Source organism: Burkholderia sp. E168m22, assembly GCF_001319805.1.
GTDB classification, from domain to species: domain Bacteria; phylum Pseudomonadota; class Gammaproteobacteria; order Burkholderiales; family Burkholderiaceae; genus Burkholderia; species Burkholderia orbicola.
The window spans coordinates 112,769-169,077 of sequence record NZ_BBSK01000011.1 but is presented as its reverse complement, the minus strand read 5'-3'; the positions used below and the strand labels follow the sequence as shown (position 1 = coordinate 169,077).

53 protein-coding genes and 1 other RNA gene (1 of these 54 cut by a window edge) are annotated in these 56,309 nt (G+C 66.6%); 18 read left to right on the top strand and 36 right to left on the bottom strand.

All coding sequences use genetic code 11. The features are described 5' to 3' along the window. The 5 genes from AP428_RS02645 to rpsP all read right to left on the bottom strand — a co-directional run. A protein-coding gene (locus tag AP428_RS02645) for a CoA pyrophosphatase (RefSeq protein WP_011544902.1) crosses the window boundary here: on the bottom strand, positions 1–151 show its 5' end (the start). It extends 536 nt beyond the left edge of the window; only the first 151 of its 687 coding nucleotides appear in the window; it begins with the start codon at positions 149–151; its stop codon lies off the left edge, out of view. 87 nt (positions 152–238) lie between these two features. Further along, positions 239–631: a 50S ribosomal protein L19 gene (rplS, locus tag AP428_RS02640; RefSeq protein WP_006486838.1), complete on the bottom strand. Its 393-nt coding sequence runs from the start codon at positions 629–631 to the stop codon at positions 239–241. Positions 632–764: 133 nt separating this feature from the next. After that, the gene (gene trmD / locus AP428_RS02635) at positions 765–1,559 is read right to left on the bottom strand and encodes a tRNA (guanosine(37)-N1)-methyltransferase TrmD (RefSeq protein WP_006476548.1); all 795 of its coding nucleotides are present in this window, start codon (positions 1,557–1,559) and stop codon (positions 765–767) included. Between the two features lies 1 nt (position 1,560). After that, positions 1,561–2,238, bottom strand: coding sequence for a ribosome maturation factor RimM (rimM, locus tag AP428_RS02630; protein ID WP_023475838.1), 678 nt, complete (start codon positions 2,236–2,238; stop codon positions 1,561–1,563). Between the two features lie 42 nt (positions 2,239–2,280). Continuing rightward, positions 2,281–2,535, bottom strand: a complete 255-nt coding sequence (gene rpsP / locus AP428_RS02625; protein ID WP_006476550.1) for a 30S ribosomal protein S16 — start codon at positions 2,533–2,535, stop codon at positions 2,281–2,283. 152 nt (positions 2,536–2,687) lie between these two features. Here rpsP and AP428_RS02620 point away from each other — a divergent pair, with 152 nt between their 5' ends. Next, entirely contained in the window at positions 2,688–3,827 is a 1,140-nt protein-coding gene (locus AP428_RS02620; RefSeq protein ID WP_054927521.1) for a sorbosone dehydrogenase family protein, read from the top strand. 111 nt (positions 3,828–3,938) lie between these two features. Next, positions 3,939–4,406 carry an NINE protein gene (locus tag AP428_RS02615; RefSeq protein WP_006476552.1) on the top strand — a complete coding sequence of 156 codons (468 nt, stop codon included), beginning with the start codon at positions 3,939–3,941 and terminating at the stop codon, positions 4,404–4,406. A 51-nt stretch (positions 4,407–4,457) separates the two neighbouring features. Here AP428_RS02615 and AP428_RS02610 read toward each other — a convergent pair whose 3' ends face one another. Beyond that, on the bottom strand, positions 4,458–5,636 hold the full coding sequence (locus tag AP428_RS02610; protein ID WP_027805373.1) for a PA0069 family radical SAM protein: 1,179 nt from the start codon (positions 5,634–5,636) through the stop codon (positions 4,458–4,460). 90 nt (positions 5,637–5,726) lie between these two features. Next, positions 5,727–6,215 carry an Lrp/AsnC ligand binding domain-containing protein gene (locus AP428_RS02605; protein ID WP_012492860.1) on the bottom strand — a complete coding sequence of 163 codons (489 nt, stop codon included), beginning with the start codon at positions 6,213–6,215 and terminating at the stop codon, positions 5,727–5,729. A 145-nt stretch (positions 6,216–6,360) separates the two neighbouring features. On the opposite strand from AP428_RS02605, the gene AP428_RS02600 reads away from it, so the two are divergent. Then, positions 6,361–7,647, top strand: a complete 1,287-nt coding sequence (locus AP428_RS02600; RefSeq protein ID WP_054927520.1) for a D-amino acid dehydrogenase — start codon at positions 6,361–6,363, stop codon at positions 7,645–7,647. Between the two features lie 323 nt (positions 7,648–7,970). On the opposite strand, the gene AP428_RS02595 is transcribed toward AP428_RS02600, so the two are convergent. From AP428_RS02595 to AP428_RS02575, 5 genes are all read right to left on the bottom strand, one after another. Further along, positions 7,971–8,906: an electron transfer flavoprotein subunit alpha/FixB family protein gene (locus tag AP428_RS02595; RefSeq protein WP_011544897.1), complete on the bottom strand. Its 936-nt coding sequence runs from the start codon at positions 8,904–8,906 to the stop codon at positions 7,971–7,973. Positions 8,907–8,922: 16 nt separating this feature from the next. Then, positions 8,923–9,672, bottom strand: a complete 750-nt coding sequence (locus tag AP428_RS02590; RefSeq protein ID WP_006496532.1) for an electron transfer flavoprotein subunit beta/FixA family protein — start codon at positions 9,670–9,672, stop codon at positions 8,923–8,925. A 229-nt stretch (positions 9,673–9,901) separates the two neighbouring features. Beyond that, positions 9,902–10,696, bottom strand: coding sequence for a MetQ/NlpA family ABC transporter substrate-binding protein (locus AP428_RS02585; RefSeq protein WP_054927519.1), 795 nt, complete (start codon positions 10,694–10,696; stop codon positions 9,902–9,904). Between the two features lie 29 nt (positions 10,697–10,725). Continuing rightward, entirely contained in the window at positions 10,726–11,379 is a 654-nt protein-coding gene (locus AP428_RS02580) for a methionine ABC transporter permease (RefSeq protein ID WP_006476559.1), read from the bottom strand. Continuing rightward, positions 11,369–12,403, bottom strand: a complete 1,035-nt coding sequence (locus tag AP428_RS02575) for a methionine ABC transporter ATP-binding protein (protein WP_006476560.1) — start codon at positions 12,401–12,403, stop codon at positions 11,369–11,371. Before AP428_RS02575 ends, AP428_RS02580 begins: the two co-directional genes overlap by 11 nt. Positions 12,404–12,620: 217 nt before the next feature. Here AP428_RS02575 and AP428_RS02570 point away from each other — a divergent pair, with 217 nt between their 5' ends. Continuing rightward, a complete protein-coding gene (locus AP428_RS02570; RefSeq protein WP_054927518.1) occupies positions 12,621–13,529 on the top strand; it encodes an alpha/beta hydrolase in 909 nt (302 codons plus the stop codon). Positions 13,530–13,559: 30 nt separating this feature from the next. Here AP428_RS02570 and AP428_RS02565 read toward each other — a convergent pair whose 3' ends face one another. Next, the gene (locus AP428_RS02565; protein WP_011544892.1) at positions 13,560–14,483 is read right to left on the bottom strand and encodes a histone deacetylase family protein; all 924 of its coding nucleotides are present in this window, start codon (positions 14,481–14,483) and stop codon (positions 13,560–13,562) included. A gap of 169 nt (positions 14,484–14,652) precedes the next feature. Between AP428_RS02565 and mltB the strand changes: the two genes are divergently transcribed. After that, positions 14,653–15,870 carry a lytic murein transglycosylase B gene (mltB, locus tag AP428_RS02560; protein WP_054927517.1) on the top strand — a complete coding sequence of 406 codons (1,218 nt, stop codon included), beginning with the start codon at positions 14,653–14,655 and terminating at the stop codon, positions 15,868–15,870. Between the two features lie 85 nt (positions 15,871–15,955). Here mltB and cysM read toward each other — a convergent pair whose 3' ends face one another. From cysM to gyrA, 16 genes are all read right to left on the bottom strand, one after another. Then, the gene (gene cysM, locus AP428_RS02555) at positions 15,956–16,858 is read right to left on the bottom strand and encodes a cysteine synthase CysM (RefSeq protein ID WP_006476564.1); all 903 of its coding nucleotides are present in this window, start codon (positions 16,856–16,858) and stop codon (positions 15,956–15,958) included. Between the two features lie 213 nt (positions 16,859–17,071). After that, complete coding sequence (locus tag AP428_RS02550) at positions 17,072–17,419, bottom strand: helix-hairpin-helix domain-containing protein (RefSeq protein ID WP_023475825.1); 348 nt, start codon at positions 17,417–17,419, stop codon at positions 17,072–17,074. Between the two features lie 74 nt (positions 17,420–17,493). Beyond that, positions 17,494–18,486: an ADP-glyceromanno-heptose 6-epimerase gene (rfaD, locus tag AP428_RS02545; protein ID WP_006476566.1), complete on the bottom strand. Its 993-nt coding sequence runs from the start codon at positions 18,484–18,486 to the stop codon at positions 17,494–17,496. 63 nt (positions 18,487–18,549) lie between these two features. Beyond that, positions 18,550–19,500 carry a D-glycero-beta-D-manno-heptose-7-phosphate kinase gene (gene rfaE1, locus AP428_RS02540; protein WP_011694215.1) on the bottom strand — a complete coding sequence of 317 codons (951 nt, stop codon included), beginning with the start codon at positions 19,498–19,500 and terminating at the stop codon, positions 18,550–18,552. Between the two features lie 7 nt (positions 19,501–19,507). Next, a complete protein-coding gene (locus AP428_RS02535; RefSeq protein WP_054927516.1) occupies positions 19,508–20,908 on the bottom strand; it encodes a UDP-glucose/GDP-mannose dehydrogenase family protein in 1,401 nt (466 codons plus the stop codon). Between the two features lie 90 nt (positions 20,909–20,998). Continuing rightward, on the bottom strand, positions 20,999–22,171 hold the full coding sequence (lapB, locus tag AP428_RS02530; protein WP_011544888.1) for a lipopolysaccharide assembly protein LapB: 1,173 nt from the start codon (positions 22,169–22,171) through the stop codon (positions 20,999–21,001). A 53-nt stretch (positions 22,172–22,224) separates the two neighbouring features. Continuing rightward, on the bottom strand, positions 22,225–22,518 hold the full coding sequence (locus AP428_RS02525) for a lipopolysaccharide assembly protein LapA domain-containing protein (RefSeq protein WP_012328123.1): 294 nt from the start codon (positions 22,516–22,518) through the stop codon (positions 22,225–22,227). 209 nt (positions 22,519–22,727) lie between these two features. Beyond that, positions 22,728–23,051 (bottom strand): integration host factor subunit beta, encoded by a 324-nt coding sequence (locus AP428_RS02520; protein WP_011544886.1) that lies wholly within the window; start codon positions 23,049–23,051, stop codon positions 22,728–22,730. A 22-nt stretch (positions 23,052–23,073) separates the two neighbouring features. Beyond that, positions 23,074–24,786, bottom strand: coding sequence for a 30S ribosomal protein S1 (gene rpsA / locus AP428_RS02515; protein ID WP_011544885.1), 1,713 nt, complete (start codon positions 24,784–24,786; stop codon positions 23,074–23,076). A 142-nt stretch (positions 24,787–24,928) separates the two neighbouring features. After that, on the bottom strand, positions 24,929–25,615 hold the full coding sequence (gene cmk / locus AP428_RS02510; protein ID WP_006476573.1) for a (d)CMP kinase: 687 nt from the start codon (positions 25,613–25,615) through the stop codon (positions 24,929–24,931). A gap of 13 nt (positions 25,616–25,628) precedes the next feature. After that, positions 25,629–26,933 (bottom strand): 3-phosphoshikimate 1-carboxyvinyltransferase, encoded by a 1,305-nt coding sequence (aroA, locus tag AP428_RS02505; RefSeq protein ID WP_054927515.1) that lies wholly within the window; start codon positions 26,931–26,933, stop codon positions 25,629–25,631. Between the two features lie 13 nt (positions 26,934–26,946). Then, the gene (locus tag AP428_RS02500; protein WP_054927514.1) at positions 26,947–27,873 is read right to left on the bottom strand and encodes a prephenate dehydrogenase/arogenate dehydrogenase family protein; all 927 of its coding nucleotides are present in this window, start codon (positions 27,871–27,873) and stop codon (positions 26,947–26,949) included. A 187-nt stretch (positions 27,874–28,060) separates the two neighbouring features. Then, the gene (gene pheA / locus AP428_RS02495; protein ID WP_027807564.1) at positions 28,061–29,143 is read right to left on the bottom strand and encodes a prephenate dehydratase; all 1,083 of its coding nucleotides are present in this window, start codon (positions 29,141–29,143) and stop codon (positions 28,061–28,063) included. A 33-nt stretch (positions 29,144–29,176) separates the two neighbouring features. After that, positions 29,177–30,259 (bottom strand): 3-phosphoserine/phosphohydroxythreonine transaminase, encoded by a 1,083-nt coding sequence (gene serC, locus AP428_RS02490; RefSeq protein WP_006496544.1) that lies wholly within the window; start codon positions 30,257–30,259, stop codon positions 29,177–29,179. Positions 30,260–30,414: 155 nt separating this feature from the next. Beyond that, positions 30,415–31,014 carry a DUF2059 domain-containing protein gene (locus AP428_RS02485; protein WP_006486966.1) on the bottom strand — a complete coding sequence of 200 codons (600 nt, stop codon included), beginning with the start codon at positions 31,012–31,014 and terminating at the stop codon, positions 30,415–30,417. Between the two features lie 83 nt (positions 31,015–31,097). After that, positions 31,098–33,701: a DNA gyrase subunit A gene (gyrA, locus tag AP428_RS02480; protein WP_054927513.1), complete on the bottom strand. Its 2,604-nt coding sequence runs from the start codon at positions 33,699–33,701 to the stop codon at positions 31,098–31,100. A gap of 524 nt (positions 33,702–34,225) precedes the next feature. On the opposite strand from gyrA, the gene ompA reads away from it, so the two are divergent. The 4 genes from ompA to ssrA all read left to right on the top strand — a co-directional run bounded on the left by ompA (position 34,226) and on the right by ssrA (position 36,859). Continuing rightward, entirely contained in the window at positions 34,226–34,894 is a 669-nt protein-coding gene (gene ompA / locus AP428_RS02475) for an outer membrane protein OmpA (RefSeq protein ID WP_006476579.1), read from the top strand. Between the two features lie 152 nt (positions 34,895–35,046). Next, the gene (gene ubiG / locus AP428_RS02470; RefSeq protein ID WP_023475819.1) at positions 35,047–35,745 is read left to right on the top strand and encodes a bifunctional 2-polyprenyl-6-hydroxyphenol methylase/3-demethylubiquinol 3-O-methyltransferase UbiG; all 699 of its coding nucleotides are present in this window, start codon (positions 35,047–35,049) and stop codon (positions 35,743–35,745) included. Between the two features lie 13 nt (positions 35,746–35,758). Continuing rightward, a complete protein-coding gene (gene gph, locus AP428_RS02465) occupies positions 35,759–36,472 on the top strand; it encodes a phosphoglycolate phosphatase (protein ID WP_054927512.1) in 714 nt (237 codons plus the stop codon). Positions 36,473–36,489: 17 nt separating this feature from the next. Beyond that, positions 36,490–36,859: a transfer-messenger RNA gene (gene ssrA, locus AP428_RS34325) on the top strand. Between the two features lie 288 nt (positions 36,860–37,147). Here the strand turns inward: ssrA and AP428_RS02460 are convergent. The 3 genes from AP428_RS02460 to AP428_RS02450 form a co-directional block, all read right to left on the bottom strand. Beyond that, positions 37,148–37,501, bottom strand: a complete 354-nt coding sequence (locus tag AP428_RS02460) for a DUF4148 domain-containing protein (RefSeq protein WP_011544878.1) — start codon at positions 37,499–37,501, stop codon at positions 37,148–37,150. 356 nt (positions 37,502–37,857) lie between these two features. After that, on the bottom strand, positions 37,858–38,127 hold the full coding sequence (locus tag AP428_RS02455) for a hypothetical protein (RefSeq protein WP_006476587.1): 270 nt from the start codon (positions 38,125–38,127) through the stop codon (positions 37,858–37,860). Positions 38,128–38,228: 101 nt separating this feature from the next. After that, positions 38,229–39,335, bottom strand: coding sequence for a substrate-binding domain-containing protein (locus tag AP428_RS02450; RefSeq protein WP_054927511.1), 1,107 nt, complete (start codon positions 39,333–39,335; stop codon positions 38,229–38,231). Positions 39,336–39,465: 130 nt separating this feature from the next. Here AP428_RS02450 and AP428_RS02445 point away from each other — a divergent pair, with 130 nt between their 5' ends. The 4 genes from AP428_RS02445 to AP428_RS02430 are packed head-to-tail and all read left to right on the top strand — an operon-like array spanning position 39,466 to position 44,768. After that, on the top strand, positions 39,466–39,966 hold the full coding sequence (locus tag AP428_RS02445; protein ID WP_006476589.1) for an NAD(P)H-dependent oxidoreductase subunit E: 501 nt from the start codon (positions 39,466–39,468) through the stop codon (positions 39,964–39,966). Next, entirely contained in the window at positions 39,963–41,540 is a 1,578-nt protein-coding gene (locus tag AP428_RS02440; protein WP_054927510.1) for an NADH-quinone oxidoreductase subunit NuoF, read from the top strand. The genes AP428_RS02445 and AP428_RS02440 overlap by 4 nt, the downstream gene beginning before the upstream one ends. Positions 41,541–41,557: 17 nt before the next feature. After that, positions 41,558–44,509, top strand: a complete 2,952-nt coding sequence (gene fdhF, locus AP428_RS02435) for a formate dehydrogenase subunit alpha (protein WP_054927509.1) — start codon at positions 41,558–41,560, stop codon at positions 44,507–44,509. 7 nt (positions 44,510–44,516) lie between these two features. Continuing rightward, positions 44,517–44,768, top strand: coding sequence for a formate dehydrogenase subunit delta (locus AP428_RS02430; RefSeq protein WP_054927508.1), 252 nt, complete (start codon positions 44,517–44,519; stop codon positions 44,766–44,768). An 8-nt stretch (positions 44,769–44,776) separates the two neighbouring features. Here AP428_RS02430 and AP428_RS02425 read toward each other — a convergent pair whose 3' ends face one another. Then, entirely contained in the window at positions 44,777–46,423 is a 1,647-nt protein-coding gene (locus AP428_RS02425) for an FAD-dependent monooxygenase (RefSeq protein ID WP_054927507.1), read from the bottom strand. 58 nt (positions 46,424–46,481) lie between these two features. Here AP428_RS02425 and AP428_RS02420 point away from each other — a divergent pair, with 58 nt between their 5' ends. Further along, positions 46,482–48,389, top strand: coding sequence for a tetratricopeptide repeat protein (locus tag AP428_RS02420; protein WP_054927506.1), 1,908 nt, complete (start codon positions 46,482–46,484; stop codon positions 48,387–48,389). A gap of 80 nt (positions 48,390–48,469) precedes the next feature. On the opposite strand, the gene AP428_RS02415 is transcribed toward AP428_RS02420, so the two are convergent. After that, positions 48,470–49,765, bottom strand: a complete 1,296-nt coding sequence (locus tag AP428_RS02415) for an MFS transporter (protein ID WP_054927505.1) — start codon at positions 49,763–49,765, stop codon at positions 48,470–48,472. Positions 49,766–50,130: 365 nt separating this feature from the next. Between AP428_RS02415 and AP428_RS02410 the strand changes: the two genes are divergently transcribed. Continuing rightward, positions 50,131–51,093 carry a hypothetical protein gene (locus tag AP428_RS02410; RefSeq protein WP_227745852.1) on the top strand — a complete coding sequence of 321 codons (963 nt, stop codon included), beginning with the start codon at positions 50,131–50,133 and terminating at the stop codon, positions 51,091–51,093. 78 nt (positions 51,094–51,171) lie between these two features. Here the strand turns inward: AP428_RS02410 and AP428_RS02405 are convergent, their stop codons facing one another. Together AP428_RS02405 and AP428_RS02400 are read right to left on the bottom strand one after the other, a co-directional pair. Further along, the gene (locus AP428_RS02405) at positions 51,172–51,870 is read right to left on the bottom strand and encodes a DUF2968 domain-containing protein (protein WP_012328113.1); all 699 of its coding nucleotides are present in this window, start codon (positions 51,868–51,870) and stop codon (positions 51,172–51,174) included. A 115-nt stretch (positions 51,871–51,985) separates the two neighbouring features. Next, the gene (locus tag AP428_RS02400; protein ID WP_011544866.1) at positions 51,986–53,176 is read right to left on the bottom strand and encodes a gamma-glutamyl-gamma-aminobutyrate hydrolase; all 1,191 of its coding nucleotides are present in this window, start codon (positions 53,174–53,176) and stop codon (positions 51,986–51,988) included. Positions 53,177–53,457: 281 nt separating this feature from the next. Here AP428_RS02400 and AP428_RS02395 point away from each other — a divergent pair, with 281 nt between their 5' ends. The 3 genes from AP428_RS02395 (at position 53,458) to AP428_RS02385 (ending at position 56,183) form a co-directional block, all read left to right on the top strand. Continuing rightward, on the top strand, positions 53,458–54,138 hold the full coding sequence (locus AP428_RS02395) for a GntR family transcriptional regulator (RefSeq protein ID WP_054927503.1): 681 nt from the start codon (positions 53,458–53,460) through the stop codon (positions 54,136–54,138). Positions 54,139–54,144: 6 nt separating this feature from the next. Then, positions 54,145–55,521: an amidase gene (locus AP428_RS02390; RefSeq protein ID WP_027809005.1), complete on the top strand. Its 1,377-nt coding sequence runs from the start codon at positions 54,145–54,147 to the stop codon at positions 55,519–55,521. A 149-nt stretch (positions 55,522–55,670) separates the two neighbouring features. Further along, entirely contained in the window at positions 55,671–56,183 is a 513-nt protein-coding gene (locus AP428_RS02385; RefSeq protein ID WP_011544863.1) for a disulfide bond formation protein B, read from the top strand. Positions 56,184–56,309 lie beyond the last annotated feature (126 nt).

The following is a 56,309-nucleotide window of genomic DNA, read 5'->3' as shown; positions in this document are numbered from 1 at the left end:
CCTCGCCGGGCTCGACGCTCCATTCGAGCGTGCGTGCGAAACGTTCGCGCAGGCCGGACGGCGTCAGCAACCGGGAATCGATGACAGGCAGGCCGGCACCGGTGCCTTCGACCGGCAAGACTTCGGGATCGATGATGGGGCGGCGATTCAATGGGGCTCTCGGGTTCGTGTCGTATCGAGCATATTGTCGCGCCAGAATGAAAAAAGCACCCGGCTGGGTGCTTTTTCCTTACAGCTCTTACTCTTGGGAAGCTGCTGCGGCACGATCCTTCGACACCAGCTTTTCCTTGATACGAGCCGACTTGCCCGAACGCTCGCGCAGGTAGTACAGCTTCGCACGACGCACATCACCGCGACGCTTCACGACGATGCTTGCCAGCAGCGGCGAGTACGTCTGGAACGTACGCTCGACGCCTTCGCCCGACGAGATCTTGCGGACGATGAAGTTCGAGTTCAGACCACGATTGCGAATCGCGATCACGACGCCTTCGTAAGCCTGAACGCGCTTGCGGTTACCTTCAACCACGTTCACGTTCACGATCACCGTGTCGCCCGGGGCGAAATCGGGGATGGTCTTGCCGGCGAGCGCGCGCTCGATTTCTTCCTGCTCAAGTTTTGCGATCAGATTCATTACTGACTCCTTATGCCATCGTGTCGGCGTTGACACCCGCCTGCTTCCAGGCCTGGCCCCGATAGAGGATGGATTCACATCAGGCGCCGCACACGCATGTACGGCACCGCCAATTCCCGCTCGCGCAGCCGCCTCAGGAGGCGTCCTTCGCTTCGCGTGCGAGGTTCGCGAGCCAAGCCTCGTCGGCCCGGCTCAACAACTTTTCGCGGCGCGCCCGGACGATCAGGTCCGGCCGCTTCCGCAACGTATTCCTCAATGCTTCCTGGCGCCGCCACTTCTCGATCTCGGCATGATGCCCGCCGAGCAGCACGTCCGGCACGCGTACACCGTCGTATTCCTCGGGGCGCGTGTAGTGCGGACAATCGAGCAGGCCATCGGCGAAGCTGTCCTGCACGGCCGACAACGAATCGTTCAGCACGCCGGGCAGCAACCGCACGACTGCATCCATCATTGCCATCGCCGGCAGCTCGCCGCCCGACAGCACGAAATCGCCGAGGCTGATTTCCTCGTCGACGCAACGGTCGAGCAGGCGCTGGTCGATCGCTTCGTAGCGACCGCACAGCACGACGACGCCGGGTTCCTGCGCCATCCGCACCGCGCGATCGTGCGTGAGCGGCGCGCCTTGCGGCGACATCATCACGACGCGCGTGCTCGCGATGCCCTGCTCCGCCTGCGCCGCTTTCGCGGCGTCGATTGCGGCTTCGAGCGGCCTGGCCAGCATCACCATGCCCGGACCACCGCCGTACGGACGATCGTCGACCGTGCGGTAGTTGTCCGTCGTGAAATCACGCGGGTTCCAGGTGCGCAACCCGAAGCGCCCCTGCTTGACGGCCCGGCTGGTGATTCCCCAGTCGGTCAGTGCACGGAACATCTCGGGAAAGAGCGTGACGACGTCGAACTGCACCGCGCTCTCGGTAACCTGGTTCATTTCAGTAATCGGCTTCCCAGTCGACGACGATGCGACGCGCCGCCTGATCCACCGTTTTGACGTAGACGCCGACGAACGGAATCAACCGCTCGTCGGTGGTCGGCTGACCGTCTTTGCCGGTTGCCGGATACTCGACACGCATGATCGAATGCACGCCGTTGTCGATCATCCCGCTCACCTTCCCGAGCGCCACCGATTGCTCGTTGACGACCTCGAGACCGATCAGGTCGACCCAATAGAATTCGTCCGCGGCGAGTGCCGGGAAATCTTCCCGGCGCACGAACACGCGAAAACCGCGCATGGACAGCGCAGCATCGCGGTCGCTGACGCCCGCGGGTTGCGCAACGACAGTGTCGCTGTGCGTCTTCGACTGCATGATGCGGACGGAAAGCCGCTCCGCACCGCGCTCCAGCCACCAGCGACGCGCGTTGAGCAGCGCGTCGCCGCCGCGACCGGCATCGGCATGCGTCGCCACCTTGACCCAGCCCTTCAGGCCGTAGGCGTCGACCACCGCCCCGACCTCGACGGCATCGTCGGGCCAGGCCTGCGTCGCTTCGGGACTGCCTTGTTCGACAGCCTGACCGGCGTTCGCGACCGAGTCGCGCTCGACCGGCTTGCGGACGAATGCGCCGAATGACGCACGCCCGCGCCTTGCATTACCGGAATCGTGACCCGCCATCAATGCACCTCACAGCCGGCACGACCGGCACACCGTGCCATGTTAGGCAGCCGGTTGCGCCTTTTGCGCTTCCTTCACGAGACGCTGGACGGTCGGCGACAGTTGCGCGCCAACGCCTTGCCAGTACGTCAGGCGATCCTGAGCGATACGCAGCGATTCGCCCTTCGTGGCGACCGGATTGTAGAAGCCGACGCGCTCGATGAAGCGGCCGTCACGACGGTTGCGCGAATCGGTAGCAACGATGTTGTAGAACGGGCGCTTCTTCGAGCCGCCACGAGCCAGACGGATGATAACCATATGATGTCCTTCGGGAAAACCGGGTTCGAAACTACTGAAACACGCGATTATAGCCGGAAACCAGAGGTACAACAAACACTTACGCGTAAAAAACCGCGGACGGCCCGTCCGCCGGGCATACAATCGTCGTGTCCAGGACGTTCCCGACCGTCATGCCGCCCCTTCGCGCCGCCCCGATGCGCCGCGCCCAGCGCCAAGTCGCAGCGCTGCTGGCCGGCCTTGCCTGCCTCGCGTCCGCATCGGCGTTTGCCGCGCCGCTGCCGGTGAACGAACTCGTCGTGCCGCCGGGCTTCCATATAGACGTGCTGACCGACGCCGTCCCGGCCGCGCGCGAAATGGCATGGTCGCCACGCGGCATCCTGTATGTCGGCTCGCGGGACGGCCGCGTCCACGCGTTCGTCATGCACGAGGGCCGGATCAATGCGCACTATGTCGTCGCGTCCGGGCTCGACCTGCCCGTCGGCGTCGCCTACCGCGACGGCGCCCTCTATATATCCGCCGTCTCGCGCATCCTGCGCCTCGATCATATCGACGACCGGCTCGCAAAACCGCCCGCCCCCGTCGTCGTGACCGACGCGCTGCCGACCGACCACCATCACGGCTGGAAATTCATCGCGTTCGGCCCCGACGGCAAGCTGTACGTGCCGACCGGCGCGCCGTGCAATGTCTGCCTCCCCGATCGCAATCGCTACGCGATCATTGCGCGGATGAATGCCGACGGCAGCGGACGCGAAGTGGTCGCCCGCGGCATACGCAATACGGTCGGCTTTGCATGGCACCCGGAGTCGGGCGAGCTGTGGTTCACCGACAACGGGCGCGACATGATGGGCGACGACGTACCGGACGACAAGCTGAACCGCGCGCCGCGCGCCGGCCTCGATTTCGGCTTTCCATACTGCCACGGCGGCGATACGCCCGACCCCGAATTCGGCAGCGCCGACGTCTGCCGACGTTATGTGCCGCCCGTCCTGAAACTCGGCGCGCACGTCGCGGCGCTCGGGATGCGCTTCTACACCGGGCCGATGTTTCCGGCGTCGTATCGCAATAATGTCTTCATTGCCGAACACGGCTCGTGGAACCGCAGCACGAAGGTCGGCTACCGCGTGATGCGCGTGGTCGTCTCGGCGGACGGCCGCCACGCTCGGCAGACACCGTTCGTCACGGGGTGGCTGCGGCCCGACGGCACGGTATGGGGACGCCCGGCCGATGTATTGCCGCTGCCGGACGGATCGCTGCTCGTCAGCGACGATTACGCGGGCGCGATCTACCGCGTGACTTATGCGGCACCTTGACGCAGCGGAGGGGTGACCGGGCCCGACCGGGCATCGTAGAATGCGTGCCGGGCCGCGCGCCCGCGCCGGCCTGCCGGCCCCGCCCATGCCAACGACAACACGCCGCCATCCATGTCCAGCAGCACCGCATCGCCCCGCCGCTTCCGCTCCAAGACGCTCACCGCCGCCCTCGCGTTCCTGCTCGGGTCGATCGGCGCACACCGCTTCTATCTGTACGGCTTTCGCGACGTGTACGGCTGGGCCCACTTGCTCGCCACGATCGTCGGCATCCCGGGCTTCCTGCTGCTCGCCGCCACCCAGCGCAGCGCCGGCCTTGGCTGGTGGCTCGCGGTACCCGGCGCCATCTCGCTGCTGGCGGCATTTCTCGCCGCACTCGTCTACGGGCTGCGCCCCGACGAAAAATGGGATGCGCAATTCAACGCGGACACCGGCAAGCACAGCAAGTCAGGCTGGACCGTCATCTTCGTCGTGATCTTCTCGCTGCTGATCGGCGCGTTCCTGTTGATGACCGCGCTCGCGCTGTCGTTCCAGACATACTTCGAATCGCAGGTCGAAGCAGCCAAGCAGATTTCGCAGTAAGCACGACCAATACGGTCGATACGGCTCGCCGGCAACTGCGTTGCCTGCCGGTCAGAACAGGTTCAACTGCATGTCGTCGCGCGACTTCGCGCCGGCTGCACGAACCGCGACACGCGGCGCCGGCACCGCGGCGGCCGGCGCACCGCTGAACCGCGACAGATCGAGAATGCCGTTCGTGCGTTCGTTCAACCCGAGCCGCTTGACCGCCTGACGGAAGCGCTGCCGCAACAGGTCGGCCCAGATCCCCTCCCCCTTCATCCGTTTCGAGAAATCCGAGTCGTAATCCTTGCCGCCGCGCATGTCGCGCACGCGGTTCATCACGCGCTCCGCACGATCGGGAAAATGCGCGGCAAGCCACTGCTTGAACAGCGGCGCAACCTCCCACGGCAACCTCAGGATGATGTAGCTCGCATGCGTCGCGCCGGCTTCCGCGCAGGCCTCCAGCACGCGCTCCATGTCGGGCTCGGTCACGAACGGGATCACTGGTGCGATGCTCACGCCGACCGGCACGCCCGCATCGCGCAGCGCGCGGATCGTACGCAACCGCCGCGCCGGGGTGGCCGCGCGCGGCTCGAGCGTGCGCGCGAGCTCGGCATCGAGCGTCGTGATCGTGACCGCCGCCATCACCTGCCCGCGTTCGGCCATCGGCGCGAGCAGGTCGAGATCGCGCTCGATCAGCGACGACTTCGTGATCGCCGCGAACGGCAGCCCGCGATCGTGCATCACCTGGATCACGCTGCGCGTGATGCGCAGGTCGCGCTCGACCGGCTGGTACGCGTCGGTATTGACGCCGAGCGCGATCGGCTCCGGCACGTAGCGCTTGCGCGAAATCTCGCGCTCGAGCAGTTCGGCCGCGTTCACCTTCGCGTAGATGCGGCTTTCGAAATCGAGCCCCGGCGACAGCCCGAGGTAGCTGTGCGTCGGCCGCGCGAAGCAATAGATACAACCGTGCTCGCAGCCGCGATACGGATTGAGCGACACGCTGAACGGAATATCGGGCGACTGGTTACGCGTCAGGATGCTCTTCGCCCGCTCCTCGAATACCTGCGTGCGCAGCGGCGCGGGGAAATCGGCATCGTCGGACGCGTGCGTCCAGCCGTCGTCCACCGCTTCGCGCTGCGCAATTTCATACCGCCCCTGCAGGTTGTCGACCGCACCGCGCCCCTTGCGGGGCACGGGCGGCGCTATCGGAAATTCGTTGTCGGACCGATCGTCCATGTGCCCACCCATTCGCCTGCACCCAATACTGTACATTTATACAGTATTGGGTGCAGCATGCCAAGGGCGGCATAAAGGGCCCGACGGCGAACCGCCGCCGCGTCACTCGCCGACGGCGATCGTCAGCGTTTCCTTGATTTCCTCCATCACGACATAGCTCTTCGACTGCACGGCGCCCGGCAACTGCAGCAGGATGTCGCCCAGCAGTTTCCGGTAGTCGGCCATCTCGCCGATCCGCGCCTTGATCAGGTAGTCGAAATCGCCGGAGACGAGATGGCATTCGAGCACCTCGTCGATCTTCATCACTTCGCGGCGGAATTGCTCGAACATGTTGCCGCCCTTGTGGCCGAGCGTGATCTCGACGAACACCAGCAGCGCGGCCCCCAACTGGCCCGGATCGACCCGCGCGTGATAGCCGGTGATCACGCCGTCGCGCTCCATGCGCCTCACGCGCTCGATGCACGGCGTGACGGTCAGTCCGACCTGTTCCGCGAGGTCTTTCATCGCCATCCGGCCGTCGTCCTGGAGCAGTTTCAGGATGCGCCGGTCGAGCTTGTCGAGCGAGCGTACGGGCTGACGTTGCGTTCTCATTTGTTTATGCTGAAAACCAGAAAAATACAATAACAAAAACTGCACATTCGACAATACCATAGCGCAAAAAACTAGATCAGCTAGAGGTTACACGGAGCCGCAGGTGCGCCCGGCCTCGACCTGATTCCTTCGATCTGGAGCAGCTATGCGAGTCGTCATTCTGGGCAGCGGTGTAGTGGGCGTGGCAAGCGCGTATTACCTTGCGCGCGCCGGCCATGAAGTCACGGTGATCGACCGGGAAGCCGGCCCGGCGCTGGAGACGAGTTTCGCGAACGCAGGCCAGATCTCGCCCGGCTATGCGGCGCCGTGGGCCGCGCCCGGCGTGCCGCTGAAGGCCGTCAAATGGATGTTCGAAAAGCACGCGCCGCTCGCGATCCGCCTCGACGGCACGCGCTTCCAGCTCCAGTGGATGGTTCAGATGCTGCGCAACTGCACGGCCGAGCGCTATGCAGTCAACAAGGGCCGGATGGTCCGTCTCGCCGAATACAGCCGCGACTGCCTGCAGGCGCTGCGCGCCGATACCGGCATCCAGTACGAAGGCCGCACGGGCGGCACGCTGCAACTGTTCCGCACGCAGCAGCAGCTCGACGGCGCGGCGAAGGACATCGCCGTGCTGCAGGAAGCGAACGTGCCGTTCGAACTGCTGTCGCCGGCCGAGTTGAAGCAAGCCGAACCGGCGCTCGCCGCCGTCTCGCACAAGCTGACGGGTGGCCTGCGCCTGCCGGGCGACGAAACGGGCGATTGCCAGTTGTTCACGACGCGCCTCGCCGCGCTCGCCGAATCGCTCGGCGTCAAGTTCCGCTACAACACGCCGATCGATGCACTCGCGATCGCGGGCGGCAAGATCGCCGGCGTGCAGTGCGGCAGCGAGACGGTGCGCGCGGATGCGTACGTCGTCGCGCTCGGTTCGTACTCGACGAACTTCATCTCGAACCTGATGAAGATCCCCGTCTATCCGCTGAAGGGCTATTCGATCACCGCGCCGATCGTCGACGCAGCGGCCGCGCCCGTATCGACCGTGCTCGACGAGACCTACAAGATCGCGATCACGCGCTTCGACCAGCGCATCCGCGTCGGCGGCATGGCGGAAATCGTCGGCTTCGACAAGACGCTGCGCGCGACGCGCCGCGAGACACTCGAGATGTGCGTAAACGACCTCTTCCCGGGCGGCGGCGACACGTCGAAGGCCACGTTCTGGACGGGCCTGCGCCCGATGACGCCGGACGGCACGCCGATCGTCGGCCGCACGCCGGTGTCGAACCTGTTCCTGAACACCGGCCACGGCACGCTCGGCTGGACGATGTCGTGCGGCTCGGGCCAACTGCTCGCCGACCTGATCTCCGGGAAGAAGCCGGCGATCCAGGCCGACGACCTGTCGGTGCATCGTTACCTGAAGGACGCGCCCGGCCAGACGCGCCCCGCCTACGCGTAAATCGGAACGGCCCGCGGCGATGCGGGCTCGTTGCATCAGCGAAAAAGGCGCCCGAGGGCGCCTTTTTCGTTTCGGCGACTGCGCGTGCGAGCACCCGCTCGGCACGAGGCTTCGGTCGACATGTGCATGGCGCTTGTCGCGCGTCGGGCGAATCGACGCTATCGAACGGACGTACGTGCACGACGATGCGTTCCGCTCGGCACCGGGCAATCGCGGATCGTCCGGGCGAACGACGCGCGCACCTCTTCAGCGAGGACACAACAAAAAGGGGCGCTCATCGCGCCCCTCGTGCTACATGCTTACCGCCGAAGCGTCACGCCGCATCAGCCGAGTTCGGTCACGAGCTCCGGCACGAGCGAGAACAGATCGCCGACGAGGCCGTAATCGGCCACGCTGAAGATCGGCGCTTCCGGGTCCTTGTTGATCGCGACGATCACCTTCGAATCCTTCATGCCGGCCAGATGCTGGATCGCACCCGAGATACCGACCGCGATGTACAACTGCGGCGCGACGATCTTGCCGGTCTGGCCGACCTGGTAGTCGTTCGGCACGTAGCCGGCGTCGACTGCCGCGCGCGATGCGCCGAGCGCTGCCGACAGCTTGTCGGCCAGCGGCTCCAGCACCTTCGTGTAGTTCTCGCCGCTGCCCAGACCGCGGCCGCCCGACACGATGATGCTCGCCGACGTCAGTTCCGGACGGTCCAGCTTCGTCACTTCACGGCTCACGAACTGCGACTTGCCGGCGTCTGCCGCTGCTTCGATCTTGTCGACCGATGCGCTGCCGCCTTCCGCTGCCACCGGATCGAAACCGGTCGCACGCACCGTGATCACCTTGATCGGATCGCTCGACTGCACCGTCGCGATCGCGTTGCCCGCGTAGATCGGGCGCTCGAACGTGTCGGCCGAATCGACTGCCGTGATGTCCGAGATCTGCGCGACGTCCAGCTTCGCGGCGATACGCGGCGCGATGTTCTTGCCGTAGGCCGTCGCCGGCGCGAGGATGTGCGAGTAGTCCTTCGCGATGTTCAGCGCGGTCGCCTCGACGTTTTCCGCCAGGCCTTCGGCCAGTTGCGGCGCGTCGGCCAGCAGCACCTTCGAGACACCTGCGATCTTCGCTGCCGCGTCGGCAGCCGCTTGCGCGTTGTGGCCCGCGACCAGCACGTGGATGTCGCCGCCGATCTTCGCGGCCGCCGCCACCGTGTTCAGCGTCGCGGCCTTGATCGACGCGTTGTCGTGTTCTGCAATCACCAGAATCGTCATTTCTTTGCGCTCCCTCTTACAGCACCTTGGCTTCGGTCTTCAGCTTCTCGACCAGCGTCTTCACGTCCGGCACCTTCACGCCGGCTGCACGCTTCGGCGGCTCGACCACCTTCAGCGTCTTCAGACGCGGTGCGACGTCCACACCGAGGTCTTCCGGCTTCACGGTTTCCAGCGGCTTCTTCTTCGCCTTCATGATGTTTGGCAGCGTCACGTAGCGCGGCTCGTTCAGGCGCAGGTCGGTCGTCACGACCGCCGGCAGCGTCAGCGACAGCGTTTCCGCGCCGCCGTCGACTTCACGTGCCACCGTTGCCTTGCCGTCGGCCACCGTCACCTTCGACGCGAACGTCGCTTGCGGGAGACCTGCCAGCGCAGCCAGCATCTGGCCCGTCTGGTTCGAATCGTCGTCGATCGCCTGCTTGCCGAGGATCACCAGCTGCGGCTGTTCCTTGTCGACCAGCGCTTTCAGGATCTTCGCGACGGCCAGCGGCTCGACGCTGTCGTTCGACTCGACGAGGATCGCGCGATCCGCGCCGATCGCGAGCGCCGTGCGCAGCGTTTCCTGCGCTTGCGTCACGCCCACCGACACCGCGATCACTTCGGTCGCGACGCCTGCTTCCTTGAGGCGCACCGCTTCTTCAACGGCGATTTCGTCGAACGGGTTCATCGACATCTTCACGTTCGCGATGTCGACGCCCGTGTTGTCCGACTTCACGCGGACCTTCACGTTGTAATCGACCACTCTTTTCACTGGCACCAGGATTTTCATGCACACGCTCCAAAGTTACGAATACGACCAGAGGCCATTTTATAGCGAGGCCTCATGACTGCGCGGCCAGGCGGACCCAACCATGATGGTTGTCGAGGATACCGCTTCTTGGCGACGCGCCAATGATAGCGAACGGTCGTTCTATTTTAAAAGAGAAAAAACCCGGACGCAAAGCCCGGGTTTTCGATCATCGACTCTAATCCCGCCGGGCGTCCCGTGCTCCGCCCCGTTACCAGGCGGCGATGACCGCGCCGCCGAACTTGCCTTCGATGAACTGCTTCACGTCGGCCGAGTGATACGCCGCAATCAGCTTAGCGACCCACGGCTTGTTCCGGTCCGCCTCACGGATCGCGAGGATGTTCGCGTACGGGCCGCTCGGGCCCTCGATCGCGATCGCGTCCTGCTTCGGTTTCAACCCCGCTTCCATCGCGTAATTGGTATTGATCGCGGCCGCGTCGACGTCGCCGAGCGAGCGCGGAATCTGCGCCGCGTCGAGCTCGACGATCTTCAGCTTGCGCGGATTGTCGACGATATCGAGCGGCGTCGCCTTCAGCCCCGCATCCGCGCGCAGCTTCAGCAGCCCCTGCTTCTGCAGCAACAGCAACGCGCGGCCGCCGTTGGTCGGATCGTTCGGGACCGCGACGCGCGCGCCCGGCTTCAGTTCGGCCAGCGACTTCACGCGCTTCGAGTAGATGCCCATCGGGAACGTGACGGTATCGGCGACCTTGATCAGTTTGTAGCCGCGATCCTTCACCTGCGCCTGCAGATACGGATCGTGCTGGTAGCTGTTCGCGTCGAGGTCGCCCGACGCGAGCGCGGCGTTCGGCTGCACGTAATCGGAGAATTCGACGATGCGGATCTCCAGGCCGTCCTTCGCCGCGACCTTCTTCACCACTTCCATGATCTGCGCGTGCGGGCCGCCCGTCACGCCGACCTTGATGGTTTCGGCGTGGGCATGCGCGCCCGCGAACAGTGCGGCCGCGCCCAGTGCCACCGCGAATTTCAGCATGAAGCGTCGTTGCATCGTTTCTCCCCTATCGGATCGGTTTGGTCTTATTTGTGGCTCAACCGGCGCACCAGCCAGTCGCCGAACGATTGCACGATCTGCACGAACACGATCAGGATCGCGACGACCGTCCACATCACTTCCGGCAGATAGCGCTGGTAACCGTAACGGATCCCGAGATCGCCGAGCCCGCCGCCGCCGATCGCGCCCGCCATCGCCGAATAGCCGACCAGCGACACGAACGTGATCGTCAGGCCCGCGACGATGCCCGGCAGCGATTCGGGCAACAACACCTTGAAGACGATCTGCGACGTGGTCGCGCCCATCGATTGCGCGGCCTCGATCAATCCGCGGTCGACCTCGCGCAGCGCCGTTTCGACGAGACGCGCGATGAACGGCGCGGACGCGAGCGTCAGCGGCACGACCGCCGCGGCCGTGCCGATCGACGAACCGGTGACGAGCCGCGTGAACGGGATCACCGCGACCAGCAGGATGATGAACGGCGTCGAACGGACCGCGTTCACGATGCCGCCGAGCACGCGATTCACCGCGAGGTTCTGCAGCACGCCCTGGCGATCGGTCAGGTACAGCAGCACGCCGAGCGGCAGGCCGACGAGCGCGCCGACCGCCCCGGAGATGCCGACCATGATCAGCGTCTCCCAGAACGACTGCACGAACATATCGAACATCTCACTCAACATACGAAAGCTCCTCTACCACCACACCTTGCTCGCGCAGGAACGCGAGCGCCTGCCCGACCTTGCCCGGCTCGCCGCCCGCGAGCACCGCGAGCGAACCGAATGCCTGCCCCTGGATCTCGTCGATCTGGCCATGCAGGATGTTGAAATCGAGTTCGTACCGGCGGATCGTCTCCGACAGGATCGGCTGGTCGACCCCCGAGCCCGTGAACGCGAGCCGCAGCAGATGTCCGCGGCCCGTCTTCAACCGCTCGGCCACGCGCGCCTTCAGCGCGGGCGGCAGTTCCTGCGCGATCACGTCGCCGATCAGCGCACGCGTCACTTCGTGATGCGGCTGCAGGAACACGTCGATCACGCGGCCTTCCTCGACCACGCGCCCCGCGTCGAGCACCGCGACGCGATCGCAGACCTGCTTGATCACTTCCATCTGGTGCGTGATCAACACGATCGTCAGGCCGAGCTCGCGATTGATGCGTTTCAGCAGGTCGAGAATCGAACGCGTGGTTTCGGGATCGAGCGCGGACGTCGCTTCGTCCGACAGCAGCACCTTCGGCTGGCTCGCCAGCGCGCGGGCGATGCCGACGCGCTGCTTCTGCCCGCCGCTGATCTGCGACGGATAGCGATCCTTCTGCGCGGACAGCCCGACCAGATCGAGCAGCGGCAGCACGGCGGCCTCGATGTCGGCACGGCTCGCGCCGGCCAGTTCCAGCGGCAGCGCGACGTTGTCGAACACCGTGCGCGACGACAGCAGGTTGAAGTGCTGGAAGATCATGCCGATCTCGCGGCGCGCTTCGCGCAGCGCACCGGCCGACAGCAGCGTCAGATCGCGCCCGCCGACGACGACATTGCCTTCGGTCGGCCGCGTGAGCAGGTTGATGGTGCGCACGAGCGTGCTCTTGCCGGCGCCGCTTCGGCCAATAATGCCGAACACCTCGCCTTGCGGGATCGTCAGGTTGACGTTGTGCAGCGCTTCAACCCAGCCGCCCGGGCCGGGGAAACGCTGCGAGAGATTGCGTAATTCGATCATGTAAACAAAACGGCGGCCGGCCGGCGAGATGGCCCGCCAGTCGGCCGCCGATGCATCTGGAATAGCCGGCGATTTTACCGCAAACCCCTCATTCCCCTTAATAATCGATTTCGATCTTTTCATAACCAGACGAAATTAGAGGGGCGCTGCTGGGCCCGCGCGGGAGGGGCGCGACTATGATCGCGAAACGCAGACCAACGAACAGGAGACCCGCCAGATGAGCGCCACCACCACACCGGCCGCCGTGCCCGCCACCGCCGGATCGGCGCCCGCGCCGCGGATGGGTCGGTTGCGTACCGCGGACGGGCTCGAACTGGCGTCGTACCGCTGGCCGGCAAGCGACGGCACCGTGCCGCCGCGCGCGACGATCGCGCTGGTGCACGGCCTCGCCGAGCACGCGGGCCGCTATGCCGCGCTCGCCGGCCGGCTGAACGCGGCCGGCATCGACGTGCTGGCGGTCGATCTGCGCGGGCATGGCCAGTCGCCCGGCAAGCGCGTGTGGGTCGAGCGTTTCGACGACTACCTGAACGATGCGGATGCGCTGGTCGCCGAAGCCGCGCGCGGCGCGGCGCCGCTGTTCCTGATGGGGCACAGCATGGGCGGCGCGGTCGCGGCGCTCTACGCGATCGAACGCGCGCCAGCTCGCGGCCACGCGCTGGCGGGCCTCGTGCTGTCGAGTCCGGCGCTGGCGCCCGGGCGCGACGTGCCGCGCTGGATGCTCGCGGTGAGCCGCATCATCAGCCGGGTGTGGCCCACCTTCCCCGCGATCAGGATCGATGCGGCCCTGCTGTCGCGCGATCCAGCCATCGTCGCGGCCAATCGCGCCGATCCGCTCGTGCATCACGGCGCGGTGCCCGCACGCACCGGCGCGGAGATTCTCGATGCGATGGCGCGCATCGAAAACGGCCGCGGCGCGCTGCGCGTGCCGGTGCTCGTCTATCACGGCACCGAAGACAAGCTCACCGAACCCGACGGCAGCCGCGCGTTCGGCGCGCGTGTCGGCTCGCCCGACCGTACGCTGACGCTGTACGAAGGCGGCTTCCACGAAACGATGAACGATCTCGAACGCGACCGCGTGATCGACGCGCTGATCGCGTGGATTCACGCGCGCGTGCCGGCGCGCTGAGCGCGCCCGGGCCGGCCGGTCGAGCGGGAATCAGATCCCGGCCAGCACGCGCAGGTGCGCGACGACGCTGCGCCCGAGCGCGGACAGGTTGTAGCCGCCCTCGAGGCAGCTGACGATGCGGCCCTGCGCATGCCGGCGCGCCACGTCGACGATCTGGGCGGTCAGCCATTCGAAGTCGGCCTCGACGAGGCCGAGATTGCCGATGTCGTCCTCGCGATGCGCATCGAACCCGGCCGACACGAACAGCATCTGCGGCTTGAACGCATCGAGGCGCGGCAGCCAGAACATGTCGACGGCTTCGCGGATCGCCATCCCGTTGCTGCGCGCGGGCATCGGCAGGTTGACCATGTTCGGCGCCTGATGATCGACGCCCGAGAACGGATACAGCGGATGCTGAAAGAAGCTGCACATCAGCACGCGCTCGTCGTTCGCGAACGCCGCCTCGGTGCCGTTGCCGTGGTGTACGTCGAAATCGATGATCGCGACACGCTCGATGCCGTGTACGTCGAGTGCATGCCGCGCGGCGATCGCGACGTTGTTGAAGAAGCAGAAGCCCATCGCGCGCGCGGGTTCCGCATGGTGACCGGGTGGACGGACGCCGCAGAACGCATTCGCATAGCGGCCTTCGATCACCGCGTCGGTCGCCGCGATCGCGGCGCCGGCCGCGCGCAGCGCCGCGCGCCACGTGTCGCGATTCATCAGCGTATCGGGATCGATCTCGACGTGACCGTCGACCGGCGTCATGCTCCGGATGTAGTCGATGTGCGCCTGCGTATGCACGCGCCCCAGCGCGACCTCGCTCGCGAATGGCGCGGTTTCGTGCACGATCAGGTCGTCGATGCGGCTCGCAATCAGTTGATCCTGGATCGCCGACAGGCGGGCCGGGCATTCCGGATGCCATTCCCCCATCTCGTGCAGCATGCAGTCGGGGTGCGTGTAGAAAGCGGTTGCCATAAGCTGTCGTCCGCGGCGCACGGTGCGCCGCAGGTCTCCGTCAATGATGTCCATCGTCTGCCGCGAATTCGCCGCTAACTTACCACAACGGGGGCCGGCTTCGGCCCGAGGCGCCGGATGCGTCGGGTATACTGCGCCGAACACAATCGCCCTGTCCGCCCGCTTCGACATGAATTCCAGCAAGCCTGCCGCCCTTCTTTCCGCGCTGTTCCGTGTTCGCGCTCCGCTCGTCGTCGCTGCCATCGCCGCGGCCCTCGGCACCGCGCCTGCCGTCGCACAAACGCAGCCGGCGAAGCCTGCGGGCACGCTCGTCGCCCAGGCCCAGCCGCAGCAGCCGACGCCGCAAGGCCAGACCTTTGAAGAGGAAATCGTTCCACAGCGTTACGCGAGCAACGCGAAGGTCGATGCATTCATCGACGAGATGGTGAGCCGCAACGGCTTCGATTCGGCGAGCCTGCATGCGCTGTTCTCGCGCATCAGCTACTCGGCGACGGCCGTCAAGCTCGTGAGGCCGGCCCCGACGCCCTCGGTCAAGAACTGGCGCGTCTATCGCTCGCGCTTCATCGAACCGATCCGCATCAACGCGGGCGTGAAGTTCTGGAAGGCGAACCAGGCGGCGCTGCAGCGCGCGTCCGAGCAGTTCGGCGTGCCGCCCGAGGTGATCGTCGGCATCATCGGCGTCGAGACCATCTATGGCCGCTACATGGGCAATTTCCGCGTGCTGGACGCGCTGACGACGCTCACGTTCGACTACCCGGACACGCCGAATCGCGACAGCCGCCAGGCCACCTTCCGCAAGAACCTCGAAGACTTCCTGGTCTGGACCCGCGACAACCAGCTCGACCCGACCACCGTGCTCGGCTCGTACACCGGCGCGATCGGGATTCCGCAGTTCCTGCCGAGCAGCATCCGCGAATATGCGGTCGACTTCGACGGCACGGGCCACGTCGATCTGCGCAGCAGTCCTGTCGATGCGATCGGCAGCGTCGCGAACTACCTGAAGCAGCACGGCTGGGAAACCGACCGGCCGGTGGTCTGGCAGATCACGCCGGACACGGGCAGCCTGGGCATCGCACAGGCCGCCGCCGACGGCCAGCCCGAACCGCACTGGGCGCTGTCGCAACTGCTGCGCGCCGGCATGACGCTGAACGAGCCGACGGTCAACATCACCACCGAAGCCGGCACGCCGGTGACGGTCGTCGACCTGCCGACGCCGGGGCGTGCGACCGAATACATGCTCGGCCTGAAGAACTTCTATGTGCTGACGCGCTACAACCGCAGCTTCTTCTACGCACTCACCGTGTACCAGCTCGGCGAAGCCGTGAAAGCGCAGATGGAAGCGAGCGGCGCGCTGCAACCCGCCGCTGACGACGCGCAGCCGCAGTAAGCGCTGGCCGCTCAAAGAAAAAGCGCCGCAGTTCGCAGAACGCGGCGCTTTTTTTATCGATGCGCGAATCGCGCACCCGTCTCGCTCACGCGGGAAACACACCCGTGGACAGATAGCGGTCGCCACGATCGCAGACGATGAACACGATCGTCGCATTCTCGACCTGACGCGCGATGCGCATCGCGACTTCGCATGCGCCGCCCGACGAAATGCCCGCGAAAATGCCTTCGACCGCCGCGAGCCGGCGCGTCATCGTTTCCGATGCAGCCTGGCTCACGCTCTCGACGCGGTCGACACGGCTGCGATCGAAGATGGTCGGCATGTATGCTTCCGGCCATTTGCGGATGCCCGGAATACGCGAGCCGTCTTCCGGCTGCGCACCGACGATCTCGATCGCCGGATTCTGTTCCTTCAGATAGCGCGACGTGCCCATGATGGTGCCCGTCGTGCCCATGGCGGACACGAAGTGCGTGATGCGCCCTTCGGTATCGCGCCAGATCTCCGGCCCCGTTGCTTCGTAGTGCGCGACGGGATTGTCGGGGTTGCCGAACTGGTCGAGGATCACGCCCTTGCCTTCACGCTGCATCTGCTCCGCGAGGTCGCGCGCCAGCTCCATCCCGCCCTTCACCGGCGTCAGGATGATCTCGGCACCATAAGCGGCCATGCTCTGGCGGCGCTCGACCGACAGATCCTCCGGCATGATCAGCACCATCTTGTAGCCGCGGATCGCCGCGGCCATCGCGAGCGCGATGCCCGTGTTGCCGCTCGTTGCCTCGATCAGCGTATCACCCGGCTTGATGCGCCCGCGCGCCTCGGCCTTGCTGATCATCGACAGCGCCGGGCGATCCTTCACGGAGCCGGCCGGATTGTTGCCCTCGAGCTTCGCGAGCAGCACGTTGTTGCGGGCGCGAATCTCGTCGTCCGGCAGGCGGACCAGTTGCACGAGCGGCGTATTGCCGATCGTGTCTTCGATAGTTTTGTAAGCCATGGATATACCGTGAGTGCGAGGCCGATCAATCGATCGATTGTAAACCAGCACCGGCACCCGCGCCGGCAACCCCATTGCGACGATGGAATACGCGTGCCGCGCGGTTCGCGTTTCGCCACGCACGCCGCCCCACGCAAAAAACCCGCGGCATGCCGCGGGAAGCCGTCGCAACGACGGCGACTGAAGGAGCGCTTGTGTCGGTTGCGTGACGCGTTATTTCTGCGCGGTGCGGGCCGGTGCGGCGGCAGGCTTCGCTGCCGCCGGTTTGGCCGCGGCCGACGGCGTAGCGCTCGTACCCGCCGCCGCACCGATCGTCAAACCTTCCTGCTGAAGCCGCTCGACGGTATGCCCGCCCATGCCCTTCACGCGCGTGGCGAGATCGTCCGCATTCCTGAACGGACCGCGTGCGCCGCGCTCGTCGAGAATCGCCTTGGCCCGCGCCGGGCCGATGCCCTTGATGCCGACGAGCGCATCCTCGTTCGCGGTGTTGACGTCGACGGCCGCCCAGGCCGACGCGACTGCGCCGAGCATGACCGCTGCGGCAAACCATTTCCTGATCATGTGCTGGATCTCCGAAGAAAAACGGCCGGCGGCTGCCGACCGTGAGACCCAGTCTATCGATGCAACGCTTCGGTTTAAACCTGGCCGGATAGCCAACGCACGTAGCGGTCGACGCCTTCCTGCACGGTCAGGAACGGTGCGTCGTAGCCAGCCGCGCGCAGTTTCGTCTGGTCGGCCTGCGTGAAGCACTGGTACTTGCCGCGCAGCGCATCGGGGAACGGCACGTATTCGATCAACCCCTGCTCGACCTGCTGCGCGAGCGTCAGCGGCGCCTGATTGTCGAGCGCGCGCAGCGTGTTCACGACCGTCGACGCGATATCGTTGAACGGCTGCGCCCGGCCCGTGCCGAGGTTGAAGATGCCCGACTTCTCCGGATGATCGAAGAAGAACAGGTTCACCTTGGTCACGTCCTCGACCGACACGAAATCGCGCGTCTGCTCGCCCGGCGCATAACCGTTGTACTCGCCGAACAGCTTCACCTTGCCTTCCGCGCGGAACTGGTTGAAGTTGTGGAACGCGACCGACGCCATGCGGCCCTTGTGCGTCTCGCGCGGGCCGTACACGTTGAAATAGCGGAAACCCGCGATCTGGCTCTTCGCGCTCGGCAGCACACGACGGATCACCTGGTCGAACAGGAACTTCGAATAGCCGTACACGTTCAGCGGCGCCTCGACGTCGCGCTCCTCGACGAAACGCGTCGAGCCGCCGTAGATCGCGGCCGACGACGCATACAGGAACTGCGTGCCCTGCGCGAGGCAGGTATCGAGCACCGCGCGGCTGTAGCGGAAGTTGTTGTCCATCATGTAGCGGCCGTCGGTTTCCATCGTGTCCGAACAGGCGCCTTCATGAAATACCGCGCGTACCTTGCCGAAATCGCCGCGCGCGAAGCGTTCGACGAATTCGGTCTTGTCGAGATAGTCGTCGATCTCGCAGTCGACGAGATTGCGGAACTTGTCCGCGCGGGTCAGGTTGTCGACCGCGATGATGCGCGTCTCGCCGCGCTCGTTGAGCGCCTTGACGATGTTCGCGCCGATAAAACCGGCTGCGCCGGTGACGATGAGGGTCATGATCGTCCTGCCTGAAAAGTGCGAGCCACTCGTGCGGCGCGCTCGTCGCGCCGCCGAATGCGCTCAGTGAAACAGTTCGTCGTAATCCACCGTGGCCGTGCCGAGCTTGCCGACCACGATGCCTGCCGCGCGATTCGCGAGCACCACGGCGTCGACGAGCGGCACACCGGCGCCGAGCATCGTCGCGACCGTCGCGATCACGGTGTCGCCCGCGCCCGACACGTCGAACACTTCGCGCGCGAGCGCCGGCGCATGCAGTTCGCCACCCGCGGAAAAGAGCGTCATGCCCTCTTCCGAACGGGTGAGCAGCAGCGCGTCGATGCCGAGCTCCGCACGCAGATTCGCGACGCGCGCGCGCAGGTCGTCTTCCGATTTCCACTGCCCGACCACCTCGCGCAACTCCGCGCGGTTCGGCGTGATCAGCGATGCGCCGCGATAGCGTGCCCAGTCGTCGCCCTTCGGGTCGACCAGCACCGCCTTGCCGGCCGCGCGCGCCTTCTCGATCATCGTCGTGACGTGCGTCAGGCCGCCTTTCGCGTAATCCGACATCAGCACGACGTCGTGCTGCGGCAGCAGCGCATCGAAGCGCGCGAGCCCCGCGAGCAGCACCTCGTGCGTCGGCGTCGCCTCGAAGTCCACGCGCAACAGTTGCTGCTGGCGCGCGAGCACGCGCAGCTTGATCGTGGTCGGGAGTGCCGGGTCGCGCTCGAGATGGGGCGTCACGCCGCTGCTGCCGAGCAGCTCGACGATCCGCTCGCCCGGTTCGTCGCAACCGACGACGCACAGCAGGCCGGCCTGGCCGCCGAGCGTCACGGCATTGCGCGCGACGTTGGCCGCGCCGCCGAGCCGCTCCTCCTGACGCTGCACGTGCACGACCGGCACCGGCGCTTCAGGCGAAATGCGATCGACGTTGCCGAACCAGTAACGGTCGAGCATCACGTCGCCGACGACGAGCACACGCGAGCGCGCGAGTTGCTCGCGCGGCACCGGAACGACTTCGCGAAGAGTATTCATCGTACGTTCAGCCACGGGAGGACGACTGGGGATCGACATACGGCCGGCCGATCGCGTAATAGTCGATGCCAAGCTCGGCCATCGCATCCGGCTCGTACAGGTTGCGCCCGTCGAAGATCACCGGCGCCTTCAGCTCGGCCTTCAGGCGCGTGAAATCGGGGCTGCGGAATTCCTTCCATTCGGTGACGATCACGAGGGCGTCCGCGCCCGTGACCGCGGCGTCCTGCGTGTCGACGAGATGCAGCCGCGCCAGCGCCTTCGCATCGTCGCCGAAATCCAGCGCGAACACGCGCCGCGCTTCGTCGACCGCAACCGGATCGTAGGCGCGCACGGTCGCACCGCGTTCGAGCAGCGCGGCGATCAGGCGGCGGCTCGGCGCCTCGCGCATGTCGTCGGTGTTCGGCTTGAACGCGAGCCCCCAGACCGCGAACTCGCGGCCCGTCAGGTCGACGCCGAAGCGCTGCTCGATCTTGCCGATCAGCACGTCCTTCTGCGCATGGTTGGCGGCCTCGACGGCCTCCAGGATACGCAGCGGCTGGCCGTTCTCGCCGGCGGTGCGGATCAGCGCCTGCACGTCCTTCGGGAAGCACGAGCCGCCGTAGCCGACGCCGGCATACAGGAAGTGATAGCCGATGCGCGGATCGGAGCCGATCCCGCGGCGCACGGCCTCGATGTCGGCGCCGACCTTGTCGGCGAGATTCGACATCTCGTTCATGAACGAGATGCGCGTCGCGAGCATCGCGTTCGCCGCATACTTCGCGAATTCCGCCGAACGCACGTCCATGTAGATCGTGCGTTCGTGGTTGCGGTTGAACGGCGCGTAGAGCTTCTTCATCTTCTCGCGCGCGATCGTGCCGGTTTCGTCGTCGTCGACACCGATGATGATCCGGTCCGGGCGCATGAAGTCCTCGACCGCCGCGCCTTCCTTCAGGAATTCCGGGTTCGACACGACCGAGAAGCGATGCGCGACGCTGCCCGCGAGCCCGCGTGCGGCAAGCGCCTCGTCGACCACGCCGTGCACGCGCCGCGCGGTGCCGACCGGCACCGTCGACTTGTCGACGATCACCTTGAAGCCCGTCATGTGGCGGCCGATGTTGCGCGCGGCCTCGAGCACGTATTGCAGGTCGGCCGAGCCGTCCTCGTCGGGCGGCGTGCCGACGGCGATGAACTGGATCTCGCCATGCGCGACGCTCGCCTCGATGTCGGTCGAGAAACGCAGGCGCCCCGCCGTGCGGTTGCGCGCGATGATGTCCAGCAGCCCCGGTTCGTGAATCGGCATCCCGCCGTTGTTCAGGATGTCGATCTTGCGCGGATCGACGTCGAGACAGAAGACGTCGTGACCGATCTCCGCGAGGCAGGCGCCCGTGACGAGGCCGACATAGCCGGTGCCGATGATGGTGATTTTCATAGATGTTCCGGTACTTCCCGGTAATTGACTAACTTGGCCGCCGGGACGAGCCCGGCGGCAACCGCAGCGCGTTGGCTCCGCGTGCCGGGATCAGCCCGGCATCGCAGGTTCGACGCGGCGCGGCGCATAGGTTTCCCAGCCGCTGCATCCGGGGCACTGCCAGTAGAAGAGCCGTGCCCGGAAACCGCAATTCTGGCACGTATACCGTGGCAGATTTTTCGTGCGCTGCTTGATCAGCGCACGCATCATTTCAAGTTCCTTACGACGCGGCTCCTCGGCCGCCGCGATCTGCGCATCGAGCAGGTGCAGCATCCCCGACAGGTTCGGCGACTTTTCCATCTGCGTGCGCGCGAGTGTGTGCGCCGCATCCTGGCCGCGCAACCCGGCGATATGCTGATAGGCGATGTCGAGCAGGTCGTTCGACGGATAACGATCGACGTACCCCATCAGCAGTTCGGCGCCTTCAGCGTTCTTGCCGAGCGCGACGTACGCCTTCATCAGCTTGTCGGCGACGAGCGGCAGATATGCCGGGTTCTGCGCTTCGACGCGCTTCCAGTGCTCGATCGCGGCCGCGTGGTCGCCCGCTGCTTCCGCCGCGTCGCCGGACAGCACCGTCGCACGGACGTTCTGCGGATTCACGGTCAGCGCGAGGCGCAACTGTTCGGCCGCCGCAGCAGCATTCTTGCGCTGCAGCGCGTCCTGCGCGAGTTCGCAGTGAAACTGCGCAATTTCGACGCCGAGCGGCTTGTCGCTCATCGATTCGATGCGCTTCGCCGTGTCGATCGACTTGTTCCAGTCCTTCTCGATCTCGTAGATCGTCAGCAGCGCCCGCTGCGCACCCAGTGCGTAGTCGCCGTCCGCGAGCTTGTGGAACGCCTCTTCGGCGCGATCCAGCAGGCCGGCTTTCAGGAAATCCTGCCCCAGTTCGTACAGCGCGTGGTCGCGCTCGTTGACCGGCAGGTCGGTGCGGCTCAGCAGGTTCTGGTGCACGCGGATCGCGCGGTCGGTCTCGCCACGACGGCGAAACAGGTTGCCGAGCGCGAAGTGCAGCTCGACCGTTTCGGGATCGAGCTTGGCCACCTCGATGAACGCATCGATCGCCTTGTCGGGTTGTTCGTTCAACAGAAAATTGAGGCCGCGAAAATACGAGCGCGGCAGGTTGGCACTCTCCGACAGGAGATTCTTCAGGTCATAGCGTGACGCCGCCCAACCGAGCGCAAACGCGACCGGAATCGCGAGCAACCACCAGAAATCCAGATCCATGCGAAATATCGAAGCAGAGACGAAAACCGCGCGATGATCGCGCGGCGTCCGTGTTAAATGACGGGCGGCATCGGCGGCTGGTCGATGACGGCGGGCGTTTCGCGCGCCGCACGCAGATCGCGCTTCAAACGCCCGTTCTCGAGACGCAGCCGGAAGATCGAAGGCAGCGCGGACAGCAGGCCGGCCAGCAGCCCCACGGCGAAGAATGCCAGGCCGATCAGGATCAGCGGCGCTTGCCATGCGTAGCCGGCAACGAAATTCAGCGTCGCGGTTTGTGTATTGGCCAGCGCAAGCACCAGCAGCAGGACGAACACCAATACCCGGATCAGCCAGACGATAAACTTCATGAAGCCCTCTCTTTGTTGAGGTTTGCCGCGGCGCGCGACTCCCCTTCGTCGCACCGAATCGACCCGTATTGTAAAGGAAGCGTTTCCGCGGCTGCGCACATCCTGTGCGCGGCGTTGCGCATCGCTGGACGGAAATGAAAAAAGCGCCCGCAAGGGGCGCTTTTCTTTTCAGCCTTCGCCGGACAGGTTCCGGGCACACCGAACGACGCTCAACGGTCGTCGTCCGGATCGTCAGCCTTCAGCGGTTCACCGGCGCGGCCGTCGACGCGTTCACGCAATTCCTTGCCAGGTTTGAAGTGCGGCACGAATTTCTCGGGCACCTGCACTTTCTCCCCCGACTTCGGGTTGCGTCCGACGCGCGCCGGGCGACGATTGAGGCCAAAGCTGCCGAAACCCCGAATTTCAATGCGATGCCCTTTCGCCAGGGCGTCGGACATCGCATCGAGCATCGTTTTCACCGCGAAATCCGCATCCTTGAGGACAAGTTGCGGAAATCGCGATGCCAGCTGCGCGACCAACTCGGATTTGGTCATACTTCAGCAGACCTCGTAAGGCTTACTGGTTCTGGCCGTCGAGCTTCGCCTTCAGCAGCGCGCCGAGGTTGGTCGTACCGGTCGCAGCAGCGCTGGAGTCCGACTGCAGGCCGCGGATCGCTTCCTGTTGTTCGGCCGAATCCTTCGCCTTGATCGACAGGTTGATGCCGCGCGACTTGCGATCGATGTTGATCACCATCGCGTTGACCTTGTCGCCTTCCTTCAGCACGTTGCGTGCATCTTCGACGCGATCCTGCGAGATTTCCGACGCGCGCAGGTAGCCTTCGATGTCGCCCGTCAGCGTGACGACCGCACCCTTCGCATCGACCGTCTTCACGACGCCGTCGACGATCGAGCCCTTGTCGTTCATTGCAACGTAGTTGCTGAACGGGTCGCCTTCGAGCTGCTTGATGCCGAGCGAAATGCGCTCCTTCTCGACGTCGATACCGAGCACGATTGCTTCGACTTCGTCGCCCTTCTTGTACTTGCGAACGGCTTCTTCGCCGGCTTCGCTCCACGACAGGTCCGACAGGTGGACCAGGCCGTCGATGCCGCCCGGCAGACCGATGAACACGCCGAAGTCGGTGATCGACTTGATTGCGCCCGTGATCTTGTCGCCCTTCTTGAAGTTGCGGCTGAAGTCATCCCACGGATTCGGCTTGCACTGCTTCATGCCGAGGCTGATACGACGACGGTCTTCGTCGATCTCGAGGACCATGACTTCGACTTCGTCGCCCAGCTGGACAACCTTCGACGGCGCAACGTTCTTGTTGGTCCAGTCCATTTCCGACACGTGGACGAGGCCTTCGATGCCCGATTCCACTTCGACGAATGCGCCGTAGTCGGTGATGTTCGTGACCTTGCCGAACAGGCGCGTGCCCGACGGGTAACGGCGCGAGATGCCTTCCCACGGATCGTCGCCCAGTTGCTTGATGCCCAGCGAGACGCGGTTCTTCTCTTGGTCGAACTTGAGGATCTTCGCGGTGACTTCCTGGCCAACCGACAGGACTTCGCTCGGGTGACGCACACGACGCCATGCGATGTCGGTGATGTGCAGCAGGCCGTCGATGCCGCCGAGGTCGACGAACGCGCCGTAGTCGGTGATGTTCTTGACCACGCCGTTGACGATCGCGCCTTCCTTCAGCGTCTCGAGCAGCTTCGCGCGCTCTTCGCCTTGGGTTGCTTCGATCACTGCACGACGCGACAGCACGACGTTGTTACGCTTGCGATCGAGCTTGATCACGCGGAACTCGAGCGTCTTGCCTTCGTACGGGGTCGTGTCCTTGACCGGACGCGTGTCGACCAGCGAACCCGGCAGGAACGCGCGGATGCCGTTGACCATCACGGTCATGCCGCCCTTCACCTTGCCGGTGATCGTGCCGGTGACGAGCTCGTTGTTGTCGAGCGCCTTTTCCAGCGACAGCCACGATGCAAGGCGCTTCGCCTTGTCGCGCGACAGGATCGTGTCGCCGTAGCCGTTTTCGAGTGCGTCGATCGCGACGGACACGAAATCGCCCGACTGCACCTCAACCTCGCCCTGATCGTTCAGGAATTCCTCGATCGGAATGTAAGCCTCGGACTTCAGGCCTGCATTGACGACCACGAAGTTGTGGTCGACGCGCACGACTTCGGCGGAAATCACTTCGCCGGCGCGCATGTCTTGGCGGGTCAGCGACTCTTCGAACAGAGCCGCAAAGGATTCGGTATTCGGGGTGGAGGTTTGCAGGTCGGACATAAAAATCTGATTGTGCATGGCTCGCTGTGCCACGCCGGCCGGAATGGCAGGCTGAAAGGGCCAGATCGAGGACCACACGGGGTTAAGGGTTCGAAACACGCTCCGCGCTTGCGACGCGGAGCACCTACCGCTGCTCGCCTTCTCAGGCGGGCTGGCCGAGCGCCCGGTACCACTGCAGCACCTGGTCGACGGCTTCATCGACCGAAAGTGCCGACGTATCGAGCAGCTTGGCGTCTGCCGCAGGCTTCAGCGGCGCGGCCGCGCGATTGCTGTCGCGCGCGTCACGTTCACGAAGATCCCGGAGCAAGTCATCTATATTAGCAGAAAAACCTTTTTGCATCAATTGCTTATGCCGCCTGGTCGCGCGTGCCTCGGCGCTGGCCGTCAGGAACACCTTCAGGACGGCGTCCGGGAAGATCACCGTGCCCATGTCGCGGCCGTCCGCCACGAGGCCCGGCGTCTTGCGGAACGCCCGCTGGCGCGCGACGAGCGCGGTGCGCACGGGGCCGTGCACGGCAATCGCCGACGCGCGGTTGCCGACCGCTTCGGCACGAATGTCGTTCGACACGTCGACGCCGTCGAGCTGCGCGCAACCTTCACGGAACGTGATGTGCAGATCGTCGATCAGCTTCACCAGCGCGTCGATGTCTTCCGCGGCGATGCCGTAGCGCACGCTCGCGAGCGCCGCGAGCCGGTACAGCGCGCCGCTGTCGAGCAGGTGAAAACCGAGGTGCGCGGCGACGAGCGCCGCGACGGTGCCCTTGCCGGAAGCAGTCGGGCCGTCGATCGTGATGACGGGAGTCGGGTGAAAGGGTCGGGTCGATTTCATCGGAACAGTCGGGTCAGGCCTTGGCGAGCGCGGCGAAGCGGTCGAAATAGTCGGGGAACGTCTTGCCGACGCACTTCGGATCGTTGATCCGCACGGGCACGCCGCCCAGGCTCACGAGCGAGAAGCACATCGCCATCCGGTGATCGTCGTACGTATCGATCGCCGCGTTCGGCGTGAGCTTTTCCGGCGGCGTGACGACGAGATAGTCGGGGCCTTCCTCGACGATCGCGCCGACCTTGCGCAACTCGGTCGCCATCGCGGCGATGCGGTCGGTCTCCTTCACACGCCAGCTCGCGATGTTGCGCAGCGTGCTCGTGCCGTTCGCGAACAGCGCCGCGACCGCGATGGTCATCGCCGCGTCGGGAATCAGGTTGAAGTCCATGTCGATCGGCTCGAGCTTGCCGTGATCGTGGCCGATGCCGCGCACGTCGATCCAGTCGTCGCCCATCGTCACGTTCGCGCCCATCTGCATCAGCGCATTCGCGAAACCGACGTCACCCTGGATACTCGCCCGCCCCACGCCTTCGACCCGCAGCGGGCCGCCGCCGAGCGCGCCGGCCGCGAGGAAATACGACGCGGACGACGCGTCGCCCTCGACCATGATTCGCCCCGGCGAGCGGTAGCGGACGCCGGCCGGCACCACGAAGCGCTGCCAGCCATCGCGCTCGACGGTCACGCCGAAGCGCTCCATCAGCCGGATCGTGATGTCGATGTACGGTTTCGAGATCAGCTCGCCGTCGACTTCGACGACGGTCCGGCCATCCTTCGACTTCACGAGCGGCAGCGTCATCAGGAGCGCGGTGAGGAACTGGCTCGACACGTCACCGCGCACGCGGATCGGCGCATCGACCGAAATCGTCGCGGGCTTGATCCGCAGCGGCGGGTAACCTTCGTTCAGCTCGTAGTCGATCTGCGCGCCGATCTGGCGCAGGCCGTCGACGAGATCGCCGATCGGCCGCTCGTGCATGCGCGGCACGCCGTGCACGCGGTAGTCGCCGCCGTTCACCGCGAGTGCGGCGGTCAGCGGCCGCACGGCCGTGCCCGCGTTGCCGAGGAACAGATCGGCCGTCTTCGCGGTGAACGCGCCGCGCGTGCCGGTGACGACACAGGTGTCGCCATCGCGCGCGAGCTTCACGCCGAGCTTGCCGAGTGCGTCGAGCATCACGCGCGTGTCGTCGGAGTCGAGCAGGTTGGTGATCGTCGTTTCGCCTTCGGCGAGCGCCGCGAGCAGCAACACGCGGTTCGAAATGCTCTTCGAGCCGGGCAGGCGCACGGTGCCCGATGCGCTGGAGTACGGGCCGAGATCGAGGTAGTCCATGGGAATCGTCCTGTTATTTCTTGACCGGTTCGGCAGCGGGTGTGCCGCCGCGTTCCTGCCATGCCTTGCGTGCGGCGCGCGAGCGCGTGAATACGGCTTCGAGCGCCGCGCCGTCGCCGGCATCGATCGCCGCGCGCAGCCGCGTGAGCACGCGCGTGTAGCCGTCGAGTTCGTCGAGCAGCGCCGCGCGGTTCGCGACGCACACATCGCGCCACATTTCCGGGTTCGACGCCGCGATGCGCGTGAAATCGCGGAAACCGCCGGCCGCGTACGAGAATTTCAGCTCCGCGTCGGCCTCGCCGAGAATCTGCTCGACGAGCGCGAACGACAGCACGTGCGGCAGATGGCTGATCGACGCGAATACGCGATCGTGCTGTTCGGTGCTCATCATGCGCACGTCGGCGCCGGTCGCGCGCCACATCGCGTCGATCCTGGCCACCGCGTCGGGCGCGTTCTCCGGCAGCGGGCACAGCACGACGTTGCGGCCGACGTAGAGGTCCGGCAACGCCGCCTCGACGCCGCTCGACTCGCGCCCCGCGATCGGATGACCCGGCACGAACTGCGCGATCCGCGCGCCGAGCGCGTCGCGCGCGGCCGCGACGACATCGGACTTAGTGCTGCCCGCATCGGTGACGATCGTCGCGCCGTCGAGCCACGGGGCGATGCGCGCGAGCAACGGGCCCGTCTGCGCGACGGGCGCGGCCAGCAAGACGAGATCGGCGCCGGCGAGCGCGTCGCGCAACTGCGCGTCGTCGTCGAGCGCCGCCGCGCGATCGATCACGCCGAGCGACAGCGCGCGCTCGACCGACGCGCGCGAACGGCCCACGCCGACGATCTCGCCCGCGCCGCCCGGCGCGCGCTCGCGCAGCGCGCAGGCCAGCGATCCGCCGATCAGGCCGACGCCGAAGATGACCAGTTTGTTGAATGCAAAGCCTGACACGACAAGAGCCAAGTTACGCGTGCAGGACGACGCCCCGCATGCGGAATTCCAGATTCCGGGCAACGGGCGCGCACCCGGCGCAACCTGCACCGGATACCGCCCGAACCCGCCTTCGGCAGCGCCGACCGGCCTGCCCTGCCCGCCCGGCCACGACGCCTGCCCCAAGCAGGCGACGGGCCGCCGCGTATCAGCGTGCGCGCGGATACGAACCGAGTACCTTCAGGAACGCGGCCTTCTGGCCGAGTTCCGCCAGCGCGGCCGCCACCGCCGCATCGTCGCGGTGCCCTTCGATGTCGATGTAGAAGTAGTACTCCCACGTGCCGACGCGCGCCGGACGCGACTCGAAGCGCGTCATCGACACGCCGTGCCGCGCGAGCGGCTCGAGCAGCTTGAACACGGCGCCCGGCTCGTTCTTCACCGACACGATCAGCGACGTCTGGTCGTGACCGCTCTGGCCGGCCGGCTGCTTGCCGATGATCACGAAGCGCGTGCGGTTGTGCGGATCGTCCTGGATCAGCGAGAACGCGATCTGCAGGCCGTAATGCGCGGCTGCGCGGTCGCCCGCGATCGCGGCGACGGTCGGATCGGCTGCTGCGAGGCGCGCGGCCTCCGCGTTGCTCGCCACGGCCTGCCGCTCGAGCTGCGGCGCATTCGCCGCGAGCCACTGCTGGCATTGTGCAAGCGCCTGCGCATGCGCGCAGACACGCTTCACGCCGTCGAGCGTGCCGCTCTGCGTGAGCAGGTTGTGATGAATCGGCAGCGCGAGCTCGCCGCTAATCAGCAGTTGGGTCTGCAGCAGCAGGTCGAGCGTGCGCGATACGGCGCCTTCGGTCGAATTCTCGACCGGCGCGATGCCGAATGCCGACGCACCGGCCTCGACCGAGCGGAACACCTCGTCGATCGACGGGCAGGGCAGCCCTTCGATCGACTGGCCGAAATACTCGAACATCGCCTGTTCGCTATACGTGCCGACCGGCCCGAGGAACGCGACGTGGATCGTCTGCTCGAGCGCGCGGCTCGCGGCCATGATCTCGCGCCAGATGGCGCTGATGTGCTCGCTCGCGAGCGGCCCGGCGCTCATGTCCTGCAGCCGCGCGATCACCTGCAGCTCGCGCTCCGGCCGGAACACCGGCGCGTTGAAATGCTTCTTGACCTCGCCCACCTCGAGCGCCACCGCGGCGCGTTGGTTCAGGAGCGCGATCAGCTGCGCGTCGATCGCGTCGATGCGGTCGCGCAGCGGTTTCAGGCGGGAATTCAGTTCGTCGTCCATGCGTTTTGCCGTGCTGTTTGAACAGCGCCGCCGTCAGGCGCCGCGCTGCTCGAAGTCCTTCATGTACTCGACGAGCGCCTTCACGCCCTCGAGCGGCACCGCGTTGTAGATCGACGCCCGCATGCCGCCGACGGACTTGTGGCCCTTCAGCTGCAGCAGCCCGCGCGCCTTTGCGCCGGCAAGGAAGTCTTCGTTGCGCGTTTCGTCGGCCAGGAAAAACGGCACGTTCATCCGCGAACGTGCTGCCGGCTCGACCTTGTTCAGATAGAAGCTGCTCGCGTCGATCGTGTCGTAGAGCAGCTTCGATTTTTCGATGTTGCGGGCCTCGATCGCTTCGAGGCCACCCTGCCGCTTCAGCCACTGGAACACGAGGCCCGCGATGTAGATCGCGTAGGTGGGCGGCGTGTTGTACAGCGAGTTGTTCGCGGCGATGGTCTTCCATTCGAATGCGGACGGGCAGATCGACAGCGCGCGATCGAGCAGATCCTCGCGCACGATCACGACCGTCACGCCAGCCATCCCGATGTTCTTCTGCGCGCCGCCGAACAGCACGCCGTACTTCGCGACGTCCATCGGGCGCGACAGGATGTGCGACGAGACGTCGGCAACCAGCGGCACGTCGCCGAGATCCGGGATCTCGAACGTCTCGACGCCGTCGATCGTCTCGTTGGTGCACAGGTGCACGTAGGCCGGATCGTCCGACAGCTGCCATTCGGCGCGCGCGGGCGCACGCGTGAAGCCGGCCTCCGTCTTGCCGCTCGCGGCCAGATGCGGCGTGCAGAACTTCTTCGCCTCGCCGAACGATTTCTGCGACCACGAACCCGTCACGACGAAGTCGGCCGTCTTGCGCGCGCCGAGCAGGTTCATCGGCACGATCGCGTTTTCCGCGATGCCGCCGCCCTGCAGGAACAGGATCCGGTGGCTCGCCGGCACGCCGAGCAGGTCGCGCAGGTCGGTCAGCGCGGCCTCGTGGATCGACATGAATTCCTTGCCGCGATGGCTCATCTCCATCACGCTCATGCCGCTGCCGTGCCAGTCGAGCATTTCGTCGGCGGCCTGCCGCAGCACTTCCTCGGGCATCGCCGCAGGGCCGGCGGAGAAATTAAAGACGCGCATCGTGAAAACCTCGGGAGGGACGCGACCGGCTTGCCGCCGGCAAAACGCGCCAGAAAAGAAATGGCCGCTTGCGCTCGCGCGCAAACGGCCATTATCGCACTGTCGTCAGGCTCCCGCCAAACCCGGCCGAACGGCCGGGGGCGTGCCCGGACAGCTTACTTGCCCGGCTTGACTGCTGCGACTTCCTTGTCAGCCTGCGTACGCGTTGCCTGGATCGCTTGCGGCATGTACTTCTGCATCAGGCCGTTGACCACGTCGCGACCGACCTGATCCTGAACCTGGATGAACTTGCGGCCCGTCGGGCTCTTGTAGAACGTCGTCAGATCCTTGATCTCCGACGTACTGTAGTACTTCGCGTATGCGTCGTACTGAGCCGACATCGCGTCGCTCTGGAACTGTTGCGTGCCGAACACCTTGCCTGCGCCGTCGACCAGCTTCGGCACCGCGTTCTTCTGCAGCGTCGGAACGGCAGCCTGCTTCTGCTTGTCGTTCAGCGTCTTGTTTTCCGACAGCGCGTCCGACAGGATGGCCGGCACGAGTTGCTTGGCCTGCATTTCGGCGCTGTTGCCGATTGCCGACACGAGCTTCGGCGCGTCGATCGCGTCGAGCAGATCCTTGATCGCTGCCTTCTTGTCGGCGTCGATCGGCGCAGCTGCCGCCGGAGCTGCCGGTGCGGAATTCGACAGCGCTTGCGCCATCGCGAACGTCGGCACCAGTGCAGCCAGCAGAACCAGTTGCTTGAATTGCTTTTGCATCATCACTCCCTTTTGGAAATATGAATGGTTGCTCGCCGGCCGCGGCGCTTTTCGCCCGCGGCGGCCAGAGTCTCATCCGTTCTTCAGGCTTCGCCGTCCGACGCCTCGTCGGCCTCGCCCTCTCCCTCTTCGGCCTCCGCGATCTGCTGCAGGCCAGAGAGCTTGGTGCCCTCATCGAGACTGATGAGTGTAACACCTTGCGTGGCACGCCCCATCTCGCGAACCTCGGATACGCGGGTGCGAATCAACACGCCGGCCGTCGTGATCAGCATGATCTGATCCTCGGCGTCGACGAGCGTGGCAGCCACGACCTTGCCGTTGCGCTCGGACGTCTGGATCGCGATCATACCCTTCGTACCGCGGCCATGGCGCGTGTACTCGGTGATCGGCGTGCGCTTGCCGTAGCCGTTTTCGGTTGCGGTGAGCACGGTCTGCTCCTCGCTGCCGGCAACCAGCATCGCGATGACCTGCTGCCCGTCCTCGAGCTGCATGCCGCGCACGCCGCGCGCCTCGCGCCCCATCGGACGCACGTCGTTCTCGTCGAAACGCACGGCCTTGCCGGCGTCGGAGAACAGCATCACGTCGTGCGCGCCGTCGGTGATCGACGCACCGATCAGGTAGTCGCCCTCGTCGAGGCCGACCGCGATGATGCCCTTCTTCATCGGGCGGCTGAACGCTTCGAGCGGCGTCTTCTTCACGGTGCCGAGCGACGTCGCCATGAAGATGAACTTGTCGGCCGAGAATTCCTTGACCGGCAGCACGACGTTGATCTTCTCGCCTTCCTGCAGCGGGAACATGTTGACGATCGGGCGGCCGCGCGAGTTGCGCGAGCCCTGCGGCACTTCATAGACCTTGACCCAGTACACGCGGCCGCGGTTCGAGAAGCACAGGATGTAGTCGTGCGTGTTCGCGATGAAGAGCGTCTCGATCCAGTCGTCTTCCTTCATCTGCGTCGCCTGCTTGCCGCGACCGCCGCGCTTCTGCGCACGGTACTCGGACAGCGGCTGCGACTTCACGTAGCCCGCATGCGACATCGTGACGACCATGTCCTGCGGCGTGATCAGATCCTCGGTGTTCAGCTCGGTCGCGTTCAGCTCGATCTTCGAGCGGCGCGCATCACCGAATTCGGCCTTCACCGAGGTCAGCTCGTCGCCGATCATCGTCGTGATCCGCTCGGGGCGCGCAAGGATGTCCAGCAGGTCGGCGATCTGTGCCATCACGTCGCGGTACTCGCCGATGATCTTGTCCTGCTCGAGTCCGGTCAGGCGCTGCAGACGCATCTGCAGGATTTCCTGCGCCTGCGTGTCGGACAGGCGGTACAGCCCGTCGGCCTGCATCCCGAATGCCGGGTTCAGGCCTTCCGGACGGTACGCGGAGCGACCGCCGGCCGCCGCGTTCTCGCTCTCGGCGCGCGTCAGCATCTCGCGCACGAGCGACGAATCCCACGGCTTCGCCATCAGTTCCTGCTTCGCGATCGGCGGCGTCGGCGCGGCCTTGATGATCGCGATGAACTCGTCGATGTTCGCGAGCGCGACCGCGAGACCTTCGAGCACGTGGCCGCGTTCGCGGGCCTTGCGCAGTTCGTAGATCGTGCGGCGCGTCAGCACTTCGCGTCGGTGCGACAGGAAGCACTGCAGGATTTCCTTCAGGTTCAGCAGCTTCGGCTGGCCGTCGACGAGCGCGACCATGTTCATGCCGAACGTGTCCTGCAGCTGCGTCGCCTTGTACAGGTTGTTCAGCACCACTTCCGGCACTTCGCCGCGCTTGAGCTCGATCACGACGCGCATGCCGCTCTTGTCGGACTCGTCGCGGATGTCGGAGATGCCTTCGAGCTTCTTCTCGTTGACGAGCTCGGCGATCCGCTCGAGCAGCGAGCGCTTGTTCACCTGATACGGCAACTCGTCGACGATGATCGCCATCCGCTGGCCGCGGTCGATCTCCTCGAAGTGCGTGGCCGCCCGCATCACGACGCGGCCGCGCCCGGTGCGGTAGCCGTCGCGCACGCCGGCGACGCCGTAGATGATGCCGGCCGTCGGGAAGTCCGGCGCCGGAATGATCTCGATCAGCTCGTCGATCGTCGCTTCCGGGTTACCGAGCAGGTGCTGGCACGCGTCGACGACTTCGTTCAGGTTGTGCGGCGGGATGTTGGTCGCCATGCCGACCGCGATGCCCGACGAGCCGTTGATCAGCAGGTTCGGAATGCGCGACGGCAGGACCGACGGCTGCATTTCGTTGCCGTCGTAGTTCGGCTCGAAATCGACCGTTTCCTTGTCGATGTCGGCAAGCAGCTCGTGACCGATCTTCGCCATGCGAATTTCGGTGTAACGCATCGCCGCGGCATTGTCGCCGTCGATCGAGCCGAAGTTGCCCTGCCCGTCGATCAGCATGTAGCGCAGCGAGAAGTCCTGCGCCATCCGCACGATCGTGTCGTAGACCGCGGTATCGCCGTGAGGGTGATATTTACCGATCACGTCACCGACGATACGCGCCGACTTCTTGTACGCGCGGTTCCAGTCGTTGTTCAGTTCGTGCATCGCGAACAACACGCGCCGGTGCACGGGCTTGAGGCCATCGCGGACATCCGGGAGGGCACGTCCGACGATCACGCTCATCGCGTAATCGAGATACGAACGGCGCATTTCCTCCTCTAGGGAGGTGGGCAGGGTCTCTTTGGCGAATTGATCCATGTATCCGTATCGTTTCGGAGCGAAGACGGCGAACGCCTTTCGCGTGGGCGCTGCATGCGCAACGCAACGCGAGATTCTAACATGCGCCCATCAGCCGCCAATCCGCCTCCCCCTCTATATGTAAACAGCAAAAATCGCGGTCGCCGCGAATCGGCCGAAATCGCGTGCGACTCGACGTCGCAGGCGGTCGCCCCCGCGTTTCATGCGCACGAGTAAACAACTGCATGCATTCACGCAATTTCGCCGCCCCACTCTTGACAATCTCTAAAAGTTACGGCAGGCCGGTGTTGCGCATGCACCACAAAGTTGAAGCGATCTTGGGGTGGGGAGGATTTTTTTTCGTAGGAAGGGAACGATATGGCAAAATGCCAACGCACTGAAAGTTAGACGCTGCTCGAAGTCTACACAGAGCGGTGCCGCGTTTTTTGTGCCGCACCAATGTTATACTTCGAGCAATGTATGACTTGTCACCGTCAACAGGCTCGCAGTAAACCTGCGGTAATCTCAATTTCGAGAGGAGAAATATGAATAAACTTTCAAAGCTCGCGTTCATTGCAGCTACCGCAGTTATGGCTGCATCCGCTTCGGCACAGTCGGTGCCGGCGTCGCGTCAAGCCGTCAATGACAACTGGGTGAACGGCACGGGCGAATGGGTGTGGATGAACGGCACGAACGAGCTCTGCTGGCGCGATGCGTTCTGGACGCCGGCCACCGCCAACGCGAAGTGCGATGGCGCACTGGTCGCCCAGGCACCGCAGCCGCCGGTCGCTCCGGTCGCTCCGGCCATCACGAGCCAGAAGATCACGTATCAAGCTGACGCACTGTTCGACTTCGACAAGGCAACGCTCAAGCCGCTGGGCAAGCAAAAGCTGGACGAACTGGCTTCGAAGATCGAAGGCATGAACACGGAAGTGGTCGTCGCAACGGGCTACACGGACCGCATCGGTTCGGACAAGTACAACGACCGTCTGTCGCTGCGCCGTGCGCAAGCCGTGAAGTCGTACCTGGTCAGCAAGGGTGTGCCGGCCAACAAGATCTACACGGAAGGCAAGGGCAAGCGCAACCCGGTTACGACTGGCTGCAACCAGAAGAACCGCAAGCAACTCATCGCCTGCCTCGCACCGGACCGCCGCGTGGAAGTCGAAGTGGTTGGTACGCAGCAAGTGCAGAAGACGACCGTTCCGGCAAACTAAGCCGCGGTTTTCGACTGCTTCAAAGCCCCGCTCCGGCGGGGCTTTTTCATTGACGCCCGTCCAGGCGCTCGCTGGCCTCGTCGTCCGCCCGCTTATATACTCGGGGCTGACGCACCGAAGCACCGCCCTCCTCTCGTAGCCCGTTTGCCGACATGACCAACGCCGATCCGCACGAACTCCAGAAATTCAGCGACCTCGCCCACCGATGGTGGGATCCGAATGCCGAATTCAAACCGCTGCACGACCTGAACCCGGTCCGGCTCGGCTGGATCGACGCGCATGCGCACCTGGCCGGCAAGCGCGCACTCGACATCGGTTGCGGCGGCGGCATCCTGTCCGAATCGATGGCCGGGCTCGGCGCCCAGGTGAAAGGCATCGACCTGTCGACCGAGGCGCTCGGCGTGGCCGACCTGCACAGCCTCGAAAGCGGCATTTCGGTCGAGTACGAGGCGATCGCCGCCGAAGCAATCGCCGCGCGCGAACCGGGCACCTACGACGTCGTCACATGCATGGAAATGCTCGAGCACGTACCGTCGCCCGGCGACATCGTGGCCGCGTGCGCGACGCTCGTGAAACCGGGCGGCTGGGTGTTCTTCTCGACGCTGAACCGCAACCTGAAGTCCTACCTGTTCGCCGTGATCGGCGCGGAATACATCGCGCAAATGCTGCCGAAGGGCACGCACGATTACGCGCGGTTCATCCGCCCGTCGGAACTGGCCGGCTTCGTGCGCGCGACGGATCTGCACATCGTCGAGATCAAGGGCATCACGTACCACCCGATCGGCAAGCGCTTCGCGCTGTCGAACGACACCGACATCAACTACCTGGTTGCGTGCCGTCGCGGCGCGTGACCCTCCACCCGGCATGACGACTCCCCTTTCGACCGCGCGGATCGCAGACGAACCGCGCCTGTTGCACTGCGATGCGGTCCTGTTCGATCTGGATGGCACGCTCGCCGACACGGCGCCCGACCTCGCGGCAGCCGTCAACAAGATGCAGCGCGAGCGCGGCCTGCCCGAAACGTCGCTCGACGTGTTGCGGCCGCTGGCCTCGGCCGGCGCGCGCGGCCTGCTCGGCGGCGCGTTCGGCATCGATCCTCACACGCCCGGCTACGAAGCGATGCGCGACGAGTTCCTGGCCAACTACGCGACCGATCTGTGCGTGCATACGACGCTGTTCCCCGGCATCGGCGACGTGCTCGACGAACTCGATGCGCGCGGCGTACGCTGGGGCATCGTCACGAACAAGGCGATGCGGCTCACCGCACCGCTCGTCGAGCTGCTCGGCCTCGCGCCGCGCGCCGCCTGCGTCGTCGGGGGCGACACAACACCGCACTCGAAACCGCATCCGGCCCCGCTGCTGCATGCCGCCGAGCAACTGACACTCGCGCCCGAGCGTATCGTCTACGTGGGTGACGACCTGCGCGACATCCAGGCCGGCAGCGCCGCGGGCATGGCTACGGTCGCGGCCGCATACGGCTATTGCGGCGACGGTATCGCGCCGGCCGACTGGCAAGCCCAGCACCTCGTCGGCACGACGCAGGAACTGCGGCACCTGCTGCGCGATGTTGGGCTATAATGGTCGATCTTATCCGCGGGGGCGACCTGGTTTCGACAGGGGTTGTGAAGCGGCTAGGGCATGTCGAGGACCCGTCACCTCGTTAATCAATGGGAAAATCGTAACTGCAAACGACGATACGTTCGCACTGGCAGCCTAAGGGCCGCCGTCCTCTGCCTAGTTCACTGACGGGCTAGTGTCGCAAGACCGGTAGCAATACCGCCAGAGGTCATTTACGTCAGTTAAGCCCTGTCGGCGTCGCGACGCCAGGGTCGAAAATCTAGCGAATCGCCGTAGTGCAGCGTGTTCGTCCGCGTCGCTGCGGTTAAATCAAAAGACTGGACTAAACATGTAGAACTAGTCGTGGAGCGCTTCTGGACGCGGGTTCGATTCCCGCCGCCTCCACCAAATACCCGCCAAACGTTCACCACGTTTCGCAAAGAAAACCCCGCCGAGCGTTGCTCCGCGGGGTTTTTTCTTGCCTGCGAGACGCACCCGCCCCACCCCTCCGAAAAAGCGCCCAGCCCCGGACGGGCCGGGCGGAATGCCACCGGTGTCGCGGCGGCAGGAGGTGACGGATGTTCTGCCGCGCCGGCGCCATCATTGGTTGCGCCGAATGGCGGCCGGCCCGGGGCGCAGGCGTCGGGCACGACGCATCGCCGCGCCCGTGTTCGCCCATACCAGACAACGTGCGGCTTAGCTGCCGCGATACAGCGACTTCATTTCTTCCGCGCTGGCCGGGCGCACGCCCATGGCGCGCGATCCGGACGCCGAAGCGCCCTGTGCCTGCGCACCGTAGCCGCTGGCGTCGGCGCCTTGCGCTTGCGCCAGCGCGCTGCGCTGCTGCTCCGCGATACGTGCCGTTGCGGCCTGGATCGCTTCCGGATAATGCGGATCTTCGCCGCGGGCGGTGTTGTAACCGGCCTGCTGGAGTTGAACCAGTTCGGCACGAACCTGCGCACGGGTGATCGTCGAACCCGACTGGGCGAACGACACGACCGGGGCAACGAGAGCAGCGGCAACGACAACGGCTTGAACGAGCGACTTCATGATGACCTACCTCCAGATTTGTCTGATTCGGCGGTGAACACCTTGATCAGCGCCGACAAACCGAAGTTTATGTAGGTAGATGCTTAAGAATAAGGCAGGTTTCAGGAAGACATCCTTCCTGATTTACGGGTTAACCCTATATTCCTGTCGGAACGGCAACGCGGGCGATCGGTCGCTTCGTCCGCCCCCGCGTTGCGAGAAGGCTCGCCGAAAAGCACGAGCCCCGCGAGGCGACGGGCTTCGCGGGGCTCGAATAAAGCGGAATCGGGGCGGAACGTGCGCAGCCGTCTATCAGTCGATCGAGCCGCTGCGCAGAAGACCGCGCCCCATTCAGGCGCAGACGCGCCGCCTGCGCGTTACCGGGTATCCATCGGGCACTTCAGGTTGCAGCCGTTCGGGTCGCCCAGGTCACCCTTGCGGCGCAATGCCGACTTCTTGCCGCTCTGGTATTTCTCGGAAGGCGCCGACGCCGCGAACGGCATCTGCGGATGTTCGTTCAGGCGGAACTGTTCGCTCAGGATCCCGCCGGGCACACCCGGGGAATTCTGCGCGAACGCAAGCGGCGAAGCGACGATCAGCAGCCCTGCGGTCAACGCTGCCGCGGCAAGGGGAACGGAAAATTTCATGGCGGGATGACGCCTGAACGGCGTGCTTGTTGGAACGTTGATCAAGCGGCAAGCGTAGCGCAAATCCCCCACTGCTGCAGCGCGGTCCGGTCGCGTTCTCGTTACGGGGAATTGCGATCCGGCACGCTCGTGCCGTCGCTGCCGGCAAGCCCCGTCGCGATGTGTTCCAGCGCGCCGCACGCGGCCGGATCGTAGCCGTCGAGATGCGCGACGCGCTCGACGAACCGCGCGTCGCGCAGCAGCGCCAGCACATCGGCGAGCGGCCGCACATCGAGCCGCGCACGTTCGCACGCGAAGTAATAATCCTCGTCGACGATCGGGATGAAGTCGAGCCCGAAGTGACGGGCGGCCGGCTCGACGCCGAAACCGAGATCGGCCATGCCGCTCGCGACGAACGCCGCGATCGCCGAATGCGTGAGTTCGGCCGACGCATAGCCGTCGATGCGCTCAGGATCGATGCCGATCGCGCGCAACGCGAGATCCAGCAGCATGCGCGTGCCCGACCCCGGCTGGCGATTGACGAAGCGGATGTCGTTGCGCGCCAGATCCGCCAGCCCGCGCACTTGCTTCGGATTGCCGCGCGGCACGAACAGCCCCTGCTGGCGGCGCGTCAGGTGGATCAGCACGTGGCGTGTGTCGTCGAGCCAGGGCCGGTAGATTTGCGCGCACTGCGCGCGAAACGCGCCGCGCGGCAAATGGAAGCCGGCGAGGTCGCATTCGCCGCGCGCGAGCGCCTGCACGGCCTCGACGCTCTCGCGATATTTGATGTCGACGGCCGCCTGCGCATCGACGAGCGCGGAGACCAGCGTCGCGACCGCATAACCATGCGACGCATGAATGCGCACGGCGCCGTCGCGCTGCGCGAGCCGCCGGTTCAGCTCACTGGCCACCTCGGCCGCGAGCGTGCGCAGATTCCCGTCGAGGCGGCTGCGTGCCAGACGCTGCGCATCGACGACGGCCTGCCCCAGCGCCGACAACGTCGAACCCTTGCCGCGCGCGGTTTCGATCAACTCCCCGCCGATGCACGATTCCAGCGCGCGGAGCATGCCCCATGCATGCCGGTACGACAGTCCCTTGGCTTGCGCGGCCTGCGCGATGCTGCCCGTCTCCGCCACGAGTTCCAGCAGTGGAGCGACGTCGGACAGACTGGCCGAGCGGCCTTCCGTGTCGCGTACGGTCAGATACGCGTCGCATTCGATTCGAATCAATTATGCACTCCAATTTCCTATTGCGACCGCGAAATCTTCCGCTTATCGTTGGTCAAAATCAATCAGAACCAAGTCCCGCTGCGCCATATATGAATTGCGAGCGCATATGAGACTTTGGAGGAGCATAACGATGTCCCCGAATTCCCCTGCGCCCGACGTGCTCGTCGAGCGCCATGCGCGCGCCGGCCGGTCGCTCGTCGCGATCCTGCACGCGATCCAGGACGACGCGGGCTACGTGCCGCCGGGCTGCGTCGCGCCGCTCGCCAAGGCGCTGAACCTGTCGCGCGCGGAAGTGCACGGCGTCCTGACCTACTACCATCACTTCCGCACCGCGCCGCCCGCCCGCGTGACGATCCAGATGTGCCGCGCCGAAGCGTGCCGCAGCATGGGCTGCGAAACGCTCGCCGCCCATGCGGAAGCCCGCACCGGCTGCCGGTTCGATGCCGCGCACGGCGATGCCGCCGCGCCCCGTACGCCGGACGACGTCGCGCTCGAATCGGTCTATTGCCTCGGACTGTGCGCGCAATCGCCGTCGATGACGGTCAACGGCGTGCTCCACGCCAAGGTCACGCCGGAGAAGTTCGACGCGCTGCTGGCCGACGCGGTCGCCCACACACCGGAGGCCGCATGACGACCCGCATCTACGTTCCGCGCGATTCGTCCGCGCTGGCGCTCGGCGCCGACGCGCTCGCCACCGCGATCGTGGCCGAAGCCGAACGGCGCGGCATCGCGGTCGAACTGATCCGCAACGGGTCGCGCGGGCTGCTGTGGCTCGAGCCGCTCGTCGAGGTCGGGACGGCCGCCGGCCGCGTCGGCTATGCGAACCTGTCGGCCGCCGACGTGCCGGCCCTGTTCGACGCCGGCTGGCTCGAAGGCGGCACGCATCCGAGCAGTGTCGGCCTCGTCGACGCGCTGCCCTACCTCGCCCGTCAGCAGCGGCTCACGTTCGCGCGGATCGGCCTGACTGATCCGCTGTCGATCGACGACTACCTGCAGCACGGCGGCCTCGCCGGCCTGAAGAACGCACTGGCGCTCGATGGCGACGCCGCCTGCGAAACGCTGATCGAATCGGGGCTGCGCGGCCGCGGCGGCGCGGCGTTCCCGGCCGGCATCAAGTGGCGTACCGTGCGGCAAGCACGCGCCGCGCAGAAATACATCGTATGCAACGCGGACGAAGGCGATTCGGGCACGTTCTCCGACCGCCTGCTGATGGAATGCGATCCGTACTGCCTGATCGAAGGGATGATCATCGCGGGCGTCGCCACCGGCGCGACGGTCGGCTACATCTATGTGCGCAGCGAATACCCGCACGCGATCGCGACGCTCGAAGCCGCGATCGTCCGCGCGCGTGAAGCCGGCTGGCTCGGCGAGCACGTGCTCGGCTCCGCGCATGCGTTCGAGCTGCACGTCGCGAAAGGCGCGGGCTCGTACGTATGCGGCGAGGAAACGGCGCTGCTCGAATCGCTCGAGGGCAAGCGCGGCGTCGTGCGCGCGAAGCCGCCGCTGCCCGCGCTCGCGGGCCTGTTCGGCCAACCGACCGTGATCAACAACGTGATCACGCTCGCGACGGCGCCCGTGATCTTCGCGCGCGGCGCCACGTTCTATCGCGACTACGGGATGGGCCGCTCGCGCGGCACGCTGCCGTTCCAGCTTGCCGGCAACATCCGTCACGGCGGCCTCGTCGAGCTCGCGTTCGGCGTCACGCTGCGCGAGCTGCTGTTCGACTTCGGCGGCGGCACGGCCAGCGGCCGGCCGGCACGCGCCGCGCAGGTCGGCGGCCCGCTCGGCACCTACCTGCCCGACCATCAGTGGGACGTGCCGCTCGACTACGAGGCGTACACGGCGATCGGCGCGGTCGTCGGCCACGGCGGCATCGTGCTGCACGACGACACGTCGAATCTCGCCGAGCTGGCCGAATACGCGATGAAGTTCTGCGCGATCGAATCGTGCGGCAAGTGCACGCCGTGCCGAATCGGCTCCACGCGCGGCGTCGAGACGATCGCGCGGATTCGCCACGGCGATACGTCGGAGCGGCAGGTCACGCTGTTGCGCGACCTGTGCGACACGATGCTCGCCGGCTCGCTGTGCGCGATGGGCGGCATGACCCCGTACCCGGTGCTGTCCGCGCTCGACCATTTCCCCGAAGATTTCGGGCTCGCTGCCGGCAAGGATGCCGCGTCGGGCCCGGTCAAGGCTGCGGCCTGACCCAGAAGGAGCCCTGCATGTCCCTCGACACGAATAACGTCCGCCAAGGCGGCTGCGGCTCGGGCCAATGCGCGTGCAAGAGCGCCGCCCAGGCGCGCGCATTCGATCCGTTCGACGACACCGACTACGGTACGCCGCAACGGCATGCCGACACCGACGTCACGCTCGAAATCGACGGCCAGCCGGTCACGGTGCCGGCCGGCACGTCGGTGATGCGCGCGGCGATCGAAGCCGGCGTCAACGTCCCCAAGCTCTGCGCGACCGATTCGCTCGAACCGTTCGGCTCGTGCCGGCTGTGCCTCGTCGAGATCGAGGGCCGACGCGGCTATCCGGCGTCGTGCACGACGCCCGCCGAAGCCGGCATGAAGGTGCGCACGCAGTCGGACCGGCTGCAGTCGCTGCGCCGCAACGTGATGGAGCTGTACATCTCCGACCATCCGCTCGACTGCCTCACCTGCCCGGCCAACGGCGACTGCGAGCTGCAGGACATGGCCGGCGTGGTCGGCCTGCGCGAAGTGCGCTACGGCTTCGATGGCGCGAATCACCTGAAGGACACGAAGGACGAATCGAACCCGTACTTCACGTACGACCCGTCGAAGTGCATCGTCTGCAACCGTTGCGTGCGCGCGTGCGAGGAAACGCAGGGCACGTTCGCGCTGACGATCGCCGCGCGCGGCTTCGAATCGCGCGTCGCCGCCGGCGAAAGCGAATCGTTCATGGCGTCGGAATGCGTGTCGTGCGGCGCGTGCGTGGCAGCCTGCCCGACGGCCACGCTGCAGGAAAAATCCGTCGTGCAGCTCGGGCAGGCCGAGCACTCGGTCGTCACGACCTGCGCGTACTGCGGCGTCGGCTGCTCGTTCAAGGCCGAGATGAAGGGCACGCAGGTCGTGCGCATGACGCCGCACAAGAACGGGCTCGCGAACGAAGGCCACGCGTGCGTGAAGGGACGCTTCGCGTGGGGCTACGCGACACACAAGGACCGCATCACGAAGCCGATGATCCGCGAGAAGATCACCGACCCGTGGCGCGAAGTCAGCTGGGACGAAGCCCTCACCTACGCGGCGACGCAGTTCCGCAAGCTGCAGCAGAAGTATGGCCGCGATTCGATCGGCGGCATCACGTCGTCGCGCTGCACGAACGAGGAAACCTATCTCGTGCAGAAGCTCGTGCGCGCCGCGTTCGGCAACAACAACGTCGATACCTGCGCACGCGTGTGCCACTCGCCGACCGGCTATGGCCTCAAGACGACGCTCGGCGAATCGGCCGGCACGCAGACGTTCGCCTCGGTCGGCCAGGCCGACGTGATCGTCGTGATGGGCGCGAACCCGACCGACGGCCATCCGGTGTTCGGCTCGCGGCTGAAGCGGCGCATACGCGAAGGCGCGAAGCTGATCGTGATCGATCCGCGCCGCATCGACGTCGTCGACGGCCCGCACGTAAAGGCCACGCATCATCTGCAGTTGCGCCCGGGCACCAACGTCGCGATCGTCAATGCGCTGGCGCACGTGATCGTCACCGAAGGGCTGGTGGCCGACGCATTCGTCGCCGAGCGCTGCGATACGCGTGCGTTCGAGCAATGGCGCGACTTCGTCGCGCAGGCCGACAATGCGCCCGAGGCGACCGCCGACGTGACGGGCGTGCCGGCCGAACTGGTGCGCGAGGCCGCGCGCCTCTACGCGACGGGCGGCAACGCGGCGATCTATTACGGCCTGGGCGTGACGGAACACGCACAGGGCTCGACGACGGTGATGGGCATCGCGAACCTCGCGATGGCGACCGGCAACGTCGGCCGCGAAGGCGTCGGCGTCAATCCGCTGCGCGGCCAGAACAACGTGCAGGGTTCGTGCGACATGGGCTCGTTCCCGCACGAACTGCCCGGCTACCGGCACATCAGCGACACGGTCGTGCGCACGCAGTTCGAAGAAGCCTGGTCGGCCACGCTGCAGCCGGAGCCCGGCCTGCGCATCCCGAACATGTTCGACGCGGCGCTCGACGGCAGCTTCAAGGGGCTCTACTGCCAGGGCGAGGACATCGTCCAGTCGGACCCGAACACGCAGCACGTCGCGGCCGCGCTGTCGGCGATGGAATGCATCGTCGTGCAGGACATCTTCCTGAACGAAACCGCGAAATACGCGCACGTGCTGCTGCCGGGCTCGACGTTCCTCGAGAAGGACGGCACGTTCACGAACGCGGAGCGCCGCATCTCGCGCGTGCGCAAGGTGATGCCGCCGCTCGCGGGCTACGCGGACTGGGAAGTGACGCTGCTGCTGTCGCAGGCGCTCGGCTACGACATGCACTACGCGCATCCGTCCGAAATCATGGACGAGATCGCCCGGCTCACGCCGACCTTCTCGGGCGTGTCGTACGCGAAGCTCGACGCGCTCGGCAGCATCCAGTGGCCGTGCAACGAACACGCGCCGGAAGGCACGCCGACCATGCACATCGACACGTTCGTTCGCGGCAAGGGCCGGTTCGTGATCACCAAGTTCATTCCGACGCCGGAGAAAGTCACGCAGCGCTATCCGCTGATCCTGACGACGGGCCGCATCCTGTCGCAATACAACGTCGGCGCGCAGACGCGCCGGACCGAGAACGTCCGGTGGCACGAAGAGGATCGCCTCGAGATCCATCCGCACGACGCGGAAGATCGCGGAATCCGGACGGGCGACTGGGTCGGCATCGAGTCGCGTGCCGGTCAGACGGTGTTGCGCGCGCTGGTGTCCGAGCGCATGCAGCCGGGCGTCGTCTACACGACGTTCCACTTCCCCGAATCGGGTGCGAACGTGATCACGACGGAAAGCTCCGACTGGGCGACGAACTGCCCGGAATACAAGGTGACGGCCGTTCAGGTGATGCCGGTTGCGCAACCGTCCGACTGGCAACAAGCGTATGCGCGCTTCAACTCGGAGCAGCTCGACCTGCTTGAGCGCCGCGCCGCCGAGCCGGCCGCCGTGACGACGGGCAAGTGAGACTGCGATGAACAGCGAACACCTGATCGACATGGCCAACCAGATCGGCGCATTCTTCGAATCGATGCCCGATCGCGATGAAGCGCTAACCGGGATCGCCGAGCATATCCGGCGCTTCTGGGAGCCGCGGATGCGCCGTGGGTTGCTGACCGCGCTCGACGATCCGTCGAGCGAAGCCGGGCAGCGCGCGACGCCGATCGTGCGCGATGCGATCGCCGCGCATCGCGCGTCGCTCGTCCCCGCCGCGGCGCCCGCCTGATCGCGCGGCTACGCGGATACCGACATGCCCGCGAACCAGGTTTCGCAGTGGCGCAGCAGCGCGTTCGCGTCGGTCGCCGTGCGCCCGCGCGCGGCAACGTAGCCGTCGGGCCGCAGCAGATAGAACGACGGGCGCGAGCGGCCGTATTCCTGCGCGAGCCCGGCCGTACCATCGCCTTCGGCATCGGCGACACGCCACACGCGCACCGCTTCCGGCATGATCCGCTCGAGCCCCTGCACGAGCCTCTGCGCATCGGCCGGGATCGGCGGCACCTCGCCGGCGTCGGTATCCACCGGCTCTTCCAGCAGCAACAGCGTGAAGCAGGCCGGATCGTGAAGATCGTATAGCCGCGCCGTGCCGGGCGCGCGGCCGAGCGGCCCGTCGAGCACGTGTACGAGTGCGTCGGGCGCCCGCTCGCCTGCCCGCGGGCCGCCATCAAGCACGCGCTCGAGCGTGAGCGAACTCTTCCGGTATTGCACGCCGAGCTCGCTGACCGTGCGCCTGACCGCGTCGCGCATCGGCCCGAACGACGCCAGCAGCGGCACGACGTGATCACGCAGCAGCTTCATCGCGCCGCGCTCGGCTTCGACGATCTGCGTGACGAAACCGGTCTGCCGCAATACGTCCCGCTCGATCGGGTGGCGCTCCGCGTGATACGTGTCGAGCAATCGCTCGGGCGCGCCTGCGCCGAGGACGCGGGCGAGCTTCCAGCCCAGGTTGAACGCCTCCTGGATGCCGGTGTTCATGCCCTGCGCGCCGGCCGGGCTGTGGACGTGCGCGGCGTCGCCCGCGAAGAACACGCGGCCGTGACGCAGCCGGTCGACCATCCGGCTGTGCAGGTGAAAATAGGACGACCACGCGAGATCGCTCGGCGAGATCGATGCGCCGACGCGCGCGCGGATGATCGCGTCGCATTCGTCGAGCGACGGCGCCGGCGCGTCGGGCGACGCGTCGCTGCGCGGAGGCCGGTCCGCGACGAGCCGGTAACGGCCGCCTCCCATCGGAAACAGGCCCGCGATGCCGGCGGGTGTCGTGAACAGGTGAATCTCTTCGTCCGGCCAGTCGGGTATCGCCGCGAAATCGGCCAGCAGGAAAGTCTGTTCGAACGCATGCCCGGCAAAGCCCAGGCCGAGCAGATGCCTCACCGTGCTGTGCGCGCCGTCGGCGGCAATCAGGTACGAGGGAGCGAACGACTCGTCGCGGCCGTCGGCGCGGCGCAGCGTCACGTCGAGCGACGTGCCGCCCGCATCGCAGCCGGTCAGCACCGTCCCGCGTTCAACGCTCACGCCCATGCCGGCCAGGTGCTCGGCGAGCAGCCGCTCGGTAACGCTCTGGTCGAGAAACATCAGATACGGATAGCGCGTTCGCAGCGGATCGAAATCGAGCCGTGCGATCACGCGGCCGTCGGCGTGCAGCTCGGCCGCATGCGCGCGATGACCGAGCGCGAGAAACGGCTCGACCGCGCGATGCTGCTCCAGCAGTTCGAGCGTGCGCGCCTGGATGCCGATCGCACGCGAAAACGGCGCGGGCGCGACGAGACGATCGATGATGCGCACCGGCACGCGGGCCCGTGCGAGGCTCATCGCCGCGGCGAGGCCGGTAGGCCCCGCGCCGACGATCAGCACGGGCGGGATATCAGGCAGTGTGTCAGCCATGAGAACCTCGATGACACGCGACTCTGCAAGTCTACGCCGCTCCGCGTCACGGGGCCATATGCCGACCGGCCGATACGCGGCCGCGCCGCGCGGTGTGGGAAAATACGCGCTTTCCGCCAGTTTTCGCGTCATGGATTCCGCATTCGACCACGCGTACGCCGCACACCGTGCCGGCCGCCTCGCCGAGGCCGAGCACGGCTATCGCAACGCGCTCGCCTCCAACCCCGCCGATGCCGACGCGCTGCACCTGTTCGGCGTGCTGCGGCACCAGCAGGGCCAGCACGCCGAGGCGGCCGATCTCGTCGGCCGCGCCGTCGCGCTGCGTCCGGACGACGCCGCGCTGCAGCTCAATCTCGGCAACGCGCTGAAAGCACTCGGCCGGCTCGACGAAGCGATCGACCGCTTTCGCAACGCGCTGACGCTCGCGCCCGAATTTCCGCTCGCGCACTACAACCTCGGCAACGCGTATGCGGCACTGCAGCGTCACGACGATGCGATCGACGCCTTCGGCCGTGCGCTGCGGCTCACGCCCGACGACGCGTCGATCCACAACAATCTCGGCAACGCGCTGAACGCGCTCGGCCGCCACGACGACGCGCTCGCCGCGTTCGGTCGCGCACTCGAGCTCCGGCCCGGGCATGCGGGTGCGCACAACAACCTCGCGATGGCGCTGAGCGCGATGGGTCGCGCCGACGAGGCGATCACGCACTTCCAGGCCGCGATCGCCGCGCAGCCGCGGTTCGTCGCCGCGCATTTCAATCTCGGCAACACGCTCGACGCGGTCGGCCGGCATGCCGAGGCAGCCGCGGCATTCGAAGCCGCGCTCGCGCTGCACCCGCCGTTTCCGCTCGCGCTGTTCGGGCTCGCGAATGCGCTCTGCGCGCAGGCGCGCCACCGCGACGCGCTGCCCTACTACGAGCGTGCCGTCGGGCTCGATCCGTCGTTCGGGCTCGCATGGCTGAATCTTGGCAACGCGCATCACGCGCTCGGCGCGCACGAGATGGCGCTGCGTGCTTTCGACCAGGCGCTGCGGGTCGCGCCCGATCTCACGCTCGCGCGGCTGCACCGCGCGGTCACGCTGCTGACGCTGCGCGACTTCACGCGCGGCCTGCCCGCCTACGAAGCGCGCCACGAGACGCCCGGCGCGACACCGCTCGGCGCGCTGCCGCGCTGGCACGGCGAGCCGATCGCGTCGCGCACGCTGCTGATCCGCGCGGAACAGGGGTTCGGCGACACGCTGCAGTTCGTCCGCTTCGTGCCGCTGGCCCGCGCACGCTGCGCGCGCGTGGTGCTCGAAGTCCAGCCGGAACTCGTCGCGCTGCTGACGCCGGCCGCATCGCGCTGGCGCGTGACGCTCGTCCCGCAAGGCGCCGCGAAGCCGCCTGCCGCGGACGTCGCGTGCACGCTGATGAGCCTGCCGTTCCTGCTCGGGCTGCAGCCGGACGACATCGTCGGCTCGCGCTACCTCGACGCACCCGACGGCGCCCGGCGACGCTTTCGCGGTTCGCTCGGCGGGCAATCGAAGCGCAAGTTCGGCCTGGCATGGTCGGGGCGCCGGCAGGCGCAGGAAAACCGCTCGATGCCGTTCGACGCGCTCGCGCCGCTGCTCGCGCTGCCGGACATCGACTGGATCGTGCTGCAGCCCGCGCTCGACGACGACGAACGGGCGCGCGTCGACGCGCATCCGCGCGTGCATCGTCTCGACGGCCGGCTGAACGACTTTGCCGATACGGCCGCGCTGATCGAGCGCCTGGACGGCGTCGTCACGATCGACACGGCGGTCGCGCACCTCGCGGGCGCGCTCGGCAAGCCGCTGTGGGTCATGCTGCCGTTCGCGGCCGACTGGCGCTGGTTCACCGGCGACGACTGTCCGTGGTATCCGCGAGCCAGGATCGCCCGCCAGCCGGCCCCGGGCGCGTGGCGCGACGTGGCGGCCTCGGTGGCCGACATGCTGCGCGACGCATGACCGCAAGCGAAAAAGGGAGCGCGATGCGCTCCCTTTTCAATGTGATGCGCGGCCGACACCGCGCGATATACCGGCCGCCGTCAGGCTGACTTGTACTGGTTGCGCGCATCGGCCGTGCGATACAGCACGAGCGTCGCGATCAGGCCACAGATCGCGGCCACGCTCAGCCACAGTCCCGGCGCCGCCTTGTTGCCCGTCTGGTGAATCAGCAGCGTCGAGATCGCCGGCGTGAAGCCGCCAATCGTCGTGGCCAGGCTGTACGCGAGCGAGAAGCCGGCCGTCCGCACGTCGGCCGGCATCACTTCGGTCAGCGCGACGACCATCGCGCCGTTGTACGACGCGTACAGGAACGACAGCCACAGCTCGACCGCGAGCAGCCGCAGGAACGACGGATCGCCGACGAGCCACAGCACGGCCGGGTAAGCCGACACCAGCGTCAGCACGGTGAAGGCGATCAGCACCGGGCGGCGACCGATGCGGTCGGACAGCGCGCCGGACAGCGGCAGCCACACGAGATTCGAGATCCCGACGCAAACGGTCACGACGAGCGCGTCGAGCGACGACAGGTGCAGCACTTCCTTGCCGAAGGTCGGCGTGTACGCGGTAATCATGTAGAACGACACCGTCGTCATGATCACCATCCCCATGCCGGCCACCACGACACCCCAGTTGTCGAGCATCGAGCGCATGATCTCGCCCATCGTCGGCCGGTGACGCTTCGCAAGAAACTCATCGGTCTCCTTCAGCGACCGGCGAATCAGGAACAGGAACGGCACGATCAGGCAGCCGATCAGGAACGGAATGCGCCAGCCCCATGCGGTCATTTCCTCGACCGGCAGCGTGCGGTTCAGCACGACACCGACGAACGCGGCGAACACGACCGCCACCTGCTGGCTGCCCGACTGCCACGACGTATAGAACCCCTTGTGGCCCTTCGTCGCGATCTCCGACAGGTAGACCGACACGCCGCCGAGCTCGACGCCCGCCGAGAAGCCCTGCAACAACCGGCCGAGCAGCACGAGCACCGGCGCGAGCACGCCGATCGTCGCGTAGCCCGGGATCGCGGCCACGGTGAGCGTGCCGATCGCCATCAGCCCGAGCGTCAGGATCAGCCCCTTGCGGCGGCCGTGATGATCGATGTACGCGCCGAGCACGATCGCACCGACCGGGCGCATCAGGAAACCCGCGCCGAATACCGACAGCGACAGCATCAGCGACGCGAACGCGTTGCCGCTCGGAAAGTACGTTTTCGCAATGGCCGACGCGTAATACCCGTAGACCATGAAGTCGTACATTTCCAGGAAGTTGCCGCTGACGACCCGGAAGACGGTGCGGACTTTCGATTCCTGCGCGATCGCAGGGGACGCTGTGGACATGTTTTCTCGCTCAGCTCGGGTGGCGCGAATACCGCGCCGCATGAATCCGACGATGCGCGACGCGCAGGGTGGGCCCGCGCGCCCGGGCATCGCTGCCCGCCGGCGGCACGGCGCGTAACGGCACGCCGCCGGCATGATTCGCGAATCATGCCACGCCAGGCCGACATTTGCCTTGTGGTGCCCCTTGGCGCCCCCTGTCACGGCCGTCGCGGCATCCGCCTCGTACAAGTCGCCCCAAAACGAGCACAAGAATCAGATTGATCTAATCGACCTGCCTTCGCCGGCTGACCACAATGTCACGATTTGCGACGACATTTCCGCGCCGCGCCGGCACGGTCGCCCGTGTCGCACGACGTACCCCTTTCATGATCCCATCGCCCCTCGTCCCGGTCGAAGGCGCGCTCGCCCGCCCTCGCATCAACCCGCTCGATCAGGTCCCGCCGTTCGGTCGCGAATGGCGATTTCTCGGTGCCCCCGGTGCACGGTCCAGCAAGAACTGCCTCGCGACACTGACGACGTCCTGCATCGACGTCGACTGGCCGCACTCCGCATGCCGGTGGCAACCGCTGCCGGCGACCGCGCTGCCGGCTTCGGGCGGGCTGCCTGCCCCGCCGGCTGCGGCCACCGGTCGGCGCTTGCGCCATCGCCGCCCTCGTGACCGGCGCGCGATGTACGCGCTCTACTGGAGCATCGGCGCACTCGGCATCATCGGCTGGCTGATCGGCACGTACGACCCGCCCGCGGGCTTCGGTCCCGCGTATGCGATTCAAGCGACCGGCGGTGTGGCCGATCACGTCACGACGTCGACCGGCACCATACATATGGCCGCGACTCACCCGGCCACCTCGACGAACGCCGCGCCGCAGCGCAAGGTCGCGGCGCCTGTCGCGAACACGATGAAAACGCCGCCCGCCACGCACCGCGCCCCGCTTCGCCCCCCATCGCTTCATCCGCAAACGGCGTCCGACATGCGGCACGCCGCGCCTGCGTCGCCCCGTCGGGCAACCGGCCAGCGCACGACGCAGGCACCGCCCCGCACACCGGTCGTGCCGCGACTCGCCGCACATCCGCCGACCCAGCGTGCGCCGCTCCAGCGCGCTACGACCAACACCGGCACACACGATCGGCTCGCTCCACCGCCGCGCACGGCAGACACGCGCGATACACGCGACTCGCTCGACGATCCGGCCACGCTGATCGCCATGGCGAACGCGCTGCGCGCCACGCAGCCGGCCCGCCCGGCGCACCCGAGCGCGGCCGGTTTCGACTGGACGTCGCAACTGTCGCACCGCCGCGTGACCGACGTGCCGGACGCGTTCGCGCACTGACGCCCGCGCAATAAAAAACCCGGCGAAGATCGCTTCGCCGGGTTTTCGTTCGTCTCGCTCCGTCTGTTCGACGAATCGTTACTTGTGCGCGGGCAGCCCCGTCTCGTTCTGTCTCTCGAGTTGCCGCACCTGCTCCTGCAGATCGCGCAACTGCAACTGCGCAGCCCGCTTCTCGACCTGCAGCGCCTGGGCCTGCTCCTGCGCCGACCGCTGCCGCTGCGCGACTTCGGCCTGCTGGCTGCGCGCGACGCTCAGGTCGGCCTGCAACTGCTGCGCGCGATTCGCCTGCAGCGCGATCACGCGTTCGAGAAATGCCTTCTGCGCCTGCAGCTCGGTCCGGCGGATTTCGATATCGGCGAGCTGCGCGGTCTGCTGGACGAAGTTCGCGTACACCATCTCTGCGCGATTCTTTTCCTGCGAACGGATCACGCGCCACAGGTTCTTGTCCTGGAACAGCGCGACGTAATACGTCATCTCGCGCGGATCGAACATCAGGCTCGCGCCGTAGCTGCCGTTGTACGTCGTCCGCATCTCGACGATCCGGCCGTCGTGCAGCATCTGCGTCAGCTCGGCGACGTTGCCTTGCGCGGCGGCGTCCGTCTCGGCCGCGGCCGATGCCGCCGGCGACGCGCTGCCGCTCAGGCTCGTGACCGCCGGACGCGTACCGGCGACGGGGGCGGTTGCCTCGGCGGACCAGGCCGTGCCCGCTTGCGCGCAGGCAACCAGTGCAACGATCCACGTTGCGCATCGTGCAGGGGAAAAGTTTCGGAAAGCCAACGTCAGACTCCGGCGAACGAATCGGAACTCGCGATTATCGTTCAAAACGAAACGGCCGCATCTCGAATTTATCGGGACCCGGCCGGCCTTCGTCCAACACGGAAAATTCGGCGTGCTACAGGCGCGTTTCGCGCGCCGCGCGCAGGAACGCATCGAGCAGCGGCGTGCAGTCGAGCAGTTCCGAGCCGCCTGCGCGGTGGAACTCCGGATGCCACTGCACGCCGACGACGAACGGCGAACGCCGATGGCGAATGCCTTCGATGATCCCGTCGCCCGCCGACACGGCCTCGATGTTCAGATCGCGGCCGAGATCGCGGATTGCCTGGTGGTGAATCGAGTTGACGATCGCCTCGCTGCGCCCCGGGAACATGCTCGCTAGCGTCGACGAATCGGGAAAGCGGATCGCGTGACGATGCTGGTCGTAATGCTCGCTCACGTGCGCATTCGCGGTCGGCACGTCGGTGGCGATGTCCTGGTACAGCGAGCCGCCGAACGCGACGTTGATCAGCTGGCAGCCGCGACACACGCCGAGCACGGGTTTGCCGGACTCGACGAATTCGTGCAGCAGCTCGAGCTCGTACATGTCGCGCACGCGATCGCCCGGCCATTCGGGACGCGCATCCGACGCCGCGTAGGTCTGCGGCGATACGTCGGCGCCGCCTTGCAGCAGCAGGCCATCGAGATGCTTCGCGTAATCGCGCAGGCGGATGTTGCTCGGATGGATCATGCCTTGATGGCCGACGGTCGGAATCATGAACACGAGCACGTCGCGCGACATCACCCAGTGAGCGATCGATTCCTCGAGATACTGTAGCGTCTTGCCGCGCAGCCCCTTCGCGCCCGGCTCCGGATGGAAGATCCGCGCCGACACGCCGATGCGCAACGTGCGCTGGGTAATGCGCTGGCCAGCGCGATCGAACAGCCGCCGCGCTCGCGCCGCGACGATCCGGCCGAACACCGACCACGGTGTGTCGCTCTGCTTCAGGTAGGCCGGCGGCGCATTCTGCGCGCTCGCGGGCGGCGGCCGCGGCGTGTCGAAATCGGGCGGCGCGCCGAATCCGGGCGGCGGCGCACCCGGCTTCAGCGGCGCGGCCGTCGCAGCGCCATCACCGACGGCGCCTGCCGCACCGGGCGCACCCGGCTCGGATGCGGCCGTGACGGGCGACGCGCCGTCATCGGCGACGTTCTGCGCGGCGGCCTGCGGGGCCGGCGCATCGGGTGTTTTCGCCGGATCGGGACGGGGGGAATCGGAAGAAGCGGAAGAGGTGCCGGGCAGACCGGCCGAAGAAGGCGTGTTTTCGCTCATGACGATGGTCTGGTGCGTCGCTCGCGCGTAGGGATAGACGAGGATTCATTATGCTTCAGTGCACGATCGCGCGGCAAACCTGCAACATCCTGTCGATATTGTTGCAAGTCGATGGCAAGTCGCGCCGCGGAGCGGCTGGCCTCACGCACCGGCGCTGCCCGTCTGACGTCAACCGCGCTGGACACCAGTGATATATCACAATAATATCCAGAGATCGCCCCGCGCTTCCCGAGCATCCGCGCCATGATCGCGCCCCTTCCGACCCCGATGCCGCAATCGCCATGAGCACCGTGACCGACGTCACCCGCGACCGCCCCGCCGCGTCGCCGGCCAGCCTCGCCGACCGCGCGTACGCGCTGATCCAGCGGGACATCATCACGATGCGCCTGAAGCCGGGCGCCGCGCTCAACGAAGCCGACCTCGTCGCACGCACCGGAATCGGCCGCACGCCGGTGCACCAGGCCGTGCATCGGCTCGTGCTCGAAGGGCTGCTGTCCGTGATACCGCGCAAGGGCTTGATGGTGCAGCCGCTCTCGCTCGACGACATCGTCGCGGTGATCGACGTACGGCGCATCAACGAAGCGCACTGCGCCGAACTCGCCGCGCGCCTTGCGACGCCCGACGATCTCGCGCGCCTGGCCGCGCTGCTCGACGACGGGCAGGCCTGCGTCGACACGCACGACGTCGAGGGCATGATGGAACTCGACCGCGCGTTTCATCAGACGATCGCCGCGGCCGCGCGCAATGCGGTGCTCGCCGACATCCTGCGCGCACTGCACGAGCGCTCGCTGCGCTTCTGGTTCGTCACGCTGTCCGAACCGCACCATCTCGCCGACGTCCAGCACGAGCATCGCGCGCTGTTCGACCGGCTGTCCGCCCGCGACGCCGCCGGCGCGCGCGCGGCCGTCGAAGGCCATATCGATTCGTTCCGCTCCACGCTTCTTCAACATCTTCGCCCCTGAGCCGCCATGACCACTTTCACGCCGTTCCCCCCGCTCGCCCAGCTCGCCGCCGACCTCGCCGCCGGCCGGACCACGAGCCGCGCGCTCGTCGACACCGCGCTCGACCGGATCGCCGATCCGTCGGGACAGGGCGCCGTCGTCTTCACCGAAGTCGATGCGGACAATGCCCGCGCGGCCGCCGACGCACACGACCGGCTGCGCGCCGCGGGCACCGTGCTGTCGCCGCTCGCGGGCATTCCGGTGTCGGTCAAGGACCTGTTCGACGTCGCGGGCCAGGTCACGCGCGCGGGGTCGCGCGTGCTCGACGGCGCGCCGGCCGCGCGCACCGATGCGGTCGCGGTCGCGCGGCTCAAGCGGGCGGGCGCGGTGCTGGTCGGCCGCACCAACATGAGCGAGTTCGCGTTCTCCGGGCTCGGGCTGAATCCGCACTTCGGCAACCCGCGCTCGCCGTACCACCGCGACGTGCCGGGCGACGCGCGGATTTCGGGCGGCTCGTCGTCGGGGGCGGCCGCGTCGGTCGCCGACGGGATGGCCGCCGTCGCGCTCGGCACCGACACCGGCGGCTCGATCCGCATTCCGGCCGCGCTGTGCGGGCTGACGGGCTTCAAGCCGACCGCGAGCCGAATTCCGACGCAAGGCGGCGTACCGCTGTCGACGACGCTCGACTCGTTCGGCCCGATCGGCCTGACGGTCGCGTGCTGCGCACTGGTCGACCGGATGCTGGCGGGGCTCGAGCCGCACGTGCCGGCCGCCCGGCCGCTCGAAGGCGTACGGCTCGGCGTGCTGACGAACTACGTGACGGACGGCGTCGATGCCGACGTCGCGGCCGCGCTCGACACCGCGCTCAAGCATCTCGAAGCCGCCGGCGCGATCGTCACCGAAGTGCGCTTCCCCGCGCTCGACCGGCTGCCGGAGATCAACCGTTTCGGCTTCTCGCCGATCGAGGCGTACGCGTGGCATCGTCCGCTGCTCGCCACGCATCGCGACCAGTACGACCCGCGCGTGCTGACGCGCATCCTGAAGGGCGAACCGGCGAGCGCGGCCGACTATCTCGATCTGCTCGCCGCACGCGCCGCGATGCTCGACGAAGCCGCGCACACGGTCTGGTCGCGCTTCGATGCGCTCGTCGCGCCGACGGTGCCGGTCGTGCCGCCGCGCATCGCCGAACTCGAAACGGACGACGACGCGTTCACGCGCACCAACGCGCTGATCCTGCGCAACCCGAGCGCGTTCAACTTCCTCGATGCGTGCGGGCTGTCGCTGCCGTGCCATCCGCGCGACGCGGCGCCGGTCGGCCTGATGCTCGCGGCGGCGCCGCATCGCGACGACGCGCTGCTCGCGATCGGCCAGTCGGTCGAGGCCGTGCTGAACACGATCCGCTGACCGCGCGAGCCGATGGCAAGCCGGATCGGCGGCGGGCCGCGCCCGCGTGCGGCAGGGTGCCGCACGCGCGCTGTCAGTTTCGTGCCAGACCGTTCGCGCTAAAATCGCGCGATTGTTTTCCGGACCGACCGACGAGGAACCCCGCCGACATGAACGACTACACGCTTGCACTACGCCGCGAACGCCGCCTGCTGATGCTGCTCGGATGGGTGTGCATCGCCCTGCTGGCCGGTGCGCTGTATCTGCAGTACGTGAAGAACGAAGACCCGTGCCCGCTGTGCATCATCCAGCGCTACTTCTTCTGCGCGATCGGGATCTTCGCGTTCCTGGCCGCCGGTATCCGCAACTGGCGCGGCGTCTGGGTGCTCGAACTGCTGATCGCGATCGCCGCGGCCGGCGGTGTCGGCACGGCCGCACGGCACCTGTCGATCCAGATGAATCCGGGCTTCAGCTGCGGCTTCGACACGCTGCAGCCGATCGTCGACAGCCTGCCGCCCGCGCAGTGGTTCCCCGGCATGTTCAAGGTCGCCGGGCTGTGCGAGACCGTCTACCCGCCGATTTTCGGCATCCTGCTGCCCGGCTGGGCGCTGATCGGCTTCGCCGTGATCCTGGTCGCGGTCGTCGCGAGCCTCTGGCGTCATCGCCGCAAGCTGGCGAGCTGATCGGCCAGCCGCGTTGCCGGCCGCAAAACCGGCGGCGCGGCTCGACCGCACGGGCCACGCGCCGCCGGCGAGCGAATCGTCACGCGGCTCCGGCCAACGCCTGCGCCGGCCCTGGCCGGTCGCCGC

Excerpts from the sequence above, each read along its gene's own strand:
- rplS (WP_006486838.1), bottom strand. The coding sequence starts at position 631 with ATGAATCTGATCGCAAAACTTGAGCAGGAAGAAATCGAGCGCGCGCTC.
- trmD (WP_006476548.1), bottom strand. The coding sequence starts at position 1,559 with ATGAACCAGGTTACCGAGAGCGCGGTGCAGTTCGACGTCGTCACGCTC.
- rimM (WP_023475838.1), bottom strand. The coding sequence starts at position 2,238 with ATGGCGGGTCACGATTCCGGTAATGCAAGGCGCGGGCGTGCGTCATTC.
- rpsP (WP_006476550.1), bottom strand. The coding sequence starts at position 2,535 with ATGGTTATCATCCGTCTGGCTCGTGGCGGCTCGAAGAAGCGCCCGTTC.
- AP428_RS02620 (WP_054927521.1), top strand. The coding sequence starts at position 2,688 with ATGCCGCCCCTTCGCGCCGCCCCGATGCGCCGCGCCCAGCGCCAAGTC.
- AP428_RS02615 (WP_006476552.1), top strand. The coding sequence starts at position 3,939 with ATGTCCAGCAGCACCGCATCGCCCCGCCGCTTCCGCTCCAAGACGCTC.
- AP428_RS02610 (WP_027805373.1), bottom strand. The coding sequence starts at position 5,636 with ATGGGTGGGCACATGGACGATCGGTCCGACAACGAATTTCCGATAGCG.
- AP428_RS02605 (WP_012492860.1), bottom strand. The coding sequence starts at position 6,215 with ATGAGAACGCAACGTCAGCCCGTACGCTCGCTCGACAAGCTCGACCGG.
- AP428_RS02600 (WP_054927520.1), top strand. The coding sequence starts at position 6,361 with ATGCGAGTCGTCATTCTGGGCAGCGGTGTAGTGGGCGTGGCAAGCGCG.
- AP428_RS02595 (WP_011544897.1), bottom strand. The coding sequence starts at position 8,906 with ATGACGATTCTGGTGATTGCAGAACACGACAACGCGTCGATCAAGGCC.
- AP428_RS02590 (WP_006496532.1), bottom strand. The coding sequence starts at position 9,672 with ATGAAAATCCTGGTGCCAGTGAAAAGAGTGGTCGATTACAACGTGAAG.
- AP428_RS02585 (WP_054927519.1), bottom strand. The coding sequence starts at position 10,696 with ATGCAACGACGCTTCATGCTGAAATTCGCGGTGGCACTGGGCGCGGCC.
- AP428_RS02580 (WP_006476559.1), bottom strand. The coding sequence starts at position 11,379 with ATGTTGAGTGAGATGTTCGATATGTTCGTGCAGTCGTTCTGGGAGACG.
- AP428_RS02575 (WP_006476560.1), bottom strand. The coding sequence starts at position 12,403 with ATGATCGAATTACGCAATCTCTCGCAGCGTTTCCCCGGCCCGGGCGGC.
- AP428_RS02570 (WP_054927518.1), top strand. The coding sequence starts at position 12,621 with ATGAGCGCCACCACCACACCGGCCGCCGTGCCCGCCACCGCCGGATCG.
- AP428_RS02565 (WP_011544892.1), bottom strand. The coding sequence starts at position 14,483 with ATGGCAACCGCTTTCTACACGCACCCCGACTGCATGCTGCACGAGATG.
- mltB (WP_054927517.1), top strand. The coding sequence starts at position 14,653 with ATGAATTCCAGCAAGCCTGCCGCCCTTCTTTCCGCGCTGTTCCGTGTT.
- cysM (WP_006476564.1), bottom strand. The coding sequence starts at position 16,858 with ATGGCTTACAAAACTATCGAAGACACGATCGGCAATACGCCGCTCGTG.
- AP428_RS02550 (WP_023475825.1), bottom strand. The coding sequence starts at position 17,419 with ATGATCAGGAAATGGTTTGCCGCAGCGGTCATGCTCGGCGCAGTCGCG.
- rfaD (WP_006476566.1), bottom strand. The coding sequence starts at position 18,486 with ATGACCCTCATCGTCACCGGCGCAGCCGGTTTTATCGGCGCGAACATC.
- rfaE1 (WP_011694215.1), bottom strand. The coding sequence starts at position 19,500 with ATGAATACTCTTCGCGAAGTCGTTCCGGTGCCGCGCGAGCAACTCGCG.
- AP428_RS02535 (WP_054927516.1), bottom strand. The coding sequence starts at position 20,908 with ATGAAAATCACCATCATCGGCACCGGCTATGTCGGCCTCGTCACGGGC.
- lapB (WP_011544888.1), bottom strand. The coding sequence starts at position 22,171 with ATGGATCTGGATTTCTGGTGGTTGCTCGCGATTCCGGTCGCGTTTGCG.
- AP428_RS02525 (WP_012328123.1), bottom strand. The coding sequence starts at position 22,518 with ATGAAGTTTATCGTCTGGCTGATCCGGGTATTGGTGTTCGTCCTGCTG.
- AP428_RS02520 (WP_011544886.1), bottom strand. The coding sequence starts at position 23,051 with ATGACCAAATCCGAGTTGGTCGCGCAGCTGGCATCGCGATTTCCGCAA.
- rpsA (WP_011544885.1), bottom strand. The coding sequence starts at position 24,786 with ATGTCCGACCTGCAAACCTCCACCCCGAATACCGAATCCTTTGCGGCT.
- cmk (WP_006476573.1), bottom strand. The coding sequence starts at position 25,615 with ATGAAATCGACCCGACCCTTTCACCCGACTCCCGTCATCACGATCGAC.
- aroA (WP_054927515.1), bottom strand. The coding sequence starts at position 26,933 with ATGGACTACCTCGATCTCGGCCCGTACTCCAGCGCATCGGGCACCGTG.
- pheA (WP_027807564.1), bottom strand. The coding sequence starts at position 29,143 with ATGGACGACGAACTGAATTCCCGCCTGAAACCGCTGCGCGACCGCATC.
- serC (WP_006496544.1), bottom strand. The coding sequence starts at position 30,259 with ATGCGCGTCTTTAATTTCTCCGCCGGCCCTGCGGCGATGCCCGAGGAA.
- AP428_RS02485 (WP_006486966.1), bottom strand. The coding sequence starts at position 31,014 with ATGCAAAAGCAATTCAAGCAACTGGTTCTGCTGGCTGCACTGGTGCCG.
- gyrA (WP_054927513.1), bottom strand. The coding sequence starts at position 33,701 with ATGGATCAATTCGCCAAAGAGACCCTGCCCACCTCCCTAGAGGAGGAA.
- ompA (WP_006476579.1), top strand. The coding sequence starts at position 34,226 with ATGAATAAACTTTCAAAGCTCGCGTTCATTGCAGCTACCGCAGTTATG.
- ubiG (WP_023475819.1), top strand. The coding sequence starts at position 35,047 with ATGACCAACGCCGATCCGCACGAACTCCAGAAATTCAGCGACCTCGCC.
- gph (WP_054927512.1), top strand. The coding sequence starts at position 35,759 with ATGACGACTCCCCTTTCGACCGCGCGGATCGCAGACGAACCGCGCCTG.
- AP428_RS02460 (WP_011544878.1), bottom strand. The coding sequence starts at position 37,501 with ATGAAGTCGCTCGTTCAAGCCGTTGTCGTTGCCGCTGCTCTCGTTGCC.
- AP428_RS02455 (WP_006476587.1), bottom strand. The coding sequence starts at position 38,127 with ATGAAATTTTCCGTTCCCCTTGCCGCGGCAGCGTTGACCGCAGGGCTG.
- AP428_RS02445 (WP_006476589.1), top strand. The coding sequence starts at position 39,466 with ATGTCCCCGAATTCCCCTGCGCCCGACGTGCTCGTCGAGCGCCATGCG.
- AP428_RS02440 (WP_054927510.1), top strand. The coding sequence starts at position 39,963 with ATGACGACCCGCATCTACGTTCCGCGCGATTCGTCCGCGCTGGCGCTC.
- fdhF (WP_054927509.1), top strand. The coding sequence starts at position 41,558 with ATGTCCCTCGACACGAATAACGTCCGCCAAGGCGGCTGCGGCTCGGGC.
- AP428_RS02430 (WP_054927508.1), top strand. The coding sequence starts at position 44,517 with ATGAACAGCGAACACCTGATCGACATGGCCAACCAGATCGGCGCATTC.
- AP428_RS02425 (WP_054927507.1), bottom strand. The coding sequence starts at position 46,423 with ATGGCTGACACACTGCCTGATATCCCGCCCGTGCTGATCGTCGGCGCG.
- AP428_RS02420 (WP_054927506.1), top strand. The coding sequence starts at position 46,482 with ATGCCGACCGGCCGATACGCGGCCGCGCCGCGCGGTGTGGGAAAATAC.
- AP428_RS02415 (WP_054927505.1), bottom strand. The coding sequence starts at position 49,765 with ATGTCCACAGCGTCCCCTGCGATCGCGCAGGAATCGAAAGTCCGCACC.
- AP428_RS02410 (WP_227745852.1), top strand. The coding sequence starts at position 50,131 with ATGATCCCATCGCCCCTCGTCCCGGTCGAAGGCGCGCTCGCCCGCCCT.
- AP428_RS02400 (WP_011544866.1), bottom strand. The coding sequence starts at position 53,176 with ATGAGCGAAAACACGCCTTCTTCGGCCGGTCTGCCCGGCACCTCTTCC.
- AP428_RS02395 (WP_054927503.1), top strand. The coding sequence starts at position 53,458 with ATGAGCACCGTGACCGACGTCACCCGCGACCGCCCCGCCGCGTCGCCG.
- AP428_RS02390 (WP_027809005.1), top strand. The coding sequence starts at position 54,145 with ATGACCACTTTCACGCCGTTCCCCCCGCTCGCCCAGCTCGCCGCCGAC.
- AP428_RS02385 (WP_011544863.1), top strand. The coding sequence starts at position 55,671 with ATGAACGACTACACGCTTGCACTACGCCGCGAACGCCGCCTGCTGATG.